The following is a 56270-nucleotide window of genomic DNA, read 5'->3' on the forward strand; positions in this document are numbered from 1 at the left end:
TCGCACTTGGTGCTGTAGCAGGCGGAGCCCGGTTTATGGCTGCCTATCCGATTACTCCGGCTTCTGAAATTATGGAGTATTTAATTAAAAAGCTGCCTGATTTTGGCGGTACGGTCATTCAGACTGAGGATGAAATTGCCGCATGTACAATGGCAATCGGCGCAAACTACGCCGGAACGCGGACACTGACTGCTTCAGCAGGGCCCGGCCTTTCATTAATGATGGAGGCAATCGGATTATCCGGAATCACGGAACAGCCGCTTGTCATCGTGGATACGCAGCGCGGAGGCCCAAGTACAGGTCTTCCGACTAAACAGGAACAGTCAGATCTGATGGCCATGATTTACGGAACACACGGGGAGATCCCTAAGATCGTGATGGCGCCAAGTACGGTTCAGGAAGCTTTCTACGATACCATTGAGGCGTTCAACCTTGCAGAGGAATACCAGTGTCCGGTCATCCTTCTCACTGACCTTCAGCTCTCCCTTGGCAAACAGACAGTTGAACCATTAGACTATGATAAAATTCAAATCCGACGCGGCAAGCTCGTTCAGGAAGAACTTCCGGAAATCGAAAACAAAGGCTATTTCAAACGCTTTGAAGTGACAGATGACGGCGTTTCTCCGCGTGTTCTGCCAGGTATGAAGAACGGCATTCACCATGTGACAGGTGTTGAGCATGACGAGACAGGAAAGCCTTCAGAAGTGGCAACAAACCGTAAAGCCCAGATGGACAAACGTCTAAGAAAGCTTTCAGCCATGAGGTTTGATACGCCTGTTCATCAGAATCTGATTCACCCTGAACCGGATGTTTTATTTGTCGGCTTTAACTCAACAAGAGGAACGATTGAAGAGGCAATGGTCCGCCTTGAAAAGGACGGCGTGAAAGCAAATCACGCACATGTCCGCCTTCTTCATCCATTCCCGGCAGATGAAATGCTTCCGCTTGTAAAGGCAGCAAAAAAAGTCGTAGTAGTCGAAAACAACGCGACTGGCCAGCTTGCCAGCCTGATCAAAATGAATGTCGGCCATGCAGAGAAAATTTCCTCGATTTTAAAATACGATGGAAATCCGCTCTTGCCGCATGAAGTTCATTCAAAATGCAAGGAGTTGTTCTAAATGGCGACATTTAAAGAATTTCGGAATAATGTAAAACCAAACTGGTGTCCGGGATGCGGAGACTTCTCCGTGCAGGCTGCCATTCAGCGCGCCGCCGCAAATGCAGGCCTTGAGCCGGATCAGCTTGCCGTTGTATCAGGCATCGGATGTTCCGGACGTATTTCAGGATATATCAATGCCTATGGGTTCCACGGCATTCACGGCCGTTCCCTCCCGATCGCCCAGGGCGTTAAAATGGCGAACAAAGATTTGACGGTTATCGCCTCCGGCGGTGACGGCGACGGGTTTGCCATCGGCATGGGACATACCATTCATGCCATCAGAAGAAACATTGATGTCACATATATCGTTATGGACAATCAGATTTACGGCCTGACAAAAGGCCAGACATCTCCGCGAAGCGATGTCGGATTCAAAACGAAGAGTACGCCTAAAGGGTCCATTGAATCTTCTCTTTCTGTTATGGAAATGGCTCTTACAGCAGGCGCAACGTTTGTGGCCCAGAGCTTTTCAACGGACTTAAAAGACTTGACAGCCATTATTGAAGCGGGAATTAAACATAAAGGCTTCTCACTGATCAATGTGTTTAGCCCTTGCGTAACGTACAACAAAATCAATACGTATGACTGGTTCAAGGAAAATCTCACAAAGCTTGCAGATATCGAAGGGTATGATCCTTCTAACCGGATGCAGGCCATGCAGACGCTGATGGAGAAAAACGGACTGGTAACAGGACTGATTTATCAGAATGCCAATCAGCCATCCTATCAGGAGCTCGTTCACAATTACAGCGAAGAACCGCTGTCTCATGCAGACCTTAAAATCAGCGAAGAGAAGTTTAACGAACTTCTTTCAGAATTTATGTAAGTCAGAAAACGTCTATCTCCGGATAGGCGTTTTTCTGTTGAAAAATAAATGATTCTGGTCAGATTTATCGCGCTTATGAAACTTTTTCAGAGATTTTTTCCGGGTGTGTTCAAGTGTCTTTTTGGAGAGGACACCTATCTTTACACTGCTGTTCAAGGATGATAAACTTCAACTATGATAACGTATTAAGCAGTTTTTTAAGCAGGGAGTGTTCATTGTGAATGGAAAAATGAAAGCGGTTGTCAAGCATCACAGAGGATTTGGAGCCGAGCTTAAAATGGTGGATATTCCTCAAATTAACGATCACGAAGTATTGATTAAAGTAAAAGCTACATCCATCTGCGGGACAGATGTTCATATTTATACGTGGGATGCCTGGTCGGAAAGCCGAGTGAATCCACCATATGTTTTTGGGCATGAATTTTCCGGAGAGGTTGCCCAGGTTGGAAGCAAAGTTACAAACGTTGCGGTTGGAGATTTTGTTTCTGCTGAAACTCACCTTGTATGCTACGAATGTCCGCAATGTCTGACAGGAAACTATCATATTTGTAAAAATACGAAGATTATCGGTGTCGACACAGATGGCTGTTTTGCAGAATACGTGGCGCTTCCGGCTGTCAACCTCTGGAAAAATCCGAAGGGAATGCCGTTTGATACAGCGTCTATACAGGAGCCTATGGGCAATGCGGTGCATACTGTTCTTGCTGGTGATGTAGCAGGAAAAAGCGTGGCTGTTATTGGCTGCGGTCCAATCGGCATTATGGCTGCCGGCGTTGCAAAAGCTGCCGGGGCATCGCAGGTCATTGCGCTCGATTTAAATGACTACAGACTGAACCTTGCAAAAGAAATGGGAGCAACAGCCGTCATCAATTCTAAAAATGAAGATCCGCTTGAAAGAATCAGCGAACTTACGGATGGAAACGGCGTCGATGTCGTGTGCGAAATGTCCGGCCACCCGGCTGCGATGAATCAGGGGTTCAAGATGGTGACAAACGGAGGCCGAGTGTCCATTTTGAGTCTCCCGGTTCGGCCTGTAGAAATTGATGTTACGAATGATATTGTTTTTAAAGGCATAACCGTACAGGGAATTACAGGCAGAAAAATGTATGAAACATGGCAGCAGGTTTCGCGCCTTTTGAAATCAGGGCAGGTTGATGTCACGCCGCTGATCACCCATCACTTCCCGCTTGAAGACTTTGAAAAAGGCTTCAATTTAATGATCGAAGGAAAATGTGGTAAAGTCGTATTACATCCTTAAACATGAACTGGAGGGGCTATGATGAAAGGGTTTGAATACTTACAGGCAGAACTTGATGAAATGAAACAAAACGGGACGTTCCGTAAATTGATTCCGCTGGAATCCGATCAAAAGTCAAAAGTCGTGATCGGAGGAAAAGAATTAATTCAGCTTTCTTCAAACAACTATCTTGGGCTCACCACACATCCAAGACTTGTAAAAGCATCCATAGAAGCAGCACGGAAGTACGGGGCCGGTACGGGTTCAGTCAGGACGATCGCCGGAACATTCTCCATGCATGAAGAGCTTGAGCAAAAGCTTGCCGAGTTTAAGCATACGGAAGCAGCACTTGTCTTTCAGTCCGGTTTTACAACAAACCAGGGCGTGCTGTCTTCTATTCTGACAAAAGAAGATGTGGTCATTTCTGATGCTTTAAACCATGCATCCATCATTGATGGCATCAGACTGACAAAAGCAGCCCGCAAAGTGTATCATCACGTGGATATGGCTGACCTTGAACGCGCACTGAAAGAATCAGCAGACTTCCGTGTCCGCATTATTGTGACAGACGGTGTATTTTCAATGGACGGCAATATCGCGCCACTTCCCATGATTGTCGAGCTTGCTGAAAAATATGACGCCCTCGTTATGGTTGACGATGCGCATGCTTCAGGTGTGCTTGGGAAAAACGGCCGCGGGACGGTTAATCATTTTGGTCTTGACGGACGTGTACATATTCAGGTGGGAACATTGAGCAAAGCGGTAGGTGTGCTTGGCGGATACGTTGCGAGTACACGAACGCTGATTGACTATCTTATTCAAAAAGGACGTCCGTTCTTATTCAGCACATCTCATCCTCCTGCTGTCACGGCAGCGTGTATGGAAGCGATCAATGTATTGCTTGAAGAACCTGAATTGATTGATAAGCTTTGGGAGAATGCGAAGTTCTTCAAAAAGGGTCTTGAAGATCTTGGCTTTGACACCGGGAAAAGCGAAACTCCGGTTACGCCTGTCATTGTAGGTGATGAGGCGCTGTCTCATCAATTCTCTGATAAACTGAGAGAATACGGCGTCTTTGCTCAGGGAATCGCGTTCCCTACAGTAGCAAAAGGGCAGGCCCGCGTAAGAACAATTGTTACGGCCGAACACTCAACTGAAGAGCTTCAGCAGGCACTGGACATTTTTGAAAAAGCTGCAAAAGAGCTGAACATCCTGAAATAATCGAAAAGAGAGGCTCGCTGCCTCTCTTTTTTTGCCGCAGCCGGAAGCCCTGCTTTTCTTTTTTTTCTCAATCATTTACTATAGATGTATGTCCTTTCTGAATATTTTATTGTTTTGTTCTTTAAGAACATATATACTATAAAATTGGTATACTCTCACATAAGTGAGGCGGTTTGAAAGGCCTGAAAGGAGACTGTTTTACATGAACGAAAAGCAGCGTCTGGAAAGCTCACAGGTAACGCCTTCGGACAAAAAATCCGAGAAGGATTACAGCAAGTATTTCCAGGCCGTGTACATGCCTCCTTCTTTAAAGGATGCTAAAAAACGCGGTAAAGAAGAAGTGAAATATCAAAATGACTTTAAAATCTCAGAAGAATTCAGAGGCCTCGGCAACGGGAAGAAATTCCTGATCAGAACGTACGGCTGTCAAATGAACGAGCACGATACGGAAGTAATGGCCGGGATTTTTACTGCACTTGGATATGTTGCAACAGCCGAAGCAGAAGATGCTGATGTGATTCTTTTAAATACATGTGCCATCCGTGAAAATGCAGAAAATAAAGTGTTTGGCGAAATCGGCCACTTAAAAGCGCTGAAACGCGAAAAACCGGGTCTCTTAATCGGCGTCTGCGGATGCATGTCCCAGGAAGAATCGGTTGTTAACCGGATTATGAAAAAGCATCAGCATGTGGACATGATCTTTGGCACACATAACATTCACCGCCTGCCAAATATTCTTAGCGATGCCTATATGTCCAAAGAAATGGTCATTGAGGTCTGGTCTAAAGAAGGCGATGTTATTGAAAATCTGCCGCGCGAACGCAAAGGCAAAATTAAAGCATGGGTCAACATTATGTTCGGCTGCGACAAGTTCTGCACATACTGCATCGTTCCGTACACCCGCGGAAAAGAACGAAGCAGACGCCCGGAAGAAATTATTCATGAAGTAAGACAGCTTGCAGCAAGCGGCTATAAAGAAATTACCCTGCTTGGACAAAACGTAAATGCATACGGTAAAGACTTTGAAGACATAGAATACGGACTTGGCGATTTGATGGATGAAATCCGCAAAATCGACGTAGCCCGTGTCCGGTTTACAACAAGCCATCCGCGCGATTTTGATGATCATTTGATTGAGGTCCTTGCAAAAGGCGGAAACCTTCTTGATCATATCCATCTTCCAGTACAGTCTGGAAGCTCGGAAGTGCTGAAGCTGATGGCGCGCAAATACGACCGTGAAAAGTATATGACACTCGTCAAAAAAATTAAGGAAGCGATTCCAACAGCTTCTTTAACAACAGATATCATCGTCGGATTCCCGAACGAAACAGATGAGCAGTTTGAAGAAACGCTCTCTATGTACCGCGAAGTGGAATTTGACAGTGCATACACGTTCATTTACTCTCCGCGCGAAGGGACGCCTGCTGCGAAAATGCAGGATAATGTTCCGATGGAAGTGAAAAAGGCACGCCTGCAAAAACTGAACAAGCTGGTCAATGAGATCTCTGCGAAAAAAATGATGGAATATGAAGGTCAGGTTGTGGAAGTCCTTGTTGAGGGCGAAAGCAAAAACAACCCTGAAGTGCTTGCCGGGTATACATCAAAAAGCAAGCTTGTAAACTTCAGAGGTCCAAAATCAGCAATCGGCGAGATTGTGAAAGTGAAAATTACGAAAGCAAAAACATGGTCTTTAGATGGGGAAATGGCAGAAGAAGCACTAGAGGTGAAATAGGGGGATGACAATGTATACGAAAGAAGAAATCGTAGCCAGAGCACGTGAGTTGGCGCAAATGGTAGCTGATACAAAAGAAGTTGAGTTCTTCAAAAAAGCAGAATCTCAAATTAACGAAAATCAGAAAATCCGCGAAAAAGTAGCAAGCATTAAAAGCCTTCAAAAACAAGCAGTCAATTTTCAGCACTACAGCAAGCAGGAAGCTCTTAAACAAGTAGAAGACAAAATTGACAAACTTCAGGAAGAGCTCGATGAACTTCCGATCATTCAGGAGTTCAAGGAATCTCAAATTGAAGTAAATGATCTGCTCCAGCTCATCGCCGTTACAATATCAAATCATGTAACAGACGAGATTATCCGCACGACAGGCGGAGACCTTCTGAGCGGGGAAACAGGTTCAAAAGTGAACAACTCGCCAGGCTCAGCGTGCAGCAGCTGAAAAAAAGTCCTTTCTGTGAAAACAGAAAGGACTTTTTTTGTGTTTAATTATCAAATTAAATCATGTTCTAAATAATCATACTATCTATCTAATAACTGAATTCCAACAAAAAAGCATCTGGAACAGCCGGATATCAAAAAAACGAAAAAATATCTAACAAAACTATGTTCCAAATAATCATACATACAACCCCAGCCAGCAAAGGCCAAACCCGCCTTTGCTGAAAACCTCTACTAAAATGAACAGCTATATCATATTTATAGGACGAACAAGATTTTATCCTATATGCCTGCAGTTAAGCCTGAATTGGGTTTTCTTTTAAACTTTTAGGCACATTTCTGGGCGTACACGCATAGAATGAAGTATACCGATTCATGTATTGGCGGTACCTATTATTTATTCCTTTTAAGCAGTAGCACAAACCATACTAGCCCAGCATAGGATTAAATGAAGATGATTGAGGAGGGTATGTACGAATGGCTGAATACAGAGAAATAATCACGAAAGCGGTAGTTGCGAAAGGCAAAAAGTTTACTCAATCCACCCACAGCATTGCTCCTTCGCAAAAGCCGACAAGCATTCTGGGCGGCTGGCTGATCAACCATAAATATGATGCGAAAAAGGTTGGGAAAACAGTCGAGGTAGAAGGTACTTATGACATCAATGTCTGGTATTCGTATGCAGACAATACGAAAACAGAAGTTGTCACAGAAAAAGTTTCATATGTTGACGTCATTAAGCTGAAATATAAAGATAACAACTTTCTTGACGATGAACATGAAGTGATTGCAAAAGTGATGCAGCAGCCTAACTGCATGGAGGTTAACATTTCTCCTAACGGCAGCAAAGTTGTCGTTTCAGCTGAGCGTGAGTTTTTAGCAGAGGTTGTCGGAGAAACAAAAGTGGTTGTTGCAATCAACAACGAAGGCTTTGTTGAATCAGAAGAGGACTGGGAAGAGGATCTTGACGATGAGTTTGAAGACCTGAATCCTGAATTTCTTGTAGGCGGAGACGAAGAGTAAGAGGAAACTGGGGAGAATTATCTTCCTGGTTTTTTCTTTTGGCAAAAACTCGAGCTTCTAGTATTCCCCAAACCAAAAAAACAGGTTTGTATGCTATAATTAAGGTTGTTTTGAAACGCAAGGTAATGGGGGATTACAATGGCAGCATATACGCCGATGATACAGCAATATTTAAAGATAAAGGCAGAGTATCAGGATGCCTTTTTATTTTTTCGCCTTGGCGACTTTTATGAAATGTTTTTTGAAGATGCAAAGAGAGCATCTGCTGAACTTGAAATCACACTGACGAGCAGAGACGGAGGCAGTGCCGACAGAATTCCAATGTGCGGCGTTCCATATCACTCTGCACCAGGTTATATTGAAACTTTAATCGAGAAAGGCTACAAAGTGGCCATTTGTGAACAGACAGAAGATCCAAAACAGGCTAAAGGCGTTGTCCGAAGAGAAGTAGTGCAGCTGATCACACCGGGAACAGTCATGAACGGCAAAGGCCTTCAGGAAAGAGAAAACAATTACATAGCATCTGTATCTGAGTTCTCATCCTGCTACGGATTTGCTGTTACGGATCTGTCTACCGGAGAAAATCAGGTCACTCTTTTAAACGGATTCGATGAAGTGATCAGCGAGATGTATTCTCTGAATGTAAGAGAGCTTGTCGCAGATCATGATTTTCCGCAGGAGGCACTTAAAAAGGTGACAGAGAGATCGAAAGTGACGATTTCTTTTCAATCTGCAGAAAAATGGGATTCTTTTGACCCCATTATGGACCACCTGACAGATGACCGGCTGAAAGAGACATTTGGCAGACTATGCACTTATCTGCAGAAAACGCAGAAAAGAAGCCTCGATCACCTGCAAAAAGTAAAAGTGTACAAGCTTCAGGATTTTATGAAGATCGATATCTATTCAAAAAGAAATCTTGAATTGACAGAAACAATCCGTTCCAAAGGCAAAAAAGGATCGCTCCTATGGCTGCTTGATGAGACGAAAACGGCAATGGGCGGACGGATGCTGAAACAATGGATTGACAGACCGCTGCTGTCTAAAACGGAAATAGAAAGCCGACTCGATACGGTTCAATCGCTGCTGAATCACTATTTTGAACGCGAGGATCTCAGAGAGAAACTGAAAGAAGTGTACGATCTTGAACGTCTTGCAGGCAGAGTCGCTTTCGGCAGCGTCAATGCAAGGGATTTAATTCAGCTGAAGAAATCACTTCAGCAGGTTCCTGCCATTAAAGAAGTACTTTCTGGAATTCATCACGAAGCGTTTCGTGAAATAGAGCACAAGATTGATCCTTGCACAGAGCTGTGTGAATTGCTTGACGCGGCACTTGTTGAAAACCCGCCTCTTTCGATAAAAGACGGAAACATTATGAAGGACGGGTTTCATGAACAGCTCGATCAATTCAGGGATGCAAGCAGAAACGGGAAGTCATGGATAGCGGAGCTTGAAAAGCAGGAGAGAGTCCGCACAGGCATCAAATCACTGAAAATCGGATACAATCGAGTGTTCGGATACTACATTGAGGTAACCCGGGCTAATGCTCATTTACTTGAAGAGGGAAGATATACACGCAAACAGACACTTACGAATGCTGAACGGTATATTACTCCCGAACTCAAGGAAAAGGAAACACTCATTCTTGAAGCAGAAGAAAAAATGGTCGATATCGAATACCAGCTGTTTACTGAACTGAGAGAACAGGTCAAACACTTTATTCCTAACCTCCAGTCTCTTGCCAAGTGCATCAGCGAACTGGACGTCCTGCAGTGTTTTGCTGTCATCAGTGAAAAGCGCCATTATACAAAGCCTGTGTTCTCAGATGGCGAACTGTTCATCAAAGACGGAAGACACCCGGTTGTTGAGAAAGTGATGAATTCGCAGGAGTATGTCCCAAATGACTGCTATTTCTCGAACGATCGCGGCATGCTTTTAATTACGGGTCCGAATATGTCCGGTAAAAGCACATACATGAGACAGGTGGCTCTGACGAGTATTCTTGCTCAAATCGGCTGCTTTGTTCCGGCTTCAGAGGCGGTGCTTCCGGTCTTTGACCAGATCTTCACAAGAATTGGGGCTGCCGATGATTTAATATCAGGACAAAGTACATTTATGGTCGAAATGCTTGAAGCCAAAAATGCGATTGTTCATGCGACAGGCAAAAGCCTGATTCTGTTCGATGAGATCGGCAGGGGAACATCCACATATGACGGCATGGCATTGGCCCAGGCAATTATCGAGCATATTCATCACCATATAGGAGCAAAAACACTCTTTTCCACGCACTATCATGAGCTTACAAGTCTTGCAGATGAACTGCCTATGCTTCAAAACGTTCATGTATCAGCGGTTGAAGAGAATGGGAAAGTTGTGTTTCTTCATAAGATTAAAGAAGGTCCTGCAGATAAAAGCTACGGAATTCATGTGGCAGAACTGGCAGAACTCCCCCAGAACCTGATCAAAAGGGCAAAAGAAATTCTTGAAGGACTGGAAGGAGAACAAACGAGCAAAGTTCCTGCTGCCGTACAGGAAAAAAGGGAAACCTTTGAAAAAACGGATGATGCCCAGCTCTCTTTCTTCACTGAGCAGCCAGCCAGAAAAGAAGGCGGCAGGCAGGCTCCAAAAAAAGATCTTCTTGTGATTGAGCAAATCCGGGCCATCAATCTGCTTGAAATGACGCCGCTTGATGCAATGAATGAACTGTATCAGCTGCAGAAAAAATTAAAATAGCTGGAAGGTGAATAGGATGGGGAAAATAGTCCGCCTAGACGATTCACTATCAAATAAAATCGCTGCCGGTGAAGTAGTAGAGCGTCCGGCTTCTGTCGTGAAAGAACTGGCAGAAAACAGCATAGATGCCGGAAGCACCGTGATTGAAATTCACGTGGAAGAAGCCGGCCTTGCAAAAATCCGCATTATCGACAATGGGGAAGGCATTCAGCCTGAAGATTGTCTTAATGCTTTTCACAGACATGCGACAAGCAAAATAAAAGATGAGAATGACCTGTTTCGAATCAGAACACTTGGTTTCCGGGGAGAAGCCCTGCCGAGTATCGCTTCCGTATCGCATATTGAGCTCAAAACAAGCACAGGCGACGGAGCAGGAACACGAATGGTTCTCAAAGGCGGAAAAGTGGAAGTTCACGAAGCAGCCTCAAGCAGGAAAGGCAGCGACCTCACTGTCTCTAATCTGTTTTTCAATACACCTGCACGGCTGAAATATGTAAAAACAGTTCATACAGAGCTCGGGAATATAACAGATGTTGTGAACCGTCTGGCTCTGTCCAATCCAAATGTATCATTCAAGCTGACTCATAACGGAAAACAGCTGCTTCATACGAGCGGCAACGGGGACGTGCGTCAGGTCATTGCCGGCATATACGGCCTTCCGATTGCTAAAAAAATGATCCCAATCCACCTTCAGTCCCTTGATTTTGAAGTGACAGGCTTTATATCCCTGCCTGAAATCACAAGGGCCTCGAGGAACTATATTTCTACTATCGTAAACGGAAGGTTCATCAAGAACTACCCGCTTGCAAAAGCGATTCAGCAGGGATACCACACGCTGCTTCCAATCGGCAGGTTTCCCGTTGTTTTCCTGGAGATCAGCATGGATCCGATTCTTGTGGATGTCAATGTGCACCCCGCTAAAATGGAAGTGCGCCTGAGCAAGGAAGCGGAACTGAATGAGCTTATTATAAATGGAATAAAAGAGTCTTTTTCAAAGAAACAGCTGATACCTGATGCTGCCCTGCCGAAACGAAAAGAAAAAGCGGCTGAAGAGCAGCAGTCCTTTATGTTCAGTCATGCTGAAAAGAAGACAGGCATCGGCTCCGATCAGCCGGTCCGAACAGAATCATTTTCCGTACAGGCCTCAAATCCGGTACGGGAAGAGAAGCCTGCTGCCCCTTTTGTGGTAGAAGCGGAGGAAGACTATGCTGCTGATCATGAACCTGAAAGGGATATAGAGCAGCCGGCAGTTGAGGAAGTGCGTTCAGAACAGCTCATCGATCAATCCGGGGAAGAAACCCGCGTGCCGGTTCTTTATCCAATCGGTCAAATGCACGGCACCTACATTCTCGCTCAAAACGATAATGGACTCTATATTATTGATCAGCATGCCGCACAGGAACGAATTAACTATGAATATTTCAAAGAAAAAGTTGGACAGGTAGCTTCAGAAGTTCAGGAACTGTTAGTTCCTATCACGCTGCACTATTCAGCAGATGAAGCAGTCATTCTGGCTGAGAAGATGCCTGAGCTTGCCCAAGTGGGGATCTTCCTTGAGCCTTTCGGCGGGAACAGCTTTATTGTCAGGTCCCACCCTCAGTGGTTTCCAAAAGGCGAAGAGGGAAGCATTATTGAAGAAATCATTCAGGAAGTGCTCGATCACAGGCAGGCGGATATTAAAAAAATCAGAGAAGAAGCAGCCATTATGATGAGCTGCAAAGCAGCAATTAAAGCAAATCATCACCTGCGCCACGATGAAATCTTCGCGCTGCTTGAAACGCTCAGAAAAACAGCCGATCCCTTTACATGTCCTCACGGCAGGCCGATTATTATTCATTACTCAACGTATGAGATGGAAAAGATGTTTAAGCGTATTATGTAAAAGTGAAAAGACAATCATGCCCTGCACAGTTATCTGTGCAGGGCAAACTTTTATACCTATCCCAGAAAAAACGGCACGTCTGCTATCGATTATTTCTCTCAAAAAGAAGTTCGAAAAAGAAACCAGCATAAATAATCACTGAGAATCCGCAGTATTCAATCACTGGATCTGTATTAGGCGTCTGGTTTACCATCATAGTCAGCTCCCTTATCATCTTGACCTAGGGGGCAGCCATTTATCAAGGAATTCAGGCAACTGGCCCTCTGAAATGGTGACTCCTGTATGCCCCTTCTTACTCAATAAAAAAGTCTTGTCTTTACTTGAAGCATGTTCAATAATGGGTCTGCTCTGATTTTCCGAAACGAGCTGATCATCTTCTCCGCAAATAACAAGAAGATTGCAGGAGATGTTTTTAAGTTTAACCTTCCTGTTCATGATGGAGAGTTTACCTTTAATCAGACTGTTCTTCTTTGCTAATTCTAAGACTAAGTCTCTGATAAAAGCACCTGGCATAGGCAAGTATGAGTTTGCCCATTTGTTGAAGCGAATCCATTTTTGTATATAAGCTGGATCATCTGTTCTTCCTAAAAGAGCCAGGTATGGTGAAAAATATACTGGAGAAGTCAGCAGCCGCATTCCTGCTTTGACCTCTGAAGCAGAAATTAATCTGCTCCATTCGGTCATCTGATTAATATCAGTTTCATCCGCTGTTCTTAGTTCAGATAACCATTTGCTATAAACATTTGTTTCTTCAAAATCTATGGGTGCAGCATATAAAATGAGATTTTTTATCTTTTCCTCCGCAATGGAAGCATATATGGCCGCAAGTGTTCCTCCCAAACAATAGCCGATGACTGTTAAGTTCTCAGCTTTTGAATGCAATAGAGTTCTGTTTGCCGCTTTTTGAACGTATTTTGCGACATAATCCTCTAATGAGTCATCTTTATCCTCATAGCCGGGCTCTCCGAATTCAAGTAGATATACATCAAATCCCGCATTCACAAACGACCCAATGACGCTTTTGCCGGGAATGAGATCTAAAATATCCGGTTTATTTACAGGAGAATATATAAGGAACAGAGGTGTGTTAAATTTTCTTGAATGCGTTGGGTAATACCACAGCGTTGTTTTATTTAACTGCCATACAGGATTTCTACTTAAGCCTGTTGGGCTGATCTGTGTCAATTCAGCAGAGCTCCTTTCTTATTTTTTCTTGTTTTGTTGCACAAGACTTTTCATCTCATTAAGCTTTGCATCAATCTCCAGAAGTTTTTCCTCGATAGAATCAATCTTTTCTTCCGTTTTAATCACCAATTTAGCTGTATTTGCTACATCATCTTTGCTTGGAAGGTTATGCGCCGAAGAGAAATTGCCTAATAGTTTCTGCAGTTCTGTTTTTTTCTGGGTGTTGAATACCAATCGACTAAAATCTTTGTCATTAAGTTTTTCCTTAATAGCATGATTGAGATTTGACTCTAACTGAAACCCGGCTTTTTTAACCAAGTCTTTCAATTGCGGATTTTTCTTTTTCCCCATCTTATATCCTCCTTTATAAGTGAAGTAATGAGAAAATACAGGTGAAATCACCTGTATTTTCGAGAGTGAAGTGAAAGGCAGATTCTCTTTGTTCCTGAATCTTATTAATAGATTATGTTCGACAAAAAAATTAGATTGGGTCAATTTATCATGGCAATTGCTCATTTTTTTAAAAAAAATTGGAAGTTCTATTTGCAGAAAAGTCGAAAAATGTGTTTTTGCAGGAGGTTATATCCCCATACGTAAAAATTTGTCGTGAATATGATGGAGTAAACAGGAAGGAGAGATGGTCATGATCAACCGCAAAACAACTGATTTATTTGTCAAAATGCTTCTCGATAAGTATGGATTAGAAACAAAGCTGAAAGCTATTCCGGAGGATAAGAAAAAACCTCTCAGAGACATGGTCACTGAACTGAATAGCCAAGTTGAGGATTTTCTAAGCAATTTAAAATCAAAAACTGAGAAAGGGGGGAAATAACATGGGAAGAAACAGAGTCATTTTTTCTGACTGCGCAGGTACTGAAGAAGTTGCAGGCGAAATAGATATGGGCGGCAGCGGCATTGGAAATGCGAATGGAGTATCTCAAAGAGCAAGACAATCTGTTCAAGCAGGTCAGCGTTCAACTGAGAAAATCAGTATTGTTGATTCTACAGATGTAAATGTACTGACAATTGATGTTCAGGCTGCACTTGCGCTTCAGGCTGCTATTCAAGCTGCAATTGTTCTCATTATCAGACTTTCGTTTGCTGATGATATTGAACAGGCTGACCGCTTCAGTGAAGAATTATTCCAATTCACAAGTATTGATCAAGTAAATGAGCAAGAAATTCTTATCAAAGATTCTCATAACGTTAACGTAGGAGCATTAGATCTGGATCTAGTTATTACAATTCAATTACTAATTCAAGTATTGGCAGCTCTTGCACTAAGCTTAGATATCCTATAAAGCTCGTTTAAAAGGGGTGTTCCTGTTTCTGGGGACACCTTAATACTGTAAAGGGATTGATAATTATAAAAATAGGTAAAAGAATTAGAGAACTAAGAGAAACGAGAGGTATACCATTAGGATGTATGGCTGAAAGTTTAAATCTCTCTGTTTCTCACTTATTATCTATTGAAAGAAATACAAGAAGAGCAACCTCAAATGAGATTGCAGACATTTGTCGCGTGCTTGGTGTAAAAAGATATGAACTATATGCCGATACTATAGATTATTTGTAGCAAAAAGAAGAATGCCGGTTAGGCTTCTTCTTTTGCATCAGTCAAACTGACTGCAGCTGCTTCCGTACTTAACGACGTCATAAATGGATCTGCCGTCAGACGAATGTGTCTCTGAATATTTAAATGGCAGAAGCGAGAAGAAAACAAAGTAAACAGAAAAATAGACAAACTGATAAAAGAAGATGTGCGGATTCAGCAGCCCTGCATGAATCATAGAATTAACGATAATGATGGAGGACAGGTTGAAAATGGATCCACCTGCATATACAAGGACGTGTGTCCATTTGCTATCCCATTTCAATCGTTCATACTGACAAAAAGAGTCCAGAAAGTAATATTGATTAATTTGAAGCTTTCCGACTCTGAGCAGAAGTTTTCCTCTCCCTAATGTAAAAAAAGCCTTTCCTCCAAACAACCAGACAAAGACAAAATGCCCAAGCTGATGAATGAAGGCAACGATGGGCAAAACAAAAAAGAAAGCCCAGAAAAAAGTAATCATATCCTCAAGCTGAAACAACGGGCATGCCCCTCTCATTAGAATTACCTTTTAGTTTCCCTGTTTTTCTTTGTTAAAACGGCATATTGAGATATTTATGACCCTCGCTTGCTTTCTTTCATACTTTGATAAAAAGCTTGAAAGGAAGCGGCCTTATGAAGGAAATAATTGTTCGGGAGCCTCTGCCTGTTCCCCATGCTCACTTTTATCAGGGAGTGACAGAGGAACAGGAAGGTCACACGCATGCCCTGCTTGGATTTTCTAAACCTCTCAACGGCACGTCATTTGACAGGCATTACCACTATGTAGAAGGGGTTACGACGTTTGACAACAATCATTATCATCGCTTTTATGTAAAGACCGGACCGCCCATTCCGATGCTTGACGGCACACACTATCATCTGTTTGAAGGGAAAAGTTACAGAAACTACACAGAAGCAGAGCCGACTCAGTTTGGAGGGGTTGTATACTCTCCGCAGCAGAAAAAGGTTCATCAGCATTTGTTCAGCGGAAGAACGAGCGGCCCGATCGGATATTAATCCATTCAGGCCGTTTGAGGGGGCTGATATCTGGAAATAATAAACTGGTATTCAATGATTTAAAGTGATAAGATGTTGAAAAGCGGATATAAAGCAAGAAAGTGTGATTACAGGTTGAAGAAAGAAAAACTGCTCGTGATAATTGGACCGACCGCGGTCGGGAAAACAAAGTTGAGCATTGAACTTGCCAAAAGGCTGAACAGTGAAATTATAAGCGGGGACAGCATGCAGATCTACCGCGGGATGGATATTGGGACGGCAAAAGCTGCACCGGATGAAATGGATGGAGTGCACCATCACCTGATCGATATTAAAGATCCTGATGAGTCGTTTTCCGCCGCAGAATTTCAGGAATTAGCACGTCCACTTATCACAGATATTCACTCAAGAGGCAAGTTTCCGATCATTGCCGGCGGGACAGGCATGTATATTCAGTCTGTTATCTATGATTATCAGTTTACAGAACAGGCATCGGATCCTGAGTACAGGCAGATGCTTGAAAAAGAAGCTGAAGCCAGAGGCAATGAATTCATACACAAGAAACTGTCTGATGCAGATCCGGAATCAGCTCAAAGGATTCATCCGAATAATGTGAGGAGAGTCATCAGGGCTCTTGAAATCTTCCGCTGCACCGGCAAAACGATGACAGAGTTTTTAAACGAACAGGAGAAAGTGCTGCTTTACGACCTTGTCATTGTCGGGTTAACGATGGAGCGAAGCGAGCTCTATGAACGGATTGATCACCGAGTTGATCTTATGATGGAGCAGGGGCTGCTGGCTGAGGCAAAACAGCTGCATGAGAATGGAATCCGGGACTGTCAGTCTGTACAGGCCATCGGTTATAAAGAGCTTTTCGCTTATTTTGACGGCAAGTCTTCTCTCGAAGATGCAGTGGATCAGCTGAAACAGAACTCCCGCCGCTATGCGAAGCGCCAGCTTACATGGTTCCGCAACAAAATGGACGTGGAATGGTTTGATGTAAGCAGCCCGCATGATGCAAATGACAGATTCAATGAAATTTTCACTTATATAGCAGGAAAGCTTCAATTAAGCTAGAATACATAAAACATAGAGAAAAGAGGAGGACGAAACATGAAACAAACAGTCAATATCCAAGACCAATTTTTAAACTCAATGCGCAAAGAAAGTACATTTGTAACGGTGTACCTTCTGAACGGATTTCAGCTCAGAGGCCTTGTTAAAGGATTTGACAACTTTACAGTCCTGCTGGAAACAGAAGGCAAGCAGCAGCTGATTTTCAAACATGCGATTTCAACGTTTGCGCCTCAGAAACATGTTTCCCTTGAAATAGAATAGTCAGTTAAAATCAGCCTTCATATGCGGAGGCTGATTTTTTATTTGTCTTGTTTCAAAGAGTCTGCTGATGATCAGGAAATGGATTTATTTCTCGGGAAAGCGCAGAATCCATCAATATTCAGCAATATTCTCTCCGCGGAAAAATAATTTCATCTTTTAGATAGGCATTTGTCACGATTTTGCCCCAAGCAACGTATAGTAATAAAAGAATGTGAGGTGAACATCTTTGGATCAAGCAGTCACATTTAAAAACAACGGGCAAATTAATGTGATTCTTAGCGGCCAGAAAAAGGTCTATCATGAGCGAATCAGCGAAACAGCCACATATGAACTGAAAATCCCTAAAACAGAACCGCAGCATGCCATATTAAATGAAATTGAAGCAGAGCTGAATACGCTTGTAGGCATGGATGAACTGAAGCGGATGATTAAAGAAATTTATGCATGGATTTTTATTAATAAAAAGCGGGAAGAACAGGGGCTGAAAGCAGGAAAACAGTCTCTTCATATGATGTTCAAAGGAAATCCCGGCACAGGGAAAACAACAGTAGCCAGATTGATCGGGAAATTATTTTTCCAGATGAATGTGCTCTCAAAAGGCCATTTAATTGAAGCGGAACGGGCGGATCTTGTGGGAGAATACATTGGACATACCGCACAGAAAACGCGGGATCTGATTAAAAAATCCCTTGGAGGCATTCTTTTTATAGATGAAGCCTATTCCCTTGCCCGCGGGGGAGAAAAGGACTTTGGGAAAGAAGCCATTGACACTCTCGTTAAGCATATGGAAGATAAACAGCATGAATTTGTTCTCATATTGGCGGGCTATTCCAAGGAGATGGATCATTTTCTTTCATTAAATCCCGGCCTGCATTCCAGATTTCCGCTCGTGGTAGATTTTCCGGATTATTCTGTTGAACAGCTGATGGAAATCTCAAAGCGCATGATGAAGGAAAGAGAATATTCATTCAGCAAAGAGGCTGAATGGAAATTCCGCGAGCATCTGAATGACATGAAAACAAACCTTGCCCCGTCAAAATTCTCGAATGGCAGGTATGTCAGAAATATCATTGAAAAATCCATCCGCTCCCAGGCGATGAGACTTCTAACAGCGAATCAATTGGGACGGGACGAACTTGTCACGATCTTGAGTCAGGATCTGGTGATTAAAGAATAAACATAAAGGACAAAAAAAGCCGCGGCTGCGGCTTTTTTCAATGGTGGATGGAGCGGTTTGGAAGCTGCCATTTATTTGTATAGGAGAGAACTCTGCAAACAACGAGCAGAATAAATAGAGTATAAAGCTGAAAAGGTGACTGGGCCAGATCAAATCCGATAATAAGGCCTGCAAGGACAGCCCACACAGCATAAATTTCCGATCTCAGTACGAGCGGTTTTCTTCCGGCCAGCAAATCCCTGACAATACCGCCGCCGCTTCCTGTCAGTACTGCAGCCACAACAACCGCACTGATCGGATGATTCATCTCAGCAGCATACAGCGCTCCTTGAATAGCGAATGCCGAAAGTCCGATCGCATCGGTGAAATTTCCCCACTTCTGCCAGTGTTTAAGCAGGTTGTTGGGGAATAAAAACACTGTCGTCATGGCAACAAGAGCGATCTGAAAGAGCGTCCCCTGCTCCCATAAAGCCGAAATCGGCACGCCGATGAGAAGATTTCTGATGGCTCCTCCTCCAAATGCGGTGACAATGCCAAGAATATACACCCCGAGAATATCATATTCCTCTTCCATCGCAACAATGGCGCCGCTCACTGCAAATGCAATTGTGCCGATGATGCTTAATACTTCCCACGTCATATATGTATCCCCTTTTTAGTAAATGTCAGATATCTTTAATTAGAAGCGGCTGCATGAAAGCAGCCGTCTTGATTTTATATGCGTATCCGCTTTAATGCAATCCTTTTCTTTTAAAATAGTCTTCGAATCGTTCCTATGTGCGTAAAAACGTAAAGCATTAGTGGATTCTTTGTTTTTTTGGTATGATAAAGAAGCAAAATTATGAGTAAAAGGATGGTACCCGTTTGAAAGAGACAATGAATACCGGGAGTGAAAAAGTCATTCTGGTCGGCTGCCAGCTTCCCAAAACAGAAGATGAAGCGTTCAGTTATACAATGAGCGAGCTTGCTTCCCTTACTAAAACAGCGAACGGGGAAGTGCTCGTCCAGCTGTCGCAGAAGAGAGAGCGCATTCACCCGGCAACATACATAGGCAAAGGCAAAGTTGATGAACTGCTCGCTCTTTCAGAAGAGCTTGAGCCCGACTTAATTATATTTAATGATGAGCTTTCTCCAAGTCAGCAGCGCAATCTGTCGGCTGCCCTTGATGTGAAAATTATTGACCGCACACAGCTGATACTTGATATATTTGCGACGCGGGCAAAATCAAAAGAAGGCAAGCTTCAGGTGGAGCTTGCGCAGCTTCAGTATCTTTTGCCGAGGCTGAGCGGACAGGGAATCAATCTTTCAAGACAGGGCGGCGGAATCGGCACGAGGGGGCCGGGCGAAACGCAGCTTGAAACAGATAGAAGACATATTAGAACCCGCATACATGAAATTAAGATGCAGCTTGCTGCAATTGTCAGTCACCGGAACCGCTATCGTGAAAGAAGAAAGAAAAATCAGGCTTTCCAAGTAGCTCTGGTCGGCTACACAAATGCCGGGAAATCGACACTGTTTAACCGTATTACAGACGCGGGGACCTTTGAAGAAGACCTTCTTTTTGCCACACTTGATCCGATGACAAGGAAGATGACACTTCCATCGGGCTATCAGGCTCTTTTAACAGATACGGTAGGATTCATTCAGGATCTGCCGACAACGCTTGTTGCAGCGTTCCGCTCTACACTTGAAGAAGTAAAAGAGGCGGATTTGATTCTGCATGTTGTCGACAGTTCAAATGAAGACTACGTCAATCATGAAAAAACCGTCTATAAACTGCTGGAAGAACTCAAGGTCACGACGATTCCGGTCTTAACGGTATATAACAAGCAAGATAAGCAGTCGGCTGGCTTTGTTCCTTCACCGAAAGGCGAGCATGTGCTGATCAGCGCTTTTTCGGATGCGGATATTGCAAAACTGAAACAGAAGATCCAGTCGTTTTCAATGGAGCTGATGGAAGAATACAGCATTGATGTGCCTGCTTCAGAAGGCAAGCTTCTGGCTTTATTGAAAACAGAAACCATGGTAGGGCACTTTGCCTTTAATGAAGAAGAAAATCATTATGAAATACAGGGACACTTCCTGCCGGGACATGCAGCTTCCGGCCAGATAGAGATGTATAAGAGAAAGGGAAACAAACATGTTTAACCAATTGAAATACGGTGATAAGCTTGCGCAGCTTGCTGCACAGGCAGAAGAAAAAATCAGAGATACCCACAAAAAAATTGATGAACGAATGGAAATGAACCAGTTCCGGGTTCTTCAAAGCTACAGAGACCATAGAGTGAGCGACTCACATTTTATCCCGACTACAGGATATGGGTATGATGACCATGGAAGGGATACGCTGGAACAGATTTATGCGGATGTTTTCGGCGGGGAGTCAGGGCTTGTAAGGCCGCAGATCATTTCAGGGACCCATGCCATTTCCATTGCCCTGTTCGGAGTGCTCCGTCCATTTGATGAACTTCTATATATAACGGGAAAGCCTTATGATACCCTTGAAGAGATTGTGGGCATCAGAGGCAGCGGCACCGGTTCTCTAAGTGAATTTAAAATCGGCTACCGGGCTGTTGAACTGAAAGAAGACGGCGGCATAGATTATGATGCCGTCGGTGCTGCCATTACAGAAAAGACAAAGATGATCGGCATTCAGCGCTCAAAAGGATATGCGACAAGGCCATCTTATACTCTTGCAGAAATTAAGCAGATGATTGACTTTGCCAAATCCATTAAGCCTGATGTTGTTGTTTTTGTCGACAATTGCTACGGTGAATTTGTTGAAGAGCTTGAACCTTGTCACGTCGGTGCCGATCTTATGGCTGGTTCGCTTATTAAAAATCCGGGCGGCGGACTTGCGAAAACAGGCGGTTATATCGTGGGGCGCAAGGATCTGGTGGAAGCATGTTCCTACCGGATGACATCACCTGGTATTGGGGCTGAGGCAGGCGCGTCCCTCTACAGTCTTCAGGAAATGTATCAGGGATTCTTCCTTGCTCCTCACGTTGTTGCCCAATCTTTAAAAGGTGCAGTGTTTACGGCAGCGATGCTTGAACTTGCAGGGCTTAAAACAAACCCGTCCTGGGATGCAGTCCGCACAGACCTTATTCAATCTGTCCAGTTTGAGCAGTCTGATTTAATGGTTGCGTTCTGCCAGGCCATACAATATGCATCACCGGTCAATTCGCACGTGACGCCATATCCGAGCTATATGCCGGGTTATGAGAACGATGTCATAATGGCTGCAGGAACTTTTGTACAGGGAGCAAGCATAGAACTTTCGGCAGACGGGCCGCTGCGTCCCCCGTATACAGCTTATGTGCAGGGCGGATTAACGTATTCTCATGTGAAAATTGCCATCTGTTCTGCTCTTGATCATCTTTTGGACAAGAATTTAATTCGTCTGTAATCCGATATTAATACAAATGTCATTTTTCCTAACATAGTGTTGACACATTATATGACATGGAATATAATAAGATTAAGTTAAGAAAAGGAGGGAATACAATGGGTGATACGATTCGACGCTCGATGCCCTTATTCCCGATCGGAATTGTCATGCAGCTGACAGAACTCTCTGCCAGGCAAATTCGATATTATGAAGAAAACGGCTTGATTTTCCCTGCAAGAACAGAAGGGAACAGACGCCTATTTTCATTTAATGATGTAGATACGCTTCTTGAAATAAGAAGCCTTATCGAACAAGGCATTAACATGGCCGGCATCAAGCAGATTTTTTCTTCTAAGGATAAAAGTATGGAACGCGAAGAAGAAGGCCAGCCTAAAAAAGTGGAAAAACCGGATCTGACCGACGCTGAACTCAGAAAGCTGCTGAAAGCTGAACTGATGCAGGCCGGAAGGTTCCAGAGATCATCGCTCAGACAGGGTGACATGTCTAGATTTTTCCATTAATTAACGCAGCTTCACTTTATTTTTCACAATAAATATTACTTAGTATTGTTAGGAGAGGATTTTCACAATGGCAAAGTATTCGAGAGAAGATATTGTACGCTTAGTACAAGAAGAAAACGTAAAATACATCAGACTGCAGTTCACGGACATCCTTGGAACAATCAAAAACGTAGAAATTCCTGCAAGCCAGCTTGAAAAAGCACTTGACAACAAATGCATGTTTGACGGATCTTCAATTGAAGGATTTGTCCGCATTGAAGAATCTGACATGTATCTGTATCCTGATCTTGATACGTTTGTTATTTTCCCTTGGACATCTGAAAAAGGCAAAGTTGCACGTTTCATCTGCGACATCTACAGCCCGGACGGCACACCATTTGATGGAGATCCGCGCAACAACTTAAGACGTATGCTGAAAGAAATGGAAGACCTTGGATTCACTGACTTCAACCTTGGGCCTGAGCCGGAATTCTTCCTTTTCAAGCTTGACGAAAAAGGAGAACCAACTCTTGAGCTGAACGATCACGGCGGCTACTTCGACCTTGCTCCGACTGACCTTGGAGAAAACTGCAGACGTGACATCGTGCTTGAGCTTGAAGAAATGGGCTTTGAAATTGAAGCATCTCACCATGAGGTAGCTCCTGGCCAGCATGAAATCGACTTCAAATATGCCGGTGCAGTAAAAGCTTGTGATGATATCCAAACATTCAAACTTGTTGTTAAAACAATTGCGCGCAAACACGGATTGCATGCTACATTCATGCCGAAGCCGCTGTTTGGAGTAAATGGATCTGGAATGCACATGAACCTCTCTCTTTTCAAAGACGGAGTGAACTCATTCTATGACAAAAACAGTGAACTTGAGCTGAGCGAAACAGCGAGACATTTCATTGCCGGCGTAATCAAGCATGCACCAAACTTTACAGCTGTTACGAATCCGACAGTTAACTCATATAAACGTCTAGTACCCGGCTACGAGGCACCATGCTATGTTGCCTGGTCTGCACAAAACAGAAGCCCGCTTATCCGTATCCCTGCTTCACGCGGACTAAGCACACGCGTAGAAGTGCGCAGTGTTGACCCTTCTGCAAACCCGTACCTTGCAATGAGCGTATTGCTTGCTGCTGGTCTTGACGGCATTAAAAACAAACTTGCTGCTCCAAAACCGATTGACCGCAACATCTATGTCATGACGAAAGAAGAGCGTGTTGAGAATGGAATCGTAGATCTTCCTGCAACATTAGCACAGGCTCTTGATCTTCTGAAAACAGACGAAGTAATCATCAACGCACTTGGCGAGCATTTGTTTGAGCATTTTGTAGAAGCGAAAGAAATCGAATGGGATATGTTCCGCACTCAAGTTCACCCATGGGAACGCGAGCAGTACATGTCTCAATACTAAGAATCACACTCAAAAACCTCAGCTGTCTGCTGAGGTTTTTTTGCACAATCAAGCTTTTTAGTCAATTCCATCTGATTTTCTTTTTTGAAGATAGTCCTTCAGCAGCCTCATTATGGCTATTACGGCAAGTATGGAACCAACTGCAATCCCGGATAAAGCGACCACGAGTGAAATGTATTCAAAAATAGAGTAATTTGCAAGCTTGTTCCAGCTTATGCTGCCTTTCCAGTCCTCAATGACAAGGTTCATGCCATAGATTCCGGAAATAACCGTATAAGTAGTAAGGATCAGCAGCAGGGAATTGTGGCGTTTGCTGGCCAGCTTCTCCTGGTTTTGATAAAGACTGTCCATCGTATTCTTCACTTCTTTATAGAGGGTCTCAATTTTGAACCTGTCTTTCATCATAACAGAAAGCTCCTGGCCTTCCGTTCTGCTGCTGATTTCTGAAAAGATATACTTAGCGGTGAAATTAGCAATCGAGCGGATCAGACCTTCCATTTTATCCTGTTTCTGATCAATGTAGAGCTGTGAATAGCTGTATGAAAGCTTTAGAAGAACAATTTTATAGAAAAGATGCAGGATGAGATTGTAGTAGAGCTGTCCAACCATTTCTTCCGCGGTCACGTTCTCCTGACCCACATCATTCGTAATTTTAGTGAATGTATGATCACTCACAACGTGAAAGCTGCCGGGTGACCACCTGTCGTAAATGTGATCCTTAAGATAGTGGTCTATATATGCGGAATTGCTTGCGGACATATACGGCCTGCCGTTTTGATCATAGCCATTTATGTGGCCTATTCGAAAAAGAGTATCCGAAGAAATCTCTGCGTCCTTTTCTGTCAAAAGATAACTGCTGACAAACATTCTCTCGTCAATAAAGTAGGGAAGGCTTCCAAGGTAAGTTGACTGGCTGTTTTCACTTTTTTCTATATACGGGACAACAGAGGGGCACAGCTCTTCAAAAATAAAATCCTGAATCTTTTCGTAAGTGCCCTGTCCTGAATGAAGAACAGTTCCTTTTTCTTCTGTAATAAATGGTTCAAGAACCCTGAAGTGATCCATAAAATCGAGTGCATCGCTCAGTGACCATGTATTGCTGTTTGATGTCAGCTCTGTCCTTATGGTGATCATTCCGACAGAAAAAGGGCATATATACAGATCGATTGAGTGGACATTGAAAGAATATTCATTTACAGCTGTACGAAGCGTGCATTTTCTGTCAAAGGATTTTGAGTATCGATTTATAGCCTTATCCTGATGCTGGTCCGGAAAGAGAATCTGTTCTATGTACGGCATAAAATAATGTTTCAGGCGTTTATGGGGAAGACTTGTTTTCTCTCCGTAAAATTTTGTCTGCTGGGCGCTGCTGTTAATGCTGAAAAATTCAAATCCGTTCGCCTTAAGTTCATCAGTCAGCTGGGAGATGCAGTCGCTGCCCCATGAAAAAGGAAAAATAAATTGGGCATTCGCCCGCAGAATGGCCGGTTCTTTTGTCATAGGCACCCTCTCATCTTTTTTTCATTATTATGTTCCCCTGAGAGAAGGCTGCAAAACAGGCAAATAAAAAAACTTTGCCTGTAAAAGCAAAGTTTTTAGTGTATGTTTCTATAAACTCCAACAACTTTTCCCAGGATGACAACATGTCTGAGAATAATCGGTTCAAGTGTAGAGTTTTCCGGCTGAAGGCGCACGTAATCTTTCTCTTTGAAAAAACGTTTGACAGTTGCCTCATCATCCTCTGTCATGGCAACAACGATATCCCCGTTGTTTGCAGTGTTCTGCTGTTTGACAATAACCATGTCCCCGTCAAGAATACCGGCTTCAATCATACTGTCTCCCATAATCTCGAGCATGAAGATCTGATCATCGGATGCGGCGAACGTATCTGGAAGAGGAAAATATTCCTCGACGTTTTCAATGGCTGTGATCGGGGAACCGGCTGTTACTTTCCCGATTACAGGAACGTTAATCACGCTTGAACGCGGAATCATCGCTGTCTCATCTTCTAATATTTCGATCGCTCTCGGCTTTGTCGGATCCCGTCTGATCAGCCCTTTGCTTTCAAGCCTGGCAAGATGGCCGTGCACAGTTGAGCTCGAAGCAAGGCCCACTGCTTCGCCGATCTCACGGACTGATGGCGGATATCCTTTCTTTTGTACTTCAAGCTTAATAAAAGTGAGGATATCCTGCTGCCTCTTTGAAAGTTTTGTCATTTTATCCACCTCGCGTCCTGTAATTTATGTTGATTATAGCATGTTTTTCCTGCATATACAAACATAAGTTCGAAAAATGGCGTTGACAGAAACGTTTGTTCGCATTATACTTAAAGTATCAAATATACGAACAAACATTCTATTAAGGTGGGGATTGAGTTGAAAGGTTCATTATCTTACGTTATTTCTTTCTTTGCAGTTGTCATTGTAGCTGTCTTTGCATTATCATACACAGGAGAAAAAGAAAGCCTTGATCATTATGTATCCATTGAAATAGCAGAAGGTGACAGTATATGGAGTCTTGCAGATCAATATGAAGAGCATCACCGCATGTCCAAAACCGATTTCGTTGAATGGGTTCAGGATAAAAACGGACTGCCGACAGCTGTGATCAAGTCAGGAGATTCTGTGGTTCTTCCTATTGATAAACAAACCTACCATGACGGGACACAGCTGGCATCAAGAAAATAGGGAAGTGAGAACACTGAACGCAATCATCTACTGCAGAGTCAGCACTAGAAAAGAAGAACAAGAGACATCACTCGCCCGGCAAAAAGAAGAACTTTTGGCCCTTTCAGCAGTACATGGCATGAATGTGGAAAAGATTATTGAGGAACAGGCGAGCGGATATGAGGTTGAAAGAGAAGGTATTTTTGAAATATTTGACTGTATAAAGGAACAGAAAATTGACGCCATTGTTATTCAGGATGAGACAAGACTGGGGAGAGGGAACGCCCGCATCGCCCTTATTCATTTTTTCGCAAAAGAAGGCATTACGATCTATACGGCCACGCAGAATGGAAAGCTTTTTTTGTCAGAAGCCGATTCCATGGTTCTGGAAATTGTAAGCATTGTTGAAGAATATCAGAGGAAGATCCATAATCTGAAAATCAAAAGAGGCATGCAGAGGGCGGTTGAAAAAGGGTATAAACCTCAGAGGAATCTTACTAACAGAGATAAAGGGAGCGGCAGAGAGAAAAAGGAAGTGCCTGTAAGCGAGATTATCAGGCTTAAACAGAATAAACTGACATTCTCAGAGATTGCGGCAACCTTAAGAGGTTTTGGATACGAGGTTTCTAAAGCGACAGTACATAGAAGATATCAGGAGCACATGAAAGAGGAACAGGTCTAATCTGTTGTTTTTTGCCCCCATATCTAGTACGATATGATAGTAAATCTGTATTAGGTAAAGGAGCTGCAGTCATGCTGCCAAAAGAAAAGATGGCAAGAATCAACACCTTGTCCAGAAAATCAAAAACGTCCGGTCTTTCTCCGGAGGAAAAACAGGAACAGCAATCACTCAGACAGGAATATCTTAAGGCATTCCGGGGTTCTATGAAAAATACATTAAAAGGCGTTACAGTCCTGGATCCAAACGGGAACGATGTAACACCTGAAAAATTAAAAGAAGAACGCAGACGCGATCTGCATTAATCGCTGGAATACGTCAATTTTTGATGTATTCCTTTTCATTTTGCACATAATACATTAGAATAGGTTCTTACACTTCTCATTTTTGCATTTCCATGCGAAATGGTTGTATGAATAGGGCAGTAAAGCTATGATAAAAAAGTAGAATGTTATTTCTGAAAGGATGATCAATTAATGTCACATTCAATTCAAGACTTATCAATTGCTACCATTCGAACGCTGTCGATTGATGCGATTGAAAAAGCAAAATCAGGACATCCTGGAATGCCTATGGGGGCAGCTCCAATGGCGTATTCGCTTTGGACGCAATTTATGAATCACAATCCTAAAAATCCTGAATGGTTTAACCGCGACCGCTTTGTATTATCTGCAGGTCACGGGTCTATGCTGCTGTACAGCCTTCTTCATTTATCAGGCTATGATTTAACGATGGATGATCTTAAAGAATTCAGACAATGGGGAAGCAAAACACCGGGACACCCTGAATTCCGCCACACAGCAGGTGTAGATGCAACAACAGGTCCGCTTGGCCAGGGAATTGGGATGGCTGTCGGAATGGCTATGGCAGAACGTCATCTTGCACATACATATAACCAAGAGTCATACCCGGTTGTCGACCACTTCACATATGCAATCTGCGGAGACGGTGACCTGATGGAAGGAATCTCTTCTGAGGCAGCTTCCCTTGCAGGGCATTTAAAGCTTGGCAAATTAGTTGTTCTTTATGATTCTAACGACATTTCTCTCGATGGAGACCTTGACCGCTCATTCTCTGAAAACGTGGAAGACCGTTTCAAAGCAATCGGCTGGCAGGTCATTCGGGTAGAAGACGGCAACAACCTTGAAGAAATTGCTAAAGCGATTGAAGCTGCTAAGCAAGATGAAACTCATCCTACTCTGATTGAAGTGAAAACGACAATTGGCTACGGATCACCGAATATGTCAGGGAAATCAGATGTTCACGGCAAGCCGCTTGGATCAGATGAAATCAAACTGACGAAAGAAGCATATGCATGGACATTCGAACAGGACTTCCACGTTCCTGACGAAGTGTATGCTCATTTCAAAGAGTCGGCAGAACAGTTCGGTTCGAAAAAAGAACAAGAATGGAACGCTCTTTTTGACAGCTATAAAAAAGAATTCCCTGACCTTGCAAAAGCTCTTGAGGCAGGAATTAAGGGCGAGCTTCCTGAAAACTGGGATTCCGAAGTGCCTGTATATGAAGACGGCAAAGCACTTGCTTCACGTGCTTCTTCCGGTGAAGTGTTAAATGGCCTTGCGAAAAATGTTCCATACATTTTCGGAGGATCAGCTGACCTTGCAGGTTCAAACAATACTTCTATTAAGGGAGCAGCAGATTTCACAGCTGAGGACTACAGTGGACGCAACATCTGGTTCGGTGTCCGTGAATTCGCAATGGGTGCTGCACTAAACGGCATGGCGCTGCATGGCGGTCTTCGCGTTTACGGCGGAACGTTCTTTGTATTCTCTGACTACCTGCGTCCGGCAATTCGTCTTGCTGCTTTAATGGGTCTGCCGGTAACATATGTATTCACTCATGACAGTATTGCTGTAGGAGAAGACGGCCCTACTCATGAGCCGATTGAACAGCTTCCTGCCTTGCGTGCAATGCCGAACCTGTCTGTTATCCGTCCGGCAGACGGCAATGAGACTGCTGCTGCATGGAGACTTGCCCTTCAATCTGAAACGGCACCGACAGCACTTGTTCTTACCCGTCAGAATCTAAAAACGATCAAAGGTACGTCTGAAACGGCATATGAAGGAGTTTCCAAAGGAGCTTATACAATTTCTCCTAGCAAAAAGGAAACGGCTGACGCACTTCTTTTAGCATCAGGTTCTGAAGTGGGACTTGCTATCGAAGCGCAGGATGCTCTTCAAAAAGAAGGCATCGATGTTGCGGTTGTAAGCATGCCGTCATGGAACCGTTTTGAAAGCCAGTCAAAAGAGTACCGCGCTTCCGTTCTTCCAAAAACAGTGAAGAAGCGTCTGGCTATTGAGATGGCAGCACCTCTTGGCTGGGAGCGATATACTGGAGATGAGGGTGACATTCTTGGCATCAGCCAGTTCGGAGCCTCAGCACCAGGTGAAAGAATTATGAAAGAGTTTGGCTTTACAGTCGAGAATGTAACAGCACGAGTAAAGGCACTATTAGAAAAATAAGCCTTACGAGAGAGAACGAATCACTTCGTTCTCTCTTTTTCGACAAAAAAAGTGAAGTTTTGCCTTTCATTTAGACAAATTTCTTCCTCAACTTTCCAGTATAATAATGGGTAACCGTCATACGGAAGGGTGAAAGCATGAGACACTACACTGTCTATTTAATAGAGGAAGAGTTTGCGAATCACTTTTTTGGCCGTGAAGTAAAGCTTTTTCAGCTTTTTCAGGAATTTATGCGGACAAGCCCTGAACAGCCTGAGTTTATTCACCTGAAAAAACAAATTACTTATATTACGAGACAAATTCCGAAAGACTATATAGATGACATGATCAGCAGCAGCTTGAACGGAAGATACAACTATGCATATTCACAAAACCGCCATCATATTGAAAGTGAATCCATGCAGGGAGGAGCCATCCTTGAAACGGGTGACAGATCGGTTACAGTCACTTCAGAAGGAAGCTTTGATATGGAAGCGATTTTCTTTGAAGTTCTCAGAAAGGCGGATTCATGCTTTTTAGCGATGGATTTTGAAGAAAAGCGGCACGGATGGCTAAAACCGATAAAAGAAAGAAAATTTGTCTAAAAAGGCAGAAATTATAGAGTATATGTTGTATAATATCCTATGGTTTAGTACACTGTAAAATAGACAACATGAAGGAGGAAATACGATGGATCTGTGGGTAGTCATTCTAGTAGGCGTTCTGGCTTTACTTGCCGGAGTAGCACTAGGATTTTTCATTGCTCGCCAGTATATGATGAGTTATTTAAAGAAAAATCCGCCAATTAACGAGCAAATGTTAAAAATGATGATGATGCAAATGGGCATGAAACCGTCCCAGAAGAAAATCAACCAAATGATGAAAATGATGAACAATCAGGCAAAATAAAAACCCGGTTACGGGATTTTAAATAAAAAAGCACGCTTTCGGAGCGTGCTTTTTTTGCGGGGATTTTTAAGTTTTAAGAATAAACACGTTTCATGGCAGAGTAGCTGTACCGGTTGTATTCATTCAGCAAGTGATCCAGTTCCTGGCTGTATTGAATGGACACGTTCGAATTGATTCCATTTTTAGTGGCTATTTCGATCATTTCCGCTCGTTTTTTTTCAATTAGTTTTAATAGTTCTTGTTTAGACACGAAAACTTGTCCTTTCTGTATGTAAGTTCTGCACGAACCTTGCTGGTAATTTCTATTATATCCTAAAATGGAAAATAATTCGAAGGGAAAATAAGGATTTTTTACTTTGATATATGACTATTATAAAGGGAAGTCCTGACCGAATAAATCCTTTTAAGCAGATGTTAAGGAATTGACATAAAACTGTCACACAGTGAAACATATGTTTTTCAGGCAGTATTTGCTAAAATATAGTGTGACTTTAAAGTTGAAAGGAGGGTTCATGGATGACCGATGTTAATGTATTCTTAGCATTTGGAGCAGGATTTCTTTCCTTTATCTCTCCTTGCTGTCTGCCTTTATATCCTGCGTTTCTGTCATACATAACAGGTGTTTCAGTCGGGGAGCTGAAGACTGAAAATGCCATGCTTCAAAAACGGAGTATGCTGCACACACTGTGCTTCCTGATTGGATTTTCCATTATCTTTATTGCTCTTGGATTTGGAAGTTCCTTTATTGCCGATTTCTTCTTTGGCTATAATGATCTGATCAGGCAGATTGGCGCCATTTTAATCATACTCTTCGGGCTTGTCATTGTGGGTGTTCTGCAGCCTGAATTTTTGATGAAAGAACGCCGGTTTGAATTGAAAAACAGACCCTCCGGGTATATCGGTTCCGTGCTTATAGGTCTTGCTTTTGCAGCAGGATGGACACCATGCACCGGACCTATTCTTACAGCTGTCTTCGGGCTTACACTGAGCAATCCAGGTTCTGCTATGCTCTATATGTTTGCCTACGTACTTGGTTTTTCCATTCCTTTCTTTATCATGGCCTTCTTTATCGGAAAGCTGGGATGGATCCGCAAGCACAGCCTGGTTATTATGAAAGCGGGCGGCTGGATCATGATTATCATTGGGATCATGCTGTTTTTTAACTGGATGACAAAGATTATTATTGTGATGAGCAGGCTGTTTGGCGGGTTTACGGGATTTTAGACCTATTTTTTAGAAATTTTTGAGTCTTTTTTACTACATTTTCTTCTGTAATTTGATATAATATCTCATAGAATAGTAGATCTTGCGTTCGTCGATTTAAAAAGGAGGCGCTTGCATGGCCAGAGTGCTAATTGTTGATGATGCCAAATTCATGAGATTAACCTTATCAAAGATTCTCGCATCCAAAGGACACGAGATTGCAGGAGAAGCGGAGAATGGCGCCGAAGCAGTCAAACTTTATGAAAAGCTGAAACCGGACCTCGTTACGATGGATATTACGATGCCGGAAATGAACGGGATTGAAGCTTTGAAAGCGATAAGAGAGATGGATCCCGCTGCCAAAGTCGTTATCTGCTCTGCAATGGGCCAGCAGAAAATGGTGGTAGAGGCCATCGAAGCAGGAGCAAAGGATTTTATTACGAAGCCTTTTGATGAAACAAGAGTAAACGACGCGGTTTACCGCGTTCTGGGGTAAATTGCATGGAACGGCCATCTTTTGTGTAAAGAGATGGTTTTTTATTTGCTTCAGTAGTATATTATAGTAGTAACCATTTTAAAAAGGATTGATCACATTGGTCATTTTCTCAACAATTGCTGCTGTTATCATGGCTCTAGGCGTCATGATGATCCGCATGAGAGCTTCTAAGAAACCCGCAAGTGCCAGAAAGATTATCCTGCCGCCGATTTTTATGAGCACGGGAGCGTTAATGTTTCTTCACCCGATGTTCAGAGTGACGCCGCTTGAATTCCTGGAAGCGATCACACTGGGGTTCTTTTTCTCCATCTTTCTTATTAAAACATCAAATTTTGAAGTCAAGGAAGATAAAATCTACCTGAAGCGCTCAAAAGCCTTTGCATTCATATTAATAGGGCTTCTCCTTATCAGGATTGCACTTAAATTTTATTTGAGCAACAGCATTGATGTCGGAGAATTGAGCGGCATGTTCTGGATTCTTGCATTCGGAATGATTGTTCCGTGGCGAATCGCCATGTATCTGTCATTCAGAAAGCTCGAAAATCAGCTGCCTCCATCGAATATTCAGGCCACATAAAAACCCGCCGGGCTCAAGAGCCAGCGGGTTTTTTTAAAATAGTGCCCGGTAAGGGGTATGATCAATATCTTTCTCTTTAAGACGCTTTAAAAGAAACTTATGGTCGCGCTTTGGAGTAGCTGTTATATATCCGCGAATCACAAGGTCCTGTGTAATAGATCCCGCATTTTCCTGAAGTGCCAGCTGGCCGATTTTGCCGGCAATTTTTGCCCGGGCAACATCCCTGAAAAGTTCAGGAACCGGTTCGACCAGATCCTCAAGCAGCTGTTTTTGGCTTGTATTCCATAAGTGCCTCGTCTGTTCAATATAATACGCTTCCCAATCAAGATCTGATTTTCCGTCTTCTTTAGGCAAGCGCTTTAAAAATTTCCGGAACATGAAAAACCCGCCTATTGCGAGCATGCCTGAAAGAAAAACGACCCAAAACAGTATAAACCATAGAAACCAGCCGTCAAGCATAGTTGTAACCCCCGTCCGTCAATGAATCTGCTATTATTATACACCAGGGGAAATTGGTTGAAAAGGCTGTCTCAGCTGGAATGGACCTGCTTTGAAAGCTCAAGAAGGGATTTTTTGACGGCAGTCAGTTTATTGCGGTCTTTGCCGGTTGACAGGTGGCCAAGCAATTCGGCATGAGCGATATAGACAGAGCGTTTATAAGACAAATCGACCCTGATCGTTCCACAATTTGTCGGCAAATACAGAATTTCATACAATAATGTCATAAACGCTCCTCCTAGAAATGGCGTTTTCTTTTTATTATATGATTAAATCAGCCTATAAAAAAGAATTATTTTCATATTTTTGTAAAAATTTGTAGCTTAAATCAGGTATTTTGACATAAAAGAAAAGACTTCCTGTCAGCAGGATGTCTTTTTTTTGCGAGAAAAACAGATGAACAGCGTCTTCATTTATTTCTCAAGTGCCTGATCATATAAATTCCGGAGTACAAACGTTTTGTACATTTTCAGTTTTCTTCTTTCAATCGGGTGCCTGGTCATTCCCATTTCCCTGAGTGCTTTCACATACCATCCTTTGGAGCCATAATAGGCCATAAGCATACCCCTTTAGTCTTTTAGAAAAAAATATGTTTTGCCATCGATTTTCAGAACGGCAGTGACATAAAAAAGAAACATTTAAGACCTGTCAACATACGCTGAAAGATAGGGGGTTCTAATATGGAAAAGTACTATTGCACAAACTGCATGCTGCTCCTGGAACAAAACAAAATGTGTCCTCGGTGCGGAAATCAGCTGATCAAGAAAATAGAAATCAATGTCCAGGCTCAAAGCACCAAACCTTCAAAAAAACAATCTGAATTGTAAACGCGGCATCTGATCGGATGCCGTTTCATTTTCCTCTGACGACTGTTCAGAATCCTGAACGGTTTTGCTCGCTTCATTTGAAGACATGCGGATACAATTGCCGAAATTGACTGTGCCGCCTGTAATTTCATTGATCACAAGGTTTTTAATATAGACTCCCACTGCATACACGCTCCTTCTTCCTTATACATATGCCTGACAAGAAGGACTTGTCTGAGCAGAAACCTATAAAATGACACTTTCTGCGCAGATTTTGGCGGAAAAAATAAAAAAGCAAGCTGTGCTTGCTTTAAAGAGCAAATTGAACCGGAATATATGAGCTTTTCCGTGAGCAGCTTCCTTCTTTGAAAATTTTCACTTCAAGAATATCATTTGAGAACACAGCCTCAATCTTTTTTTTCTCAAGTGAAAAAGGAAGAAGGATGGATCTCTCCAGCTGATCTGATTCTGTCGTCTGCCGGGCAGTCTGTGCGGTGATAATGAGCGTTTCACGGTTTGCTCTAATCTGTATATCTTCCGGTTTTACATCTGCGAACTCTGCCTCAACAATGTATTCCTCGCTTGTTTCAAACAAATCCACCCGGAAGGATCTGCAATCAAGGAGGGCAGAGAACGGGTCTGTGAAAAACTGGTTCATCCAGTCTTCAATACAGCTCAGATCAGATGGTTTTGAACGCTTTTTTTTGTCCATCTCATGTTGACCTCCAAAAACCATGCTACTTTCATTTTATTCAGCTCATTATCAGGACGTGAATAGAAGACAGATTGTGCAGAAATGCTGTGAAGCTGACATGCGGAAGGCTGTGCAACAGTTGAATGCGGGGCTCTTTCTATAGTTCAGTTTATTTCCTGCTGATTGTGTTCATGCCTGGCATAAAAAGAAAAATTCCATGAACGGCAGGGGCGTTTTGTGCAGTCTAGTTGTGGTTTGTTTAGATGGCAGCGGGAGGGGGGATGATTGCGTTTTGTATTCAGTTTCGGGGCTAAACTTTTTTGTTGAAACAAAATTACCTGAAAAGTCAAAAGCGGACTATTTAAGGGGATATCTTGTGTATGCTTAGGAGTTAAAGAAGTTATTATTTTCATTGCGCTCTGCACGCTGTCCAGCTCCAGCGCTCAACTCCTCTGCCAGAACGGAACCATCGGTAAAGTCAAAAAGCGCCTTTACCGCTGTTTCCTTATCTGACTCCCGGAGCTAAACGACCGCTTCCGCTTTTCGGTATTGTCCAGCTCCGCCTCCTAGTCCTTCCGTCAGAACAAAATCCCCGAAAAAGTCAAACCCGGACTTTTCGGGAGATTTCATGTCTAAGCTGAGAAGTTAAGAAATCTTTGCGCTCATTCCGCACTGCACACTGTCCAGCTTCAGCGCCTAACTCCTCGGCCAGAACGGCTCCGCCGAAAAAAGCAAAACCGGCTTTTTTCGGCGGAGCCTTTTCTGTCCTTCGGAGCTAAGCAAGGCGCTTCCGCTTTTCTAGTTACATATCATGATGCGAATGATTCTTTTGCCTTGTGTGGTTGCGGTTTTTTACTTTTTTGGATCCGTCGAGCGGTTCGGGCTGGCCGGGGTTGTTTCCTTTTGGAGCGTTTTTGTGCATGTCTTTGCTGTTGTTTTTGTTTGTCATAGGTGTCACCCTCCTTTACCTTTATCTTGGTTTAAAGGGTGCTCGTTCATGCAAAAGAGAGGCTGTATAATATGACCATTGAAAAACCAAAATAAAGACAGATTCAGCCACTTTAAGGAGGAAAGATCATGCCTTATCATAAAAATAAACAGCAGGCATTTCAGGCCGCACAGCAGGGGACTGCTCAGGCAGAAAATATGTACCAGCAGCTTTCAGCAGAAACACCGGATTACGGGATTCAGCTCAGTCATCTGAAAGAAGAAATCAACGAAGCTTATGAACAGATCAACAATGCGCTTGAAGTTGCATCAGAAACGCAAAGGGAAACACTGGAGCAATACAGAAGAGATTTGTCAAAGATTGTTGCTGAAGTAAATATTGAAGAACAATAAACAAAAACGACGGGAGCTCCGTCGTTTTTTGTTTTATTGATTTGTCTTGCGCTTCTTATTATTCTGCTTCTGGGCTGCTGATAGAGGCTCATTTGAAAATTCTTCGTTGTATCCTGCGCCTTTTCCCTGAGCAGAAGCTGCATTCATGCCTTCATTCGCATGGTTTGCCTTGCGTTTGGCCATAACTGTCACCCCCATGCTGATAGTGTTTGTTTTCTGTCGAAATTGATGTGCGCGGTTACAATTCTTTCTATTGAAAAAGGTCTGAAGTTTACAACTATAAGAACTACTTATGTACTTTGATAACAGCATTGTTATTTACTTATGTTAAAACATGTATTAAGATGAACATGTGCGAAGTAATTGGTGGGAGAGACCGAGGTTTCGACACAAACGTCGATTTTGATTTAAAAGGGGAGAAAACATATGACGAAACAAGAGCAATTAGCACATCACGATGTTTTCCAAGCGCGTAAAAGTTTTACAGTAGGCGGAAAAACATACAACTATTATTCATTAAAAGCATTAGAAGATGCAGGAATCGGCAATGTTTCCAAACTGCCGTATTCCATTAAAGTTCTGCTTGAATCAGTTTTGAGACAGGTAGATGGAAGAGTTATTACAAAAGAGCACGTTGAAAACCTTGCAAAATGGGGCACAGCTGAGCAAAAAGAACTTGATGTGCCATTTAAGCCATCACGCGTCATCCTTCAGGATTTCACAGGCGTTCCTGCCGTTGTTGACTTGGCATCACTCAGAAAAGCAATGGCTGACATTGGGGGAAATCCTGATGTAATCAATCCAGAGATTCCGGTAGATCTTGTCATTGACCACTCTGTACAGGTTGATAAAGCGGGCACAATGGACTCTCTGCAATTTAACATGGAGCTTGAGTTCGAGCGCAACGCAGAACGTTACAAATTCTTGAGCTGGGCTAAGAAAGCGTTTAACAACTACCGTGCGGTTCCGCCAGCAACAGGGATCGTTCACCAGGTAAACCTTGAGTACCTTGCAAATGTCGTTCACGCAGTAGAAGGTGCAGACGGCACATTTGAAACATATCCGGATTCACTTGTAGGAACAGACTCCCACACGACAATGATCAACGGTATCGGTGTTCTTGGATGGGGTGTCGGCGGAATTGAAGCGGAAGCAGGCATGCTTGGCCAGCCTTCATATTTCCCGGTTCCTGAAGTCATTGGCGTTAAACTTACAGGTAAAATGCCAAACGGAACAACAGCTACAGACCTTGCACTGAAAGTGACTCAGGTCCTTCGCCAAAAAGGCGTAGTAGGCAAATTTGTGGAATTCTTCGGACCTGGCGTACCGCAGCTTCCGCTTGCAGACCGTGCGACAATTGCCAACATGGCACCAGAGTATGGCGCAACATGCGGATTCTTCCCGGTTGACGGCGAATCCCTTGAATATATGAAGCTTACTGGCCGCGACAGCGAGCTTGTTGATATGGTTGAGGCATACTGCAAAGAGAACGAACTTTTCTTCTCGCCTGATGTGGAGCCTACGTACACTTCGGTTGTAGAAATTGACCTTGCAGAAATCGAGCCGAATCTTTCAGGACCTAAACGTCCTCAAGATTTAATTCCTCTTTCTGCTATGCAAAAATCGTTCCAGACAGCTCTTGCTGCACCTGCTGGAAATCAGGGCTTCGGTCTTGAAGCTGCAGAAGCAGGAAAAGAGATCTCTGTTACGCTTGCAAACGGCGAAGTAACAAATATGAAGACCGGCGCAATTGCGATTGCGGCCATTACAAGCTGTACAAACACATCGAATCCTTATGTTCTTGTAGGTGCAGGTCTTGTAGCGAAAAAAGCGATTGAAAAAGGAATGAAGGTGCCGGCTTACGTAAAAACTTCTTTAGCTCCAGGCTCTAAAGTAGTTACAGGCTACCTTGAAAATTCCGGCCTTCTTCCATATATGAACCAATTAGGCTTCAACGTTGTAGGATACGGCTGTACGACTTGTATCGGAAACTCAGGTCCGCTTGCTGATGAAATTGAAAAAGCGGTTGCTGAAAACGATCTTCTTGTTACATCCGTTCTTTCCGGAAACCGTAACTTTGAAGGACGCATCCATCCACTGGTAAAAGGAAACTATCTTGCTTCTCCGCCGCTTGTTGTGGCATATGCACTTGCAGGCACAGTGAACATTGACCTTAAAAATGATTCACTTGGAAAAGACAAAGACGGAAATGATGTCTTCTTCGATGACATCTGGCCTTCTATGGATGAAATTAATGAAATCGTTAAGCAAACAGTTACTCCTGAGCTGTTCAGACAGGAATATGGCCGTGTGTTTGACGACAATGAGCGCTGGAATGCGATTCAGACGACAGATGAGGCTCTTTACAAGTGGGATCAAGATTCTACTTACATTCAGAACCCTCCATTTTTCGAGAACCTGAATCCGGAGCCGGGTCTTGTTGAACCGCTCAGAAATCTCCGAGTTGTAGCTAAGTTTGGAGACTCTGTGACAACAGACCACATTTCACCAGCCGGTTCAATCGGAAAAGACACGCCGGCAGGCCGTTACCTGCAGGAAAAAGGCGTAAGCCCTAGAGAGTTTAACTCATACGGTTCACGCCGCGGTAATCATGAAGTGATGATGCGCGGTACGTTTGCCAATATCCGCATTAAAAACCAAGTAGCACCTGGAACAGAAGGTGGATACACAACGTACTGGCCAACTGGTGAAGTAACTTCCATTTACGATGCATGCATGAAGTACAAACAAGACGGTACAGGGCTTGTAGTTCTTGCAGGCAAAGATTACGGAATGGGAAGCTCACGCGACTGGGCTGCTAAAGGAACGAACCTTCTTGGCATTAAAACAGTTATTGCTGAAAGCTTCGAGCGCATTCACAGAAGCAACCTTGTATTCATGGGCGTTCTGCCGCTTCAGTTTAAACAAGGCGAAAATGCTGAAGTGCTTGGTTTGACTGGAACTGAATCAATCGAAGTGCTGATTGACGAAACGGTTAAGCCGCGCGACCATGTGAAAGTGAGAGCGACTGATTTAGAAGGCAATGTAAAAGAATTTGAAGTGCTTGTCCGCTTCGACAGCGATGTTGAAGTTGACTACTACCGCCATGGCGGAATTCTTCAAATGGTTCTTCGCGAGAAGATCAAAGGCTGATTATAAAAGGGCGGACTTCCGCCCTTTTTTATTTTGTTCAATTCTGTTGTTCTTTTCAAAAAGAGATGATTTAATGAAAAAGAGACTTGTCCATTTGTGGACAGCATATACATAAACAGACAAGCATGCACCAAGGGGGAAAAACGGTGAAGAGAATACTTGCCATAGGACTGCTAGTGTTTTTGGCAGGCTATGCCGTCTGGTTTGCCATCCTGCCTAAGGAACCTGAAGAAGGACTTGAAATAGGCAACAAACCGCCGGAATTTGAAATGGAAACACTTAGTGGAGAGACCGTCACGCTCGATGATGTAAAAGGAAAAAAAGTGATGGTGAATTTCTGGGCGACTTGGTGTCCGCCGTGCGAAGCGGAAATGCCGGAAATGCAAAAACTCCAGGATGAACATCAGGATGAACTGGTGGTACTTGCAGTAAATATGACGAATGCTGAGAAAAGCCGTAAAGATGTGGAAAAATTTATCGCAGAGCGTAATTTAACGTTTCCTGTAGCTCTTGATAAAGATGGCCGTGTAAGTATTCAATATGAGGTCTATTCTTATCCGACTACTTATTTTCTTGATGAGGAAGGCAGCATTCTGAATATATCAAGAGGAGCGATGACCAAAGAAACGATGGAAAAACTTCTGGAATTGTAGGGACTGTTTATAATGAACAGTCTTTTTTGTTTTTTAAATTATTTCGGATTAATTTACAGATTATTGGAAATAATGGATGTAATACATATGGAGGTGTACTGCATGAGAAAAATGAAAAAAATGACGTTTGAAGAGTTAGTGCTCGAAAATAAAAAAGAGCTCATGAAAGATCAGGAAGCTCTTGATAAGCTTGAGGAAAGAGTCGAGCAGCGTCTGCTTGACAAGCTCAGCTAAATCCAACACTTGGCTGTCATGTTCGCTTTCTCTCTGGAGAAGATAATGGAGAGGAGGCGAGTGACCATGACAAATTCAAATGACAAACAAAGCCACTTTACCCCAAACCATATCGGAACAAAGTCAAGAGGCTTTGGCGGGAATAAGGGAAAACAAATGCAGAATAAATCGAATGAACATGCACAGGTTATGCAGACTAAAGGAGAATAATTTAGTTAACATAATTTTATTATGTTAACTAATTGCTCCATATTCCATCATCTTAGAAAAGGAAGTGTTCATATGGCCTATAAAGCAAATCCGGATGATCGTTCTGATAACGTAGAAAAATTGCAGGACATGATTCAAAATACAATGGAAAACATCGATAAATCGCAGGACAGCCTTCAATTTTCAAATGAAGAGGAACGTGCGCGCATTGAAGCGAAAAATGAGCGCAGAGAAGAGAGCATACAGGCTTTCCGTTCTGAAATTAAAGATGAAGCTTCTGCGCGCGAAAACGGTTATAAGTAAACCTGCAGGAGACGGCTCTGTGCCGTCTCTATTTTTGTGCGGAAAAAAGGCTTATGGTATGATAATGGGTATTCATGGTGTGATTAGGAGAGGAACTAGATGCTTGTTTCAAAAAAAGAAATAGAAGTCAGATATGCAGAAACAGATCAGATGGGCGTTGTGTATCATGCCAATTATCTGATCTGGATGGAAGTAGGAAGAACAAAACTTATTCAGGACCTTGGCTTTTCCTATGCTGAAATGGAAAAAGAGGGCGTTATTTCACCTGTTGTCGACCTGCAGGTCCGCTATAAAAAGCCGCTAACATATGGAGATACCGTAACGGTCCATACTTGGATCGAAGAGTATAATGGATTTAAAGTAGCCTACGGCTACGAAATGTACACTCCCCAGGGGGAGCTTGCTCTTCAGGCTGTATCCAATCATGTATGTGTAAAAAAGGATACATTTAAACCCATACAGATCAGAAAAGCTTATCCTGAATGGCATAAAGCATATGAAAAAGCGAAAAAGCAGGCATAACCGTGGCATTCGGGATAAATCGGCGCGAACTCAACGAGTGGAAATCGCAAGTGGAAAAAGGTGAAATCGCCTTTCTTACTCATTTCTGGATAGATCCTCGCTTCAGGAACTCACATGCTGTCACAAAAGCAGGATGTTCTGATGTTGGCAAACTGATCAGGTGGGGAGAAAGATACGGGCTGAATAAAGAGTGGATTCATTATTACAAAAACCTGCCGCATTATGACCTGATGGGTGAACTGCAGATTAGAGTCCTGAAGGATCATGGGTTAAGCAGCCATATAAAAAAGTTCAATCTCGAGAAAAAACCCGCGGATCATTGATCTGCGGGTTTTTTATAGTCAAATACAGGTTCATCTTTATCATGGTCATAATCGACAATCAGATCATTCTGATCAAAGTACCAGACATCGCTCTCCTCGATGAAAAACGTGATGCCGTTCTTCTCCGTTTTGGCTCCGGCTTCTTTCGGCGAGTCTTTGACAACACCCAGCGAAAAACCTTTTTGAATGGTGCTGCTTCCGCCATATCTCACAAAGAAGCGAAAAGAGTCCCCGCTTTCGATGTTCATTTCTTCCTGATACCATTTTACAGCTTCGTCACTCATATGTATTTTCATGAAAGCTTCACTCCTTCTCTCATACTTTACCACGAAAAAGCAAAACAAAACGCATTTTTTTACTCGCCAGGATTTAAGTATTGAAACATGTGCTCCTGTATTTCTTTATTTTTGGCAGAATTGACGGTTTCCAGTTCTTTTACGCGGTATGTGCGATTGTTCTGGTTCACAACAATCGTCGGTACAAAGGATGGTTCAGCGAGCTGAATTTGTTTCTTTCCGTTTTCCGTCTTTTTGCTGATTTTAATGGAGAAAATACCGCCGATATCCTTATAATCGCTGACTTGTCCTGAAAGAAAGTTACCAAGAGAGTAGACGACAAATGTCCTGTTCCCGTCCTGTCCATCTACCCATTCCATTGGCTGCAGGACGTGGGGATGGTGGCCGATGACAAGGTGAACTCCTTCATCAGCCAAGAAACGGGCAAGCTCCTGCTGATCAACGTTTGGCAGCCTGATGTATTCAACACCCCAGTGCATGCTGACGATGACCGCATCTGCCTGCTTTTTCATTTCCTGTATTTCTCTTTTCATCTTAGGCTTATCAATCAGATTGACAAGGTGGGGCTTTCCTTCTGGAACAGGAATGCCGTTTGTACCGTATGTGTAGGCGAGAAATCCAAGTTTAATGCCATTGACATTCAAAATTCTCGGCTCTGCGGCATCTTCCGGACTGCGGTAGGAGCCAACATAAGGCATCTGAATCTCGTCGTAGCGCGCCGTTGCATTTAATATCGCTTTTTCTCCTCTGTCAAGCGTGTGGTTGTTCGCTATTCCCGCAATATCCACACCTGCATCCTGAAAAGCATCAATTACCTCAAAGGGACTGTTAAAAGAAGGATAGGTGGACAGCCCGATTTCTGTCCCGCCGATCATCGTTTCCTGATTGGCAAATGTGATGTCAGCCTGTCCGATCAGAGGTTTTACATCTTTAATCATGGGCTTGAAATCATATGTTCCGGAAGGCTGTTTTGCATCATTGTAAACTCTGCCGTGTATGAGAATATCTCCGATTGCAGACAATGTCAGCTCAGACTGAAACGATTTTGGCTGATGCTCTGTCTTGGTGGTTTGATGAAGCTCCACTTTCTTTTGAGGGGCTTCAGCAGGTTCTGCTGCAAGGAAAAAGGCAGCCGTGCCCATTGCAGCAATGGCTGCAGCTGCTGATATCATCCATTTTTTCTTCATGATGTAATCTCCTATTAAGTTTCTTTTCCTTCATCATATACGAAGTGCTTAAAAAAGAAAACGTTTTCCGCAAAACAGAAAAAGCCGCCAAAGGCAGCCTTAAATCCATTTTACTTTAGGTTCTGTTTTTTCTTTAATGCGTTTAATGTTTGCGCGGTGGCGGTATATAACAAACAGGGCCAGCACACTGACAATGGACGTCAGAATGACATCACCGTAGAAGATGCTGAAGACGACCGCATAAATACCCGTCAGCATGGACGACAGAGATACATACTTCGTCAGGTAAAGGAACAGAAAAAAGACAGCAAGCATCGTGACAAACATCAGAGGTGCCGAGAAAAGCAGAATGCCTCCTGAAGTAGCAACGGCTTTTCCTCCTTTAAATCCTGCAAAAACCGGGTATGTATGGCCGATGACAGCGAATACGCCGATCAGAAGCGGGTGAACCCCTTCTAATCCGAAAAGAACGGGCAGCGATGCTGCAAGAGTCCCTTTCAGGATATCTGCGGCTGTAACAAGCAAACCGGCTTTAACCCCAAGCGTTCTGAACGTATTCGTGCCTCCAAGGTTGCCGCTTCCATGTTCGCGGATGTCAATTCCATAGCCCGCTTTGCCTACAATGAGGCCTGAAGGAATGGAACCCAGCAAATAAGCTAAAATAATAATGGCAGCAATGTACAAAGGATCCGCTCCTAACACTTTAAAAATAGATAATCTTATTTTATCATGTAACTAGCACTTAAGACTACGTCATAAAAAGAAAAAACAAAAAAGGAGTGTCCAAAGATGAATATAGAAATCCCATCAAGAGAAGAAATCGGCAAGATTTTAAAGAAAAGCAGGCGCATTGCTGTTGTAGGATTGTCCGATCAGCCCGACAGAACGTCTTACATGGTCAGCAAAGCTATGCAGGATGCAGGGTATGAAATTATTCCGGTAAATCCTATGATCAAAGAAGCGCTGGGAGTAAAAGCAGTCAGTTCTTTAAAAGAAATCGAAGGACACATTGATATCGTGAACGTATTCAGAAGATCCGAACACCTCCTGCCGGTCGCAGAGGAATTTCTTGAAACAGACGCGGATGTGTTCTGGGCGCAGCTTGGACTACTGAATGAGGATGCTTATAAACTGCTTAAGGATAAAGGATACACTGTCATTATGGACCGCTGCATTAAAGTTGAACATGCTTTGACTAAATAAAAAAATCACATGGGATTTGTCCCATGTGATTTTTTTTAGTTTCAAGCGAGGTCAACACATCACCATTGGGACCGATAAATAGGAATGGAAGGCGTTTTTACCTCGACCGCTGAAGAATCCTGCGGTCATTCATCTTTTTTGCATATCAGATGAGATTCAGCCCAATACTGGATAAAAATGATTGTTGTCGGATGCGTCAGTTAAGGTAAGAGTCAATTCAACATTTTTCCAAAATATTTTCAATTTTGCCGTACATCTGCTAAGATTTAGTTTGCGAATCTTACGGCAGCAGATAAAATATAGCATAGGCATTTATTTTTATACGCTGTCATTTCTAATCAATGGTAAACTTAAAAAGAGTAATAGGCAAAGGCTTGTCACACTGTCCGGATGTAAGATACAATAGATGCAAACGTACGTTCTTGTTTGCGGGACGGTTTATTATCAGCGGCACTTGTTTTTTTGAAAGGAGCTTAAATCGTTTGAGTAAGCAGCAATTTGAGTACAATGATGATGCGATCCAAGTATTAGAGGGGCTTGAGGCTGTGCGCAAAAGACCGGGGATGTATATCGGCAGCACGGATGCAAGAGGACTGCATCACCTCGTTTATGAAATCGTGGATAATTCCGTCGATGAAGCACTCGGCGGATTTGGCGACCATATCATTGTCAAAATACATAAAGACAACAGTATATCTGTTACAGACAAAGGCCGGGGGATGCCAACCGGCATGCATAAACTCGGAAAACCAACGGCGGAAGTCATCATGACTGTTCTCCATGCAGGAGGAAAATTCGGTCAGGGAGGCTATAAAACGAGCGGCGGACTTCACGGTGTCGGTGCATCGGTTGTAAATGCCCTTTCTGAATGGGTGACTGTCACCATTCACCGTGATGGGTTTACGTATCAGCAGCGGTTTGAAAATGGCGGAAAACCAGTTACAACGCTTGAGAAAATCGGGAAATCAGCTAAAACAGGCACAATTATTCACTTCAAGCCGGATCCCGTTATCTTCAGTACTACGACCTATAATGCCGAAACATTAAGCGAGCGCTTACGCGAATCAGCCTTTCTTTTAAAAGGCTTAAAAATAGAACTGATTGACGACCGGAACCAGACGAAAGAAGTCTATCATTATGAAACCGGAATTGAAGCCTTTGTATCCTATCTTAATGAAGAAAAGGATTCCCTTCATAACGTCGTATTCTTCGAAGGGATGCAAAACAGCATTGAAGTGGAATTTGCCTTTCAGTTCAATGATGGCTATTCCGAGAATATTCTCTCTTTCGTCAATAACGTGCGCACGAAAGACGGCGGCACACATGAATCCGGATCCAAGACTGCAATGACACGCGCTTTTAATGAATACGCCAGAAAGATAGGCATTTTAAAAGAGAAAGATAAAAACCTTGATGGATCTGACATTCGCGAGGGCCTTTCAGCCATAGTTTCTGTCCGCATACCGGAAGAGCTTCTTCAGTTTGAGGGACAAACCAAAGGAAAGCTTGGAACAAGTGAGGCAAGATCAGCGGTAGATGCTGTTGTTTCAGAAAACCTTGCCTATTTCCTTGAGGAAAATCCGGAAACGAGCACGCTTTTAGTCAGAAAAGCCATAAAGGCCTATCAGGCAAGAGAAGCTGCCAGAAAAGCGCGCGAAGAAGCAAGAAGCGGGAAGAAACGAAAGCGGTCTGAAGCGACGCTGAGCGGGAAGCTGACGCCAGCACAGTCAAGAAACCCCCAGAAAAATGAACTGTACCTGGTGGAAGGAGACTCTGCGGGAGGCTCAGCAAAGCAAGGGAGAGACCGGCGCTTTCAGGCAGTTCTTCCTTTGCGCGGAAAAGTGATTAACACCGAAAAAGCGAAGCTTGCGGATATTTTCAAAAATGAAGAGATCAATACGATTATTCATGCGATCGGCGCAGGTGTCGGTGCAGATTTTCAGGTGGACGACTGCAATTACGACAAAGTTGTCATTATGACGGATGCCGACACAGACGGCGCGCATATCCAGGTGCTGATCCTGACTTTCTTCTACCGTTATATGAAACCGCTGATTGAAGCGGGGAAAGTGTTTATTGCCCTGCCTCCCCTGTACAAGGTGAGCAAAGGCACCGGAAAAAAAGCGGTAATCGAGTATGCCTGGTCTGATGAAGAACTTCAGGGCGTACTGAAAAAAGTCGGCCGGGGATATATGATTCAGCGCTATAAGGGTCTTGGCGAGATGAATGCCGACCAGCTCTGGGAAACAACTATGGATCCTGCGACAAGAACGCTTATCAGGGTGCGCATTGATGATGCTGCACGTGCTGAGCGCAGGGTGACAACCCTTATGGGTGATAAAGTAGAGCCGAGAAGAAAATGGATTGAAAGCAATGTCGCATTTGGTCTTGATGAAGAAACAAACATTCTTGAAAACGAAAACTTATCCGTCACAGAGGAGGAATAACAGATGACACAACAAGAAAAATACCGCGATCTCCCTCTTGAAGATGTGATAGGTGACAGGTTCGGCCGCTACAGCAAATACATCATACAGGACAGAGCGCTGCCTGATGCCCGTGACGGTCTGAAGCCTGTACAGCGCAGAATTCTGTATGCCATGCATGTTGACGGTAATACAAACGATAAAAACTTCAGAAAATCAGCAAAAACGGTCGGTAATGTAATCGGCAATTATCATCCTCACGGAGACACATCTGTTTATGATGCAATGGTGAGGATGAGCCAGGACTGGAAAGTGCGCAATCTCCTGATTGAGATGCACGGCAACAACGGAAGCAACGACGGTGACCCGCCTGCTGCGATGCGTTATACAGAGGCGCGTCTCTCACCAATTGCATCTGAGCTGCTAAGGGACATCGAAAAACGCACAGTCGAATTTGTGCCGAACTTTGATGATACAAGCAGTGAACCGCTTGTTCTGCCTGCCATGTATCCAAACCTCCTTGTAAACGGGTCCACGGGGATATCAGCAGGTTATGCAACAGACATTCCGCCTCACCATCTTGGAGAGGTCATTGATGCTGTGATGAAACGCATTGACAAACCGGATTGCACCGTTGACGAGCTGATGACTGTCATAAATGGCCCCGATTTTCCGACCGGAGGCATTATCCAGGGAATTGACGGCATTAAGAAAGCGTATGAAACGGGTAAAGGGAAAGTCATTATCCGCGGAAAAGCAGAGATTGAGAGCGTCAGGGGCGGCAAACAGCAGATTGTCATTACAGAAATTCCATTTGAAGTGAATAAGGCAAACCTTGTGAAGCGCATGGACGAGTTCAGGATTGAGCGAAAGCTTGACGGTATTGCCGAGGTGCGTGACGAAACAGACCGGACCGGAATGAGGATTGTCGTCGAACTGAAAAAAGACGCTGATGCACAGGGAATTCTGAATTACCTGTACAAAAACAGCGACCTGCAGGTTCCTTATAATTTTAATATGGTGGCCATACATAACAGACGCCCGACACTCATGACGCTGCCTGCGATTCTTGATGCATATATTTCGCATCAGAAGGAAGTCATTACAAACCGCTCCAAATACGATCTTGAAAAGGCAAGAGAGCGCCAGCATATCGTCGAGGGGCTCATTAAAGCCCTGTCTATCCTCGATGAGGTGATCGCTGTTATCAGGGCATCTAAAGACAAGCGGGATGCAAAGGATAACTTAATTGCAAAGTTTGCGTTCACAGAAATTCAGGCTGAAGCCATTGTATCCCTTCAGCTTTACCGGTTAACAAATACGGACATCACGGCTCTTCAAAACGAAGCGAAAGAGCTTGATGAAAAAATAGCACAGCTTCTTGAGATCCTGAACAATGAGAAAAAACTGTATCAGGTGATCAAAACGGATTTGAAAAAAATCAAAAAAACCTATGCGGATGAAAGACGCTCTGTCATTCAGCATGAGATACAGGAAATAAAAATCAATCTTGAAGTGATGATTCCGTCAGAAGACGTCATTGTTACAGTAACGAAGGACGGCTATATCAAACGTACGAGCAGCCGTTCATACTCAGCATCAAACGGCCAGGATTTCGGCATGAAAGAAACAGACAGACTGCTCGGGAAATTTGACATAAATACTACCGAAACCATTCTGCTGTTCACAAGCAAGGGCAATTATATATACTGTCCGGTGCATGAAATTCCTGACATCCGCTGGAAGGACCTCGGCCAGCATATTGCCAATCTTGTCAGCCTGGAGCGGGATGAACAGCTGATTAAGGCCATGCCTGTTAAAGATTTTGAAGCCGCGCAGTACCTGCTCTTTGTCACAAAGAACGGGATGGTCAAGAAAACCGAACTGAAATTGTATAAGGCCCAGCGGTACTCAAAAGCGTTAATGGCTGTCAATCTTAAAGGCGATGACGAGTTAGTCAATGTATTTATGACATCCGGAAACGATGATCTGTTTTTAGCAACGCAGTTCGGATACGGTTTGTGGTTTGCTGAAGAAGAAGTCAGCATTGTCGGTGCAAGAGCGGCAGGAGTAAAAGGAATGAATTTAAAAGAGGGAGATACAGTAGCAGGCGCTGCGGTTTTCCCAGCAGGAGACATTCCGCAGGTTGTCATTGTCACACAGCGCGGCGCTGCAAAGAAAATGTCGCTTAAAGAATTTGAAAAGACTTCAAGAGCCAAGCGCGGATTAATCATGCTGAGAGAGCTGAAGAACAATCCTCACAGAGTCGTTGGCATGCACCTTGTCGATCCGTCCAGCAAACTGATGCTGAAGACAGAAAAAGGGCATACAGAAGAAGTTCACGCAGCACAGCTGCGCGCAAATGACAGATACAGCAACGGATCCTTCTTTATCGATGAAGGAGACTCAGGGTCAGTTAAAGAAGTCTGGGTGCCGGTCACCCAATAAATGAAAAGACATCCCTAAAATAAAAGGGATGTCTTTTTTGCTTCTTATTTATTTTTAGAGAAGTATTCAGTAAACGCGTGCATAATCTCAATTCCCTGATACAAAAATAGACTGAAGGCTGTTAATGAAAAACCAGTCACCATAATAAGTCTCATCCAGAACATCGCAATTCCCTCCTTTTTTAAAGATTCTAGGGTCTTAGCGATGTATGGCCATAATAGGAGGACTGGTAAAAAACAGACAGCAGAAATTTCTTTAACAGGCCTGCTGAAGCTGACAAAGCAGCAATCACCGCGGCCGCTAAAAATACAGGTACCAAGCTTGACTCGCTTTGGTCCATGCTGAAAGGCATTTTCTCGTATTCAACTTTATCCGCTGAAAACAGCTGAACATGTTCTTCAACGTCAAAAGCCGGCGTCTTTACGGGATGATGCTGCACATGCGGCGAAACCCCGGTCAGGAGAAGGGCAATGAGAAATAGAAACATCGTGTGTCTCATAACATTCCTCCTTTTAAGTCGTGCAATCGAATATACATAATCATAACGCATTATAGCGGATTCGAACAGTGGAAACTTTTTTCGTTTTTACTGTGCAAATCGACAATTTCTGATATACTTTATCTTTGGAATGTTAGAAAACCTGACATTAATTCAGAAAATTCTTTACTTCGGAGGTTTTATATGGATTTTTTAAATGGAATAATTTCCGGCGGGAATACAATTTTGTGGTCATACTTGCTGATCTATATGCTTGTAGGACTTGGTTTGTATTTCACAGTCCGATCAGGATTTGTCCAGTTCCGCTACTTTGGTGAAATGTTCAGGCTTTTAAAGGAACCTGCAATGGTATCCAAAGAAGGAAAAAGAGGCATTTCATCTCTGCAGGCATTCTTTATCAGTGCAGCGTCAAGGGTTGGCACCGGTAACTTAGCTGGAGTAGCTATTGCCATTGCCGTCGGAGGACCGGGAGCGGTTTTCTGGATGTGGCTGATTGCGCTGGTCGGAATGGCTTCAAGCTTTGTAGAAAGCACTCTCGCTCAGGTATATAAAGTAAAAGACGGAGATCAGTTCCGCGGCGGACCCGCTTACTATATGGAAAAAGCGCTGAACGCCAGATGGATGGGCATCTTTTTTGCCGTTTTAATTACATTATGCTTTGGTCTGATTTTCAATGCTGTTCAGGCCAATACAATCGCTCTTGCATTTGACAGTGCCTTTCAAATTGATAAAACCGTCATGGCTATCATCCTTGCGGTCTTCACGGCCATCATTATTTTTGGAGGACTTAAGCGGATAGCCGCTGCTACTCAAATTATAGTACCTGTCATGGCCCTTATTTACATAGGCGTTGCGCTTGTTGTTGTGATTATGAACATTACTGAGGTGCCGGCAGTTATTGGTGTTATTTTTGCCAACGCATTCGGATTTGAGCAGGCAGTCGGCGGCGGTATTGGAGCTGCTGTTGAGAATGGCATTAAGAGAGGACTGTTCTCGAATGAAGCGGGTATGGGTAGTGCACCGAATGCTGCCGCTACGGCAAACGTTTCGCATCCTGTTAAACAAGGCTTCATTCAGACTCTCGGTGTCTTCTTCGACACGATTATCATTTGCAGCACGACAGCGTTCCTGATCCTGCTGTTTGACACGACTCCGGATTCTTCGCTTGATGGAATACAGATCACGCAGGCAGCCCTTCAGTCACATATAGGAGACTGGGCAGGTACGTTCCTTGCTGTAGCAATTCTGCTGTTCGCATTCAGTTCGGTTATCGGAAATTACTACTACGGGGAAACAAATATTGAGTTTCTTAACGGAAGCAAGACGGTGCTTTTTATCTACCGTTTAGCTGTAGTCGGTATGGTTATTTTCGGTTCTGTATCAGGCTTCCAGCTAATCTGGGATATGGCTGACCTGTTTATGGGTCTTATGGCAGTTACGAACCTGATCGCCATTGCCATCCTTTCAAAAATCGCTTTCGCTGTCCTGAAAGATTACAGCCGTCAGCGAAAAGAAGGCAAAAATCCTGTATTTAAAGCAAGCTCCATTAAAGGGCTAAAACATACAGAATGCTGGGAAGACGATGAGGTTTAACCCCTGAATAAGAAACATAAGCTAAAGCACACCTTTCAGTTTTTGAACGGTGTGCTTTTTCTTTTGAAAAGAGTAGGCCTGCAGACTAAGAGCAAGCCAATTTTTATTTAGAAGGAATAAGGGGCTTTGTCAAATGTCCTGCTGTGTAACCGGCAAAGAGTTTGTGAAAATGTGAACAAACTTTATCAATTTCATGATTTCTATCGTCCTGCCGATGAATTTGGGCTAAACTAATCAATAGAAGCAGTTCATTCCAATCTTGTATGTGAAAATATTCACAAACATTTGTTTTGATTATCCTGATTAGAGGAAAAGAATGGGTAAACTGCTATTTATTGCGTGATGTAAGGGGGAAGGAAGATTGTTTGAGTATGATCCGGTATTATACAGCAGAATTTTGACAGGATTGACACTTGCATTTCACACGGTTTTTTCCACACTTGGAGTCGGTGTGCCGCTGCTCATTGCTCTTGCAGAGTGGATCGGCATCAGAAGGAACGATGGCCATTATCATCTGCTTGCAAGGAGATGGGCGAGGGGCTACATCATTACAGTGGCTGTAGGGGTTGTAACAGGAACGGCAATAGCCCTTCAGCTCAGTCTGCTGTGGCCGAATTTTATGCAGGTTGCCGGCCAGACGATCAGCCTGCCGCTGTTTTTGGAAACCTTCGCGTTTTTCTTTGAAGCTATTTTTCTTGGCATCTACCTTTATACATGGGACCGCTTCAAAAAGAAAATCTACCATTTGCTGCTGCTTATCCCGGTGGCTCTCGGAGCGACGCTTTCCGGTTTCTTTATCACGACCGTAAATGCCTTTATGAACGCTCCGCTTGGATTTACGATGGAAAACGGAGTTCTGAAAGGCGTTAATCCTTTGCTTGCGATGTTTAACCCTGCGACTCCGACAAAAATGGCGCATGTGCTGTCTTCGGCTTATTTAACATCAGCCTGCGTGCTGGCAGCGATTGCCGCATTTATGATTCTCAGGGGCAGAGAGCATGTGTATTACAAAAAAGCACTAAGACTCTCTATGACTGTAGCTTTTGTCTGTGCGATAAGTACGGCTGTCATAGGTGATTTATCAGGAAAATATTTAGCCGAGTACCAGCCGGAAAAACTGGCTGCTGCTGAATGGCATTTTGAAACAGCGGAGGAAGCTTCTTTAATTCTCGGAGGAATACTCGATGAAAACAACGAGGTCAAATATGCACTTGAGATTCCGTATGCTTTGAGCATTCTTGCCCACGGAACGCCTGATGCAGAGGTTACGGGACTTGAAGAGTTTCCGGAAGAAGAATGGCCTCCGCTTGTCGTCCATTATTTCTTTGATCTGATGGTCGGAATCGGCATGTTTTTGGCGCTTGTATCCTTCGTGTTCATGGTCATGAAGTGGCGGAAGAAGTCAAATGAGCTGAACCGGGTCCTTTTATGGCTGATTGTCAGCACTGGTCCTCTTGCCATGCTTGCGATCGAAGCGGGATGGTTCTTTACGGAAGAAGGCAGACAGCCGTGGATCCTAAGAGGCTACATGACAACGGCGGAAGGTGCGACAACGTCAGGCTATGTTGATATCATGCTGTATTTGTTCATCGCCCTGTACGCGGTGCTTGCTGTCTCGGCAGCAGCTGTGCTTCGCCGCACATTTAAAGCAAATCCTGCTGAGCGCGAGCTTGAAAAATTAGGAATGAAATAGGAGAGGACAAGATGGATTATGAACTGATTGGAATTACCGTGCTCTGGACATTTCTGTACGGTTACCTTATTGTGGCGTCCATTGATTTTGGTGCAGGCTTTTTCAATTACTACTCTGCACTGACAGGACGGGGGCCGATTGTAAAAAAAGTGATTAACCGGTATTTGTCTCCGGTCTGGGAAGTGACGAATGTATTTCTGATTTTCTTCTACATCGGACTGGTCGGATTTTTCCCGTCACTTGCCTTCTACTACGGTACAGCCTTACTTGTGCCAGGGAGCATTGCCATCATTCTGATTGCGCTGCGCGGTTCTTATTATGCGTTTCATCACTACGGTAACCGAGAAAGTCTCTGGTATCAGTTTTTATATGGCGCGACAGGCCTGCTGATTCCGGCATCACTGTCTGTTGTGCTTACACTGTCTGAAGGCGGCTTTATTGACGTCAGCGGGGATGAGGTGCAGCTGAATTATGCAGAGCTCTTTACGAGCACGTATGCGTGGGCCGTCGTCTTTCTGGCGATTGTAAGCGTGCTGTATATCTCTGCAAGCTTTCTGACGTTTTATGCTCATAAAGCGGGAGACAGCAGTGCCTTCAGCCTTCTGCGCAAATATGCGCTGTTCTGGAGCGGCCCGACTATTCTTGCAAGCTTGCTCGTATTTGTGTCCCTAAGAGAGCATAATCCGGATCATTTTCAGCGGATGCTGGATATGTCCTGGCTTTTCGGATTATCCCTTTTATTTTTTGCTGGTGCCGTGTATCTGATCTGGAAAAAGAAGCGTTTGGGCGTTTCGTTCATCTTGGTCATGCTGCAGTTTGCGGCGGCATTTTACGGGTACGGGGCATCCCATTTGCCGTATGTGCTTTATCCGTACGTCACGATCTACACAAGCTTTACAAACGACACGATGGCACTGGCGCTTATCCTTGCTTTTATCGCAGGATTGATGCTTTTAGTACCGTCTTTATACTTGCTGATGAGGCTGTTCCTTTTTGATAACGATTATGTGAAAGGCAAAAAATAGGAGGGATACCATGCAGACATTTTTGATCATGGTGGCACCGGTTCTAATTGTCGCAGTGACCGTTACAGGATTATTTGTCTGGGGTGCTTACGCAAAAGAGCCCTATGAAAAATAAAATGTGCAAAGGCTAATAACAGGCTTAAGACGCATAAAGGAGTCCGTGTCATGCAGCTGAAACATTTAGCATCAAACCATAAAAAACATATCTGGCTACTCCGGGTGCATGCTGCATTAACAGGTGCAGCCATTATTGCACAGGCGTGGCTGTTCGTCAGTGTGACAGACGCCGTCTTTTTAAACGATGCGCCGTTCCGGGAAGTTGTTCCTGATCTATTTATTTTGCTCGCCGTGTCTCTATGCAGAGCAGGATTTATGTATTTCGGCAACAAAACCGGGGTTTCATTAGCGGCAGCTGTTAAGAAGGATGTTCGGTCATTGCTTCTCCAAAAGATGTCCAAAGAATCTGTTTTGAGCTCTTCGGGCGGACAGACCGGCAGAAAAGTAAACGTTCTGCTGGATGCCGCAGATGAAATCTCGCCTTATTTCAGCACCTATATTCCCCAGATGATCCAGACGGGAATCATTCCGCTGATGATGGCCGCTGCCGTGTTTATACAGCATGTTTATTCCGGCATCATTCTGCTTGTAACAGCCCCCTTTATTCCGCTTGCCATGGCACTTGCAGGCAGGAAGAGCAAGGATAAGGCAGAGCAGCAGATGGAGAGGCTCTCGCAATTTTCCGGCCATTTTCTTGATGTTCTTCAGGGGCTTGTGACGCTGAAGGTGTTCGGACGTTCAAAAGAGCAGAAAGAAAAGATCGCAGAGAGCAGCCTTGAAATCCGTGACGCCACGATGCAGGTTTTGAAGGTGGCCTTTCTTTCAGCGCTCTCCTTGGAGTTTATTTCAATGCTCAGCATTGGACTGATTGCCTTTGAACTTGGCCTGCAGATTGTTGTTTTTCAGACTGTGACATTCTTTTCTGCCTTCTTTATTCTCATACTTGTTCCTGATTTCTACCTGCTTCTAAAAGATTATGGAAGTGCTTTTCATGCAGGAAGAGGAAGCATGGGTGCTGCGAAGCTGATTGCGGAGGAGCTTGAGGAGCGGGATGTTGCTCTAGAATGGGGAAGTCAGAAGCTTGGTGATGGTCCGCCTGAGCTTCATCTGCAAAAGGCTTCTTACTCATATAAGAACAGTTCATTTGCCTTGAAGGACATTGATGTTCACCTTAAACCCTGTGAAAAAGCAGCGATTGTCGGGAGAAACGGTTCAGGCAAGACGACCCTGCTTCATATTATCGGCGGACTGATTCAGCCTGATGAAGGACGGATAATCATTAATGGCAAAGAGCGCGGAGCTTATGATGAAATGAGCTGGTTTGGTAGCATGGCTTACATCTCTCAGCATCCGCATATCTTCTCCGGGACAATCGCAGAAAACATAGCCATTGGTCAGAGGAAAAGTGCGGGCCCTCAGGAAATAGAGGATGCCGCCCGCAAAGCGGGTCTTGCTTCCATGATTGAAGCTCTCGAACACGGGTTTGATACGGTCATCGGCGAAGGAGGAAGGGGTCTGTCAGGAGGCGAAAAGCAAAGACTTGCTCTCGCAAGGGCATTTCTGAAAAAACCTGCATTTATCCTGTTTGATGAACCGACTACAGGCCTTGACCTTCATACAGAAAAGATTCTCCAGCAGTCGATAAAAGAGCTCGGGGAATGCGCGACCGTGGTTACCGTGGCTCACAGGCTATACACAATAAAAGATGCAGACATTATTTATTATATGGAAAACGGAAGACTCGCTGCCCGGGGCACTCATTTGGAACTGCTGGATCGTTCCGAGTCTTACCGCAGCATGTTTCATATGCAAAGAAAGGAGGCGGCGGCCAAGTGAAAGACATTTCTCATATCGTGCGGTTAATGTGGAATGAAAAAAGGGATATATGGCTTACCGTCTTATTGGGCTTCCTTGCAGGTATAACGGGTATTGCCTTATTTGCATCTAGCGGCTATTTAATATCAAAAGCCGCTCTGCTGCCGCCTCTTTACACACTGACAGTTATGCTCGCGCTATTGAAGCTTGCGGGTATTGCGAGAGCACTCAGCAGATATGCAGAGAGACTTGTCTCCCACAGGGCAACCTTTACCATTTTGAAAGATGTGCGCGCCTCCTTTTACGAAAAACTGGAACCAATGGTCCCGAGGATTTTCAATACGTACCGGAGCGGTGATTTGCTTTCAAGGATTGTCGGAGATGTAGAGAACCTGCAGAACTTTTTCCTGCGGGTGTTTTATCCGCCGGTTGTCTTTCTGTTTG

The 56270-nt window shown here is 43.7% G+C and carries 64 protein-coding genes (2 of these 64 only partly in view); 46 read left to right on the forward strand and 18 right to left on the reverse strand.

The genetic code is table 11. The features are described from left to right. The 9 genes from AZ46_RS05210 to mutL all read left to right on the forward strand — a co-directional run. On the forward strand, nt 1-1118 hold the 3' portion of the coding sequence (locus AZ46_RS05210; protein ID WP_035319118.1) for a 2-oxoacid:acceptor oxidoreductase subunit alpha. Its footprint begins 619 nt before the window's first position; only the last 1118 of its 1737 coding nucleotides appear in the window; its start codon lies beyond the left edge, outside the window; its stop codon occupies nt 1116-1118. Beyond that, nucleotides 1119-1985 (forward strand): 2-oxoacid:ferredoxin oxidoreductase subunit beta, encoded by an 867-nt coding sequence (locus AZ46_RS05215; protein WP_029281184.1) that lies wholly within the window; start codon nt 1119-1121, stop codon nt 1983-1985. 217 nt (nt 1986-2202) lie between these two features. Then, a complete protein-coding gene (gene tdh, locus AZ46_RS05220; RefSeq protein ID WP_029281182.1) occupies nt 2203-3243 on the forward strand; it encodes an L-threonine 3-dehydrogenase in 1041 nt (346 codons plus the stop codon). 21 nt (nt 3244-3264) lie between these two features. Next, complete coding sequence (locus tag AZ46_RS05225) at nt 3265-4443, forward strand: glycine C-acetyltransferase (RefSeq protein ID WP_029281180.1); 1179 nt, start codon at nt 3265-3267, stop codon at nt 4441-4443. 202 nt (nt 4444-4645) lie between these two features. Beyond that, entirely contained in the window at nt 4646-6175 is a 1530-nt protein-coding gene (gene miaB, locus AZ46_RS05230; RefSeq protein ID WP_029281178.1) for a tRNA (N6-isopentenyl adenosine(37)-C2)-methylthiotransferase MiaB, read from the forward strand. 4 nt (nt 6176-6179) lie between these two features. Then, entirely contained in the window at nt 6180-6614 is a 435-nt protein-coding gene (locus tag AZ46_RS05235) for a YlbF/YmcA family competence regulator (protein ID WP_029281172.1), read from the forward strand. Nucleotides 6615-7090: 476 nt separating this feature from the next. Beyond that, entirely contained in the window at nt 7091-7636 is a 546-nt protein-coding gene (gene cotE / locus AZ46_RS05240) for an outer spore coat protein CotE (RefSeq protein WP_029281170.1), read from the forward strand. A gap of 138 nt (nt 7637-7774) precedes the next feature. After that, the gene (gene mutS / locus AZ46_RS05245; protein ID WP_029281168.1) at nt 7775-10369 is read left to right on the forward strand and encodes a DNA mismatch repair protein MutS; all 2595 of its coding nucleotides are present in this window, start codon (nt 7775-7777) and stop codon (nt 10367-10369) included. 16 nt (nt 10370-10385) lie between these two features. Beyond that, complete coding sequence (mutL, locus tag AZ46_RS05250) at nt 10386-12251, forward strand: DNA mismatch repair endonuclease MutL (RefSeq protein ID WP_029281166.1); 1866 nt, start codon at nt 10386-10388, stop codon at nt 12249-12251. A gap of 210 nt (nt 12252-12461) precedes the next feature. Here the strand turns inward: mutL and AZ46_RS05255 are convergent, their stop codons facing one another. Together AZ46_RS05255 and AZ46_RS05260 are read right to left on the reverse strand one after the other, a co-directional pair. Continuing rightward, complete coding sequence (locus AZ46_RS05255) at nt 12462-13436, reverse strand: alpha/beta fold hydrolase (protein WP_035206531.1); 975 nt, start codon at nt 13434-13436, stop codon at nt 12462-12464. Between the two features lie 18 nt (nt 13437-13454). Continuing rightward, nucleotides 13455-13787, reverse strand: coding sequence for a hypothetical protein (locus AZ46_RS05260; protein ID WP_029281163.1), 333 nt, complete (start codon nt 13785-13787; stop codon nt 13455-13457). 292 nt (nt 13788-14079) lie between these two features. On the opposite strand from AZ46_RS05260, the gene AZ46_RS05265 reads away from it, so the two are divergent. From AZ46_RS05265 to AZ46_RS22560, 3 genes are read left to right on the forward strand one after another with little or no spacing between them, the layout of a single operon-like run. Beyond that, nucleotides 14080-14268 (forward strand): hypothetical protein, encoded by a 189-nt coding sequence (locus AZ46_RS05265; protein WP_029281161.1) that lies wholly within the window; start codon nt 14080-14082, stop codon nt 14266-14268. A gap of 1 nt (nt 14269) precedes the next feature. Further along, entirely contained in the window at nt 14270-14737 is a 468-nt protein-coding gene (locus tag AZ46_RS05270) for a spore coat protein (protein ID WP_152554719.1), read from the forward strand. A 56-nt stretch (nt 14738-14793) separates the two neighbouring features. After that, nucleotides 14794-15012: a helix-turn-helix domain-containing protein gene (locus tag AZ46_RS22560; RefSeq protein WP_139015475.1), complete on the forward strand. Its 219-nt coding sequence runs from the start codon at nt 14794-14796 to the stop codon at nt 15010-15012. Between the two features lie 37 nt (nt 15013-15049). On the opposite strand, the gene AZ46_RS05275 is transcribed toward AZ46_RS22560, so the two are convergent. After that, the gene (locus AZ46_RS05275) at nt 15050-15529 is read right to left on the reverse strand and encodes a hypothetical protein (protein WP_029281157.1); all 480 of its coding nucleotides are present in this window, start codon (nt 15527-15529) and stop codon (nt 15050-15052) included. Nucleotides 15530-15663: 134 nt separating this feature from the next. On the opposite strand from AZ46_RS05275, the gene AZ46_RS05280 reads away from it, so the two are divergent. The 4 genes from AZ46_RS05280 (at nt 15664) to spoVK (ending at nt 18541) form a co-directional block, all read left to right on the forward strand. Next, on the forward strand, nt 15664-16047 hold the full coding sequence (locus AZ46_RS05280; RefSeq protein ID WP_051865234.1) for a YmaF family protein: 384 nt from the start codon (nt 15664-15666) through the stop codon (nt 16045-16047). 114 nt (nt 16048-16161) lie between these two features. Beyond that, the gene (gene miaA / locus AZ46_RS05285) at nt 16162-17103 is read left to right on the forward strand and encodes a tRNA (adenosine(37)-N6)-dimethylallyltransferase MiaA (RefSeq protein ID WP_029281153.1); all 942 of its coding nucleotides are present in this window, start codon (nt 16162-16164) and stop codon (nt 17101-17103) included. Nucleotides 17104-17139: 36 nt separating this feature from the next. After that, nucleotides 17140-17364, forward strand: a complete 225-nt coding sequence (hfq, locus tag AZ46_RS05290; RefSeq protein ID WP_029281151.1) for an RNA chaperone Hfq — start codon at nt 17140-17142, stop codon at nt 17362-17364. Between the two features lie 226 nt (nt 17365-17590). After that, complete coding sequence (spoVK, locus tag AZ46_RS05295) at nt 17591-18541, forward strand: stage V sporulation protein K (RefSeq protein ID WP_029281149.1); 951 nt, start codon at nt 17591-17593, stop codon at nt 18539-18541. Nucleotides 18542-18578: 37 nt separating this feature from the next. On the opposite strand, the gene AZ46_RS05300 is transcribed toward spoVK, so the two are convergent. After that, nucleotides 18579-19181: a trimeric intracellular cation channel family protein gene (locus AZ46_RS05300; RefSeq protein WP_029281147.1), complete on the reverse strand. Its 603-nt coding sequence runs from the start codon at nt 19179-19181 to the stop codon at nt 18579-18581. Between the two features lie 236 nt (nt 19182-19417). On the opposite strand from AZ46_RS05300, the gene hflX reads away from it, so the two are divergent. The 4 genes from hflX to glnA all read left to right on the forward strand — a co-directional run bounded on the left by hflX (nt 19418) and on the right by glnA (nt 23855). Further along, entirely contained in the window at nt 19418-20689 is a 1272-nt protein-coding gene (gene hflX / locus AZ46_RS05305; protein ID WP_029281145.1) for a GTPase HflX, read from the forward strand. Further along, nucleotides 20682-21950 (forward strand): methionine gamma-lyase family protein, encoded by a 1269-nt coding sequence (locus AZ46_RS05310; protein ID WP_029281143.1) that lies wholly within the window; start codon nt 20682-20684, stop codon nt 21948-21950. The genes hflX and AZ46_RS05310 overlap by 8 nt, the downstream gene beginning before the upstream one ends. A 98-nt stretch (nt 21951-22048) precedes the next feature. Then, nucleotides 22049-22453: a MerR family transcriptional regulator gene (locus tag AZ46_RS05315; RefSeq protein WP_029281141.1), complete on the forward strand. Its 405-nt coding sequence runs from the start codon at nt 22049-22051 to the stop codon at nt 22451-22453. A gap of 67 nt (nt 22454-22520) precedes the next feature. Next, nucleotides 22521-23855 carry a type I glutamate--ammonia ligase gene (glnA, locus tag AZ46_RS05320; RefSeq protein ID WP_029281139.1) on the forward strand — a complete coding sequence of 445 codons (1335 nt, stop codon included), beginning with the start codon at nt 22521-22523 and terminating at the stop codon, nt 23853-23855. 57 nt (nt 23856-23912) lie between these two features. Here glnA and AZ46_RS05325 read toward each other — a convergent pair whose 3' ends face one another. Then, complete coding sequence (locus AZ46_RS05325) at nt 23913-25355, reverse strand: magnesium transporter CorA family protein (protein WP_051865243.1); 1443 nt, start codon at nt 25353-25355, stop codon at nt 23913-23915. 95 nt (nt 25356-25450) lie between these two features. Further along, nucleotides 25451-26071 (reverse strand): transcriptional repressor LexA, encoded by a 621-nt coding sequence (gene lexA / locus AZ46_RS05330; protein ID WP_029281135.1) that lies wholly within the window; start codon nt 26069-26071, stop codon nt 25451-25453. Between the two features lie 159 nt (nt 26072-26230). Here lexA and yneA point away from each other — a divergent pair, with 159 nt between their 5' ends. The 6 genes from yneA (at nt 26231) to AZ46_RS05360 (ending at nt 30571) form a co-directional block, all read left to right on the forward strand. Next, on the forward strand, nt 26231-26542 hold the full coding sequence (gene yneA, locus AZ46_RS05335; protein ID WP_029281133.1) for a cell division suppressor protein YneA: 312 nt from the start codon (nt 26231-26233) through the stop codon (nt 26540-26542). A gap of 13 nt (nt 26543-26555) precedes the next feature. Then, nucleotides 26556-27203 (forward strand): YneB family resolvase-like protein, encoded by a 648-nt coding sequence (locus AZ46_RS05340; protein ID WP_029281131.1) that lies wholly within the window; start codon nt 26556-26558, stop codon nt 27201-27203. 71 nt (nt 27204-27274) lie between these two features. Continuing rightward, nucleotides 27275-27505: a DUF896 domain-containing protein gene (locus tag AZ46_RS05345; RefSeq protein ID WP_029281129.1), complete on the forward strand. Its 231-nt coding sequence runs from the start codon at nt 27275-27277 to the stop codon at nt 27503-27505. Between the two features lie 171 nt (nt 27506-27676). Next, nucleotides 27677-29683, forward strand: coding sequence for a transketolase (gene tkt / locus AZ46_RS05350; RefSeq protein ID WP_029281127.1), 2007 nt, complete (start codon nt 27677-27679; stop codon nt 29681-29683). 137 nt (nt 29684-29820) lie between these two features. Then, nucleotides 29821-30267 carry a sporulation inhibitor of replication protein SirA gene (gene sirA, locus AZ46_RS05355; protein WP_029281125.1) on the forward strand — a complete coding sequence of 149 codons (447 nt, stop codon included), beginning with the start codon at nt 29821-29823 and terminating at the stop codon, nt 30265-30267. Nucleotides 30268-30352: 85 nt separating this feature from the next. Further along, nucleotides 30353-30571: a YneF family protein gene (locus tag AZ46_RS05360; protein ID WP_029281123.1), complete on the forward strand. Its 219-nt coding sequence runs from the start codon at nt 30353-30355 to the stop codon at nt 30569-30571. Between the two features lie 73 nt (nt 30572-30644). Here AZ46_RS05360 and AZ46_RS21405 read toward each other — a convergent pair whose 3' ends face one another. Beyond that, nucleotides 30645-30821 (reverse strand): aspartyl-phosphate phosphatase Spo0E family protein, encoded by a 177-nt coding sequence (locus AZ46_RS21405; protein ID WP_081414077.1) that lies wholly within the window; start codon nt 30819-30821, stop codon nt 30645-30647. Nucleotides 30822-31087: 266 nt separating this feature from the next. On the opposite strand from AZ46_RS21405, the gene AZ46_RS05365 reads away from it, so the two are divergent. From AZ46_RS05365 to AZ46_RS05375, 3 genes are all read left to right on the forward strand, one after another. After that, complete coding sequence (locus AZ46_RS05365; RefSeq protein WP_029281121.1) at nt 31088-31795, forward strand: cytochrome c biogenesis CcdA family protein; 708 nt, start codon at nt 31088-31090, stop codon at nt 31793-31795. A gap of 115 nt (nt 31796-31910) precedes the next feature. Then, nucleotides 31911-32270: a response regulator gene (locus AZ46_RS05370; RefSeq protein WP_029281119.1), complete on the forward strand. Its 360-nt coding sequence runs from the start codon at nt 31911-31913 to the stop codon at nt 32268-32270. A gap of 97 nt (nt 32271-32367) precedes the next feature. Further along, the gene (locus AZ46_RS05375; protein WP_029281117.1) at nt 32368-32847 is read left to right on the forward strand and encodes a CcdC family protein; all 480 of its coding nucleotides are present in this window, start codon (nt 32368-32370) and stop codon (nt 32845-32847) included. 33 nt (nt 32848-32880) lie between these two features. On the opposite strand, the gene AZ46_RS05380 is transcribed toward AZ46_RS05375, so the two are convergent. The 6 genes from AZ46_RS05380 to AZ46_RS21415 form a co-directional block, all read right to left on the reverse strand. After that, the gene (locus tag AZ46_RS05380; protein WP_029281114.1) at nt 32881-33306 is read right to left on the reverse strand and encodes a DUF2621 domain-containing protein; all 426 of its coding nucleotides are present in this window, start codon (nt 33304-33306) and stop codon (nt 32881-32883) included. A 71-nt stretch (nt 33307-33377) separates the two neighbouring features. Next, on the reverse strand, nt 33378-33572 hold the full coding sequence (locus AZ46_RS05385; protein ID WP_029281112.1) for a hypothetical protein: 195 nt from the start codon (nt 33570-33572) through the stop codon (nt 33378-33380). 186 nt (nt 33573-33758) lie between these two features. Next, the gene (locus AZ46_RS21410) at nt 33759-33902 is read right to left on the reverse strand and encodes a DUF2639 domain-containing protein (RefSeq protein ID WP_081870139.1); all 144 of its coding nucleotides are present in this window, start codon (nt 33900-33902) and stop codon (nt 33759-33761) included. A gap of 246 nt (nt 33903-34148) precedes the next feature. Beyond that, nucleotides 34149-34334, reverse strand: a complete 186-nt coding sequence (locus tag AZ46_RS05390) for a hypothetical protein (RefSeq protein WP_161781196.1) — start codon at nt 34332-34334, stop codon at nt 34149-34151. Nucleotides 34335-34461: 127 nt separating this feature from the next. After that, nucleotides 34462-34863: an Hsp20/alpha crystallin family protein gene (locus AZ46_RS05395; RefSeq protein ID WP_051827097.1), complete on the reverse strand. Its 402-nt coding sequence runs from the start codon at nt 34861-34863 to the stop codon at nt 34462-34464. Between the two features lie 784 nt (nt 34864-35647). Continuing rightward, nucleotides 35648-35794 carry a small acid-soluble spore protein P gene (locus AZ46_RS21415; protein ID WP_081414079.1) on the reverse strand — a complete coding sequence of 49 codons (147 nt, stop codon included), beginning with the start codon at nt 35792-35794 and terminating at the stop codon, nt 35648-35650. A gap of 128 nt (nt 35795-35922) precedes the next feature. Between AZ46_RS21415 and AZ46_RS05400 the strand changes: the two genes are divergently transcribed. After that, the gene (locus tag AZ46_RS05400) at nt 35923-36186 is read left to right on the forward strand and encodes a hypothetical protein (RefSeq protein ID WP_029281106.1); all 264 of its coding nucleotides are present in this window, start codon (nt 35923-35925) and stop codon (nt 36184-36186) included. A 33-nt stretch (nt 36187-36219) separates the two neighbouring features. Here AZ46_RS05400 and sspO read toward each other — a convergent pair whose 3' ends face one another. Continuing rightward, a complete protein-coding gene (sspO, locus tag AZ46_RS05405) occupies nt 36220-36369 on the reverse strand; it encodes a small acid-soluble spore protein O (RefSeq protein ID WP_029281104.1) in 150 nt (49 codons plus the stop codon). 243 nt (nt 36370-36612) lie between these two features. On the opposite strand from sspO, the gene acnA reads away from it, so the two are divergent. The 7 genes from acnA (at nt 36613) to AZ46_RS05435 (ending at nt 41584) form a co-directional block, all read left to right on the forward strand. Then, nucleotides 36613-39339, forward strand: coding sequence for an aconitate hydratase AcnA (gene acnA / locus AZ46_RS05410; RefSeq protein WP_029281102.1), 2727 nt, complete (start codon nt 36613-36615; stop codon nt 39337-39339). Nucleotides 39340-39464: 125 nt separating this feature from the next. Then, nucleotides 39465-39992, forward strand: coding sequence for a TlpA family protein disulfide reductase (locus tag AZ46_RS05415; protein WP_029281100.1), 528 nt, complete (start codon nt 39465-39467; stop codon nt 39990-39992). 102 nt (nt 39993-40094) lie between these two features. After that, nucleotides 40095-40226, forward strand: a complete 132-nt coding sequence (locus tag AZ46_RS21420; RefSeq protein ID WP_081870140.1) for an FbpB family small basic protein — start codon at nt 40095-40097, stop codon at nt 40224-40226. A 66-nt stretch (nt 40227-40292) separates the two neighbouring features. Then, nucleotides 40293-40436 (forward strand): acid-soluble spore protein N, encoded by a 144-nt coding sequence (locus tag AZ46_RS05420; RefSeq protein ID WP_029281098.1) that lies wholly within the window; start codon nt 40293-40295, stop codon nt 40434-40436. Between the two features lie 72 nt (nt 40437-40508). After that, complete coding sequence (tlp, locus tag AZ46_RS05425; protein ID WP_029281096.1) at nt 40509-40739, forward strand: small acid-soluble spore protein Tlp; 231 nt, start codon at nt 40509-40511, stop codon at nt 40737-40739. 99 nt (nt 40740-40838) lie between these two features. Beyond that, entirely contained in the window at nt 40839-41261 is a 423-nt protein-coding gene (locus AZ46_RS05430; protein WP_029281094.1) for an acyl-CoA thioesterase, read from the forward strand. A gap of 2 nt (nt 41262-41263) precedes the next feature. Continuing rightward, entirely contained in the window at nt 41264-41584 is a 321-nt protein-coding gene (locus tag AZ46_RS05435; RefSeq protein ID WP_029281092.1) for a hypothetical protein, read from the forward strand. Here AZ46_RS05435 and AZ46_RS05440 read toward each other — a convergent pair. From AZ46_RS05440 to plsY, 3 genes are all read right to left on the reverse strand, one after another. After that, nucleotides 41578-41880 (reverse strand): HesB/YadR/YfhF family protein, encoded by a 303-nt coding sequence (locus tag AZ46_RS05440; RefSeq protein ID WP_029281090.1) that lies wholly within the window; start codon nt 41878-41880, stop codon nt 41578-41580. The genes AZ46_RS05435 and AZ46_RS05440 overlap by 7 nt on opposite strands. A gap of 59 nt (nt 41881-41939) precedes the next feature. Continuing rightward, on the reverse strand, nt 41940-43067 hold the full coding sequence (locus tag AZ46_RS05445) for a CapA family protein (protein ID WP_051865244.1): 1128 nt from the start codon (nt 43065-43067) through the stop codon (nt 41940-41942). 99 nt (nt 43068-43166) lie between these two features. Next, nucleotides 43167-43751: a glycerol-3-phosphate 1-O-acyltransferase PlsY gene (gene plsY / locus AZ46_RS05450; protein WP_029281086.1), complete on the reverse strand. Its 585-nt coding sequence runs from the start codon at nt 43749-43751 to the stop codon at nt 43167-43169. 105 nt (nt 43752-43856) lie between these two features. Between plsY and AZ46_RS05455 the strand changes: the two genes are divergently transcribed. The 3 genes from AZ46_RS05455 to parC all read left to right on the forward strand — a co-directional run bounded on the left by AZ46_RS05455 (nt 43857) and on the right by parC (nt 49144). Beyond that, the gene (locus AZ46_RS05455) at nt 43857-44270 is read left to right on the forward strand and encodes a CoA-binding protein (protein ID WP_029281084.1); all 414 of its coding nucleotides are present in this window, start codon (nt 43857-43859) and stop codon (nt 44268-44270) included. Nucleotides 44271-44752: 482 nt separating this feature from the next. Next, nucleotides 44753-46717 carry a DNA topoisomerase IV subunit B gene (gene parE, locus AZ46_RS05460; RefSeq protein ID WP_029281082.1) on the forward strand — a complete coding sequence of 655 codons (1965 nt, stop codon included), beginning with the start codon at nt 44753-44755 and terminating at the stop codon, nt 46715-46717. Nucleotides 46718-46720: 3 nt separating this feature from the next. After that, nucleotides 46721-49144, forward strand: a complete 2424-nt coding sequence (gene parC / locus AZ46_RS05465; protein ID WP_029281080.1) for a DNA topoisomerase IV subunit A — start codon at nt 46721-46723, stop codon at nt 49142-49144. Nucleotides 49145-49334: 190 nt separating this feature from the next. Here parC and AZ46_RS05470 read toward each other — a convergent pair whose 3' ends face one another. Continuing rightward, nucleotides 49335-49643 (reverse strand): hypothetical protein, encoded by a 309-nt coding sequence (locus tag AZ46_RS05470; RefSeq protein ID WP_029281079.1) that lies wholly within the window; start codon nt 49641-49643, stop codon nt 49335-49337. A gap of 183 nt (nt 49644-49826) precedes the next feature. Here AZ46_RS05470 and AZ46_RS05475 point away from each other — a divergent pair, with 183 nt between their 5' ends. The 6 genes from AZ46_RS05475 to cydC all read left to right on the forward strand — a co-directional run. Further along, complete coding sequence (locus AZ46_RS05475; protein WP_029281077.1) at nt 49827-51236, forward strand: alanine/glycine:cation symporter family protein; 1410 nt, start codon at nt 49827-49829, stop codon at nt 51234-51236. A 361-nt stretch (nt 51237-51597) separates the two neighbouring features. Next, nucleotides 51598-52929 (forward strand): cytochrome ubiquinol oxidase subunit I, encoded by a 1332-nt coding sequence (locus AZ46_RS05480; RefSeq protein WP_029281075.1) that lies wholly within the window; start codon nt 51598-51600, stop codon nt 52927-52929. 11 nt (nt 52930-52940) lie between these two features. Next, nucleotides 52941-53954, forward strand: coding sequence for a cytochrome d ubiquinol oxidase subunit II (locus AZ46_RS05485; protein WP_029281073.1), 1014 nt, complete (start codon nt 52941-52943; stop codon nt 53952-53954). Nucleotides 53955-53964: 10 nt separating this feature from the next. After that, nucleotides 53965-54069, forward strand: coding sequence for a cytochrome bd oxidase small subunit CydS (cydS, locus tag AZ46_RS22565; protein WP_407656354.1), 105 nt, complete (start codon nt 53965-53967; stop codon nt 54067-54069). A gap of 50 nt (nt 54070-54119) precedes the next feature. Next, entirely contained in the window at nt 54120-55847 is a 1728-nt protein-coding gene (cydD, locus tag AZ46_RS05490; RefSeq protein ID WP_029281071.1) for a thiol reductant ABC exporter subunit CydD, read from the forward strand. Beyond that, nucleotides 55844-56270, forward strand: partial view of a thiol reductant ABC exporter subunit CydC gene (cydC, locus tag AZ46_RS05495; protein ID WP_029281069.1) — the beginning only. Its footprint extends 1286 nt past the window's final position; only the first 427 of its 1713 coding nucleotides appear in the window; the start codon lies at nt 55844-55846; its stop codon lies off the right edge, out of view. Before cydD ends, cydC begins: the two co-directional genes overlap by 4 nt.

This window comes from Metabacillus indicus LMG 22858 (assembly GCF_000708755.2).
Taxonomy (GTDB): Bacteria; Bacillota; Bacilli; order Bacillales; family Bacillaceae; genus Bacillus_P; species Bacillus_P indicus.

What these genes read in the sequence shown, in the direction of transcription:
- AZ46_RS05215 (WP_029281184.1), top strand. Translation starts at nt 1,119, where the DNA reads ATGGCGACATTTAAAGAATTTCGGAATAATGTAAAACCAAACTGGTGT.
- AZ46_RS05225 (WP_029281180.1), top strand. Translation starts at nt 3,265, where the DNA reads ATGAAAGGGTTTGAATACTTACAGGCAGAACTTGATGAAATGAAACAA.
- miaB (WP_029281178.1), top strand. Translation starts at nt 4,646, where the DNA reads ATGAACGAAAAGCAGCGTCTGGAAAGCTCACAGGTAACGCCTTCGGAC.
- AZ46_RS05235 (WP_029281172.1), top strand. Translation starts at nt 6,180, where the DNA reads ATGACAATGTATACGAAAGAAGAAATCGTAGCCAGAGCACGTGAGTTG.
- cotE (WP_029281170.1), top strand. Translation starts at nt 7,091, where the DNA reads ATGGCTGAATACAGAGAAATAATCACGAAAGCGGTAGTTGCGAAAGGC.
- mutS (WP_029281168.1), top strand. Translation starts at nt 7,775, where the DNA reads ATGGCAGCATATACGCCGATGATACAGCAATATTTAAAGATAAAGGCA.
- mutL (WP_029281166.1), top strand. Translation starts at nt 10,386, where the DNA reads ATGGGGAAAATAGTCCGCCTAGACGATTCACTATCAAATAAAATCGCT.
- AZ46_RS05260 (WP_029281163.1), bottom strand. Translation starts at nt 13,787, where the DNA reads ATGGGGAAAAAGAAAAATCCGCAATTGAAAGACTTGGTTAAAAAAGCC.
- AZ46_RS05265 (WP_029281161.1), top strand. Translation starts at nt 14,080, where the DNA reads ATGATCAACCGCAAAACAACTGATTTATTTGTCAAAATGCTTCTCGAT.
- AZ46_RS05270 (WP_152554719.1), top strand. Translation starts at nt 14,270, where the DNA reads ATGGGAAGAAACAGAGTCATTTTTTCTGACTGCGCAGGTACTGAAGAA.
- AZ46_RS05280 (WP_051865234.1), top strand. Translation starts at nt 15,664, where the DNA reads ATGAAGGAAATAATTGTTCGGGAGCCTCTGCCTGTTCCCCATGCTCAC.
- hfq (WP_029281151.1), top strand. Translation starts at nt 17,140, where the DNA reads ATGAAACAAACAGTCAATATCCAAGACCAATTTTTAAACTCAATGCGC.
- AZ46_RS05300 (WP_029281147.1), bottom strand. Translation starts at nt 19,181, where the DNA reads ATGACGTGGGAAGTATTAAGCATCATCGGCACAATTGCATTTGCAGTG.
- hflX (WP_029281145.1), top strand. Translation starts at nt 19,418, where the DNA reads ATGAATACCGGGAGTGAAAAAGTCATTCTGGTCGGCTGCCAGCTTCCC.
- AZ46_RS05310 (WP_029281143.1), top strand. Translation starts at nt 20,682, where the DNA reads ATGTTTAACCAATTGAAATACGGTGATAAGCTTGCGCAGCTTGCTGCA.
- AZ46_RS05315 (WP_029281141.1), top strand. Translation starts at nt 22,049, where the DNA reads ATGGGTGATACGATTCGACGCTCGATGCCCTTATTCCCGATCGGAATT.
- glnA (WP_029281139.1), top strand. Translation starts at nt 22,521, where the DNA reads ATGGCAAAGTATTCGAGAGAAGATATTGTACGCTTAGTACAAGAAGAA.
- AZ46_RS05325 (WP_051865243.1), bottom strand. Translation starts at nt 25,355, where the DNA reads ATGACAAAAGAACCGGCCATTCTGCGGGCGAATGCCCAATTTATTTTT.
- lexA (WP_029281135.1), bottom strand. Translation starts at nt 26,071, where the DNA reads ATGACAAAACTTTCAAAGAGGCAGCAGGATATCCTCACTTTTATTAAG.
- AZ46_RS05345 (WP_029281129.1), top strand. Translation starts at nt 27,275, where the DNA reads ATGCTGCCAAAAGAAAAGATGGCAAGAATCAACACCTTGTCCAGAAAA.
- tkt (WP_029281127.1), top strand. Translation starts at nt 27,677, where the DNA reads ATGTCACATTCAATTCAAGACTTATCAATTGCTACCATTCGAACGCTG.
- sirA (WP_029281125.1), top strand. Translation starts at nt 29,821, where the DNA reads ATGAGACACTACACTGTCTATTTAATAGAGGAAGAGTTTGCGAATCAC.
- AZ46_RS05360 (WP_029281123.1), top strand. Translation starts at nt 30,353, where the DNA reads ATGGATCTGTGGGTAGTCATTCTAGTAGGCGTTCTGGCTTTACTTGCC.
- AZ46_RS05365 (WP_029281121.1), top strand. Translation starts at nt 31,088, where the DNA reads ATGACCGATGTTAATGTATTCTTAGCATTTGGAGCAGGATTTCTTTCC.
- AZ46_RS05370 (WP_029281119.1), top strand. Translation starts at nt 31,911, where the DNA reads ATGGCCAGAGTGCTAATTGTTGATGATGCCAAATTCATGAGATTAACC.
- AZ46_RS05380 (WP_029281114.1), bottom strand. Translation starts at nt 33,306, where the DNA reads ATGCTTGACGGCTGGTTTCTATGGTTTATACTGTTTTGGGTCGTTTTT.
- AZ46_RS05385 (WP_029281112.1), bottom strand. Translation starts at nt 33,572, where the DNA reads ATGACATTATTGTATGAAATTCTGTATTTGCCGACAAATTGTGGAACG.
- AZ46_RS21410 (WP_081870139.1), bottom strand. Translation starts at nt 33,902, where the DNA reads ATGGCCTATTATGGCTCCAAAGGATGGTATGTGAAAGCACTCAGGGAA.
- AZ46_RS05395 (WP_051827097.1), bottom strand. Translation starts at nt 34,863, where the DNA reads ATGGACAAAAAAAAGCGTTCAAAACCATCTGATCTGAGCTGTATTGAA.
- AZ46_RS21415 (WP_081414079.1), bottom strand. Translation starts at nt 35,794, where the DNA reads ATGACAAACAAAAACAACAGCAAAGACATGCACAAAAACGCTCCAAAA.
- AZ46_RS05400 (WP_029281106.1), top strand. Translation starts at nt 35,923, where the DNA reads ATGCCTTATCATAAAAATAAACAGCAGGCATTTCAGGCCGCACAGCAG.
- sspO (WP_029281104.1), bottom strand. Translation starts at nt 36,369, where the DNA reads ATGGCCAAACGCAAGGCAAACCATGCGAATGAAGGCATGAATGCAGCT.
- acnA (WP_029281102.1), top strand. Translation starts at nt 36,613, where the DNA reads ATGACGAAACAAGAGCAATTAGCACATCACGATGTTTTCCAAGCGCGT.
- AZ46_RS05415 (WP_029281100.1), top strand. Translation starts at nt 39,465, where the DNA reads ATGCACCAAGGGGGAAAAACGGTGAAGAGAATACTTGCCATAGGACTG.
- AZ46_RS21420 (WP_081870140.1), top strand. Translation starts at nt 40,095, where the DNA reads ATGAGAAAAATGAAAAAAATGACGTTTGAAGAGTTAGTGCTCGAAAAT.
- AZ46_RS05420 (WP_029281098.1), top strand. Translation starts at nt 40,293, where the DNA reads ATGACAAATTCAAATGACAAACAAAGCCACTTTACCCCAAACCATATC.
- tlp (WP_029281096.1), top strand. Translation starts at nt 40,509, where the DNA reads ATGGCCTATAAAGCAAATCCGGATGATCGTTCTGATAACGTAGAAAAA.
- AZ46_RS05430 (WP_029281094.1), top strand. Translation starts at nt 40,839, where the DNA reads ATGCTTGTTTCAAAAAAAGAAATAGAAGTCAGATATGCAGAAACAGAT.
- AZ46_RS05440 (WP_029281090.1), bottom strand. Translation starts at nt 41,880, where the DNA reads ATGAAAATACATATGAGTGACGAAGCTGTAAAATGGTATCAGGAAGAA.
- AZ46_RS05445 (WP_051865244.1), bottom strand. Translation starts at nt 43,067, where the DNA reads ATGAAGAAAAAATGGATGATATCAGCAGCTGCAGCCATTGCTGCAATG.
- AZ46_RS05455 (WP_029281084.1), top strand. Translation starts at nt 43,857, where the DNA reads ATGAATATAGAAATCCCATCAAGAGAAGAAATCGGCAAGATTTTAAAG.
- parC (WP_029281080.1), top strand. Translation starts at nt 46,721, where the DNA reads ATGACACAACAAGAAAAATACCGCGATCTCCCTCTTGAAGATGTGATA.
- AZ46_RS05470 (WP_029281079.1), bottom strand. Translation starts at nt 49,643, where the DNA reads ATGAGACACACGATGTTTCTATTTCTCATTGCCCTTCTCCTGACCGGG.
- AZ46_RS05475 (WP_029281077.1), top strand. Translation starts at nt 49,827, where the DNA reads ATGGATTTTTTAAATGGAATAATTTCCGGCGGGAATACAATTTTGTGG.
- AZ46_RS05485 (WP_029281073.1), top strand. Translation starts at nt 52,941, where the DNA reads ATGGATTATGAACTGATTGGAATTACCGTGCTCTGGACATTTCTGTAC.
- cydS (WP_407656354.1), top strand. Translation starts at nt 53,965, where the DNA reads ATGCAGACATTTTTGATCATGGTGGCACCGGTTCTAATTGTCGCAGTG.
- cydD (WP_029281071.1), top strand. Translation starts at nt 54,120, where the DNA reads ATGCAGCTGAAACATTTAGCATCAAACCATAAAAAACATATCTGGCTA.